The sequence below is a fragment of the Fibrobacterota bacterium genome (assembly GCA_019509785.1).
Taxonomy (GTDB): domain Bacteria; phylum Fibrobacterota; class Fibrobacteria; order UBA11236; family UBA11236; genus Chersky-265.
The window spans coordinates 1-57,671 of sequence record JAEKLQ010000034.1 but is presented as its reverse complement, the minus strand read 5'-3'; the positions used below and the strand labels follow the sequence as shown (position 1 = coordinate 57,671).

Annotated in this window: 42 protein-coding genes and 1 tRNA gene (1 of these 43 running past the window's edge); 16 read left to right on the top strand and 27 right to left on the bottom strand. The window is 61.5% G+C overall.

Going from position 1 to position 57,671, the window contains the following annotated elements:
- The 3 genes from JF616_09280 to JF616_09270 form a co-directional block, all read left to right on the top strand.
- Positions 1-44 carry the 3' end of a M3 family oligoendopeptidase gene (locus JF616_09280; protein ID MBW8887934.1) on the top strand. The gene continues 1,750 nt to the left of window position 1, outside the view, so 44 of the gene's 1,794 nt are visible here — the last part of the coding sequence; its start codon lies beyond the left edge, outside the window; its stop codon occupies positions 42-44.
- The gene (locus tag JF616_09275) at positions 37-1,467 is read left to right on the top strand and encodes a M20/M25/M40 family metallo-hydrolase (protein MBW8887933.1); all 1,431 of its coding nucleotides are present in this window, start codon (positions 37-39) and stop codon (positions 1,465-1,467) included. The genes JF616_09280 and JF616_09275 overlap by 8 nt, the downstream gene beginning before the upstream one ends.
- 82 nt (positions 1,468-1,549) lie before the next feature.
- Positions 1,550-2,680 (top strand): FAD-dependent oxidoreductase, encoded by a 1,131-nt coding sequence (locus JF616_09270; protein ID MBW8887932.1) that lies wholly within the window; start codon positions 1,550-1,552, stop codon positions 2,678-2,680.
- A 14-nt stretch (positions 2,681-2,694) separates the two neighbouring features.
- Here JF616_09270 and JF616_09265 read toward each other — a convergent pair whose 3' ends face one another.
- From JF616_09265 to JF616_09250, 4 genes are all read right to left on the bottom strand, one after another.
- The gene (locus tag JF616_09265) at positions 2,695-5,028 is read right to left on the bottom strand and encodes a hypothetical protein (GenBank protein MBW8887931.1); all 2,334 of its coding nucleotides are present in this window, start codon (positions 5,026-5,028) and stop codon (positions 2,695-2,697) included.
- A complete protein-coding gene (locus JF616_09260; protein MBW8887930.1) occupies positions 5,015-5,710 on the bottom strand; it encodes a hypothetical protein in 696 nt (231 codons plus the stop codon). The genes JF616_09265 and JF616_09260 overlap by 14 nt, the downstream gene beginning before the upstream one ends.
- A complete protein-coding gene (locus JF616_09255) occupies positions 5,707-6,963 on the bottom strand; it encodes a hypothetical protein (protein MBW8887929.1) in 1,257 nt (418 codons plus the stop codon). Before JF616_09255 ends, JF616_09260 begins: the two co-directional genes overlap by 4 nt.
- A 151-nt stretch (positions 6,964-7,114) precedes the next feature.
- A complete protein-coding gene (locus JF616_09250; protein ID MBW8887928.1) occupies positions 7,115-8,488 on the bottom strand; it encodes a hypothetical protein in 1,374 nt (457 codons plus the stop codon).
- A 76-nt stretch (positions 8,489-8,564) separates the two neighbouring features.
- On the opposite strand from JF616_09250, the gene JF616_09245 reads away from it, so the two are divergent.
- The 8 genes from JF616_09245 (at position 8,565) to JF616_09210 (ending at position 20,514) form a co-directional block, all read left to right on the top strand.
- Positions 8,565-9,134: a dCTP deaminase gene (locus JF616_09245; GenBank protein MBW8887927.1), complete on the top strand. Its 570-nt coding sequence runs from the start codon at positions 8,565-8,567 to the stop codon at positions 9,132-9,134.
- Between the two features lie 630 nt (positions 9,135-9,764).
- Positions 9,765-11,165 carry a type I glutamate--ammonia ligase gene (gene glnA / locus JF616_09240; GenBank protein MBW8887926.1) on the top strand — a complete coding sequence of 467 codons (1,401 nt, stop codon included), beginning with the start codon at positions 9,765-9,767 and terminating at the stop codon, positions 11,163-11,165.
- A gap of 100 nt (positions 11,166-11,265) precedes the next feature.
- Positions 11,266-15,168 (top strand): hypothetical protein, encoded by a 3,903-nt coding sequence (locus JF616_09235; protein ID MBW8887925.1) that lies wholly within the window; start codon positions 11,266-11,268, stop codon positions 15,166-15,168.
- Positions 15,168-16,097: a class I SAM-dependent methyltransferase gene (locus JF616_09230; protein MBW8887924.1), complete on the top strand. Its 930-nt coding sequence runs from the start codon at positions 15,168-15,170 to the stop codon at positions 16,095-16,097. The genes JF616_09235 and JF616_09230 overlap by 1 nt, the downstream gene beginning before the upstream one ends.
- Before the next feature lie 8 nt (positions 16,098-16,105).
- Positions 16,106-16,921, top strand: coding sequence for a pseudouridine synthase (locus JF616_09225; protein ID MBW8887923.1), 816 nt, complete (start codon positions 16,106-16,108; stop codon positions 16,919-16,921).
- Positions 16,918-18,012 (top strand): methyltransferase, encoded by a 1,095-nt coding sequence (locus JF616_09220; GenBank protein ID MBW8887922.1) that lies wholly within the window; start codon positions 16,918-16,920, stop codon positions 18,010-18,012. The genes JF616_09225 and JF616_09220 overlap by 4 nt, the downstream gene beginning before the upstream one ends.
- 56 nt (positions 18,013-18,068) lie before the next feature.
- The gene (locus JF616_09215) at positions 18,069-19,379 is read left to right on the top strand and encodes a hypothetical protein (protein ID MBW8887921.1); all 1,311 of its coding nucleotides are present in this window, start codon (positions 18,069-18,071) and stop codon (positions 19,377-19,379) included.
- Between the two features lies 1 nt (position 19,380).
- Entirely contained in the window at positions 19,381-20,514 is a 1,134-nt protein-coding gene (locus JF616_09210; GenBank protein MBW8887920.1) for a hypothetical protein, read from the top strand.
- A 585-nt stretch (positions 20,515-21,099) separates the two neighbouring features.
- On the opposite strand, the gene JF616_09205 is transcribed toward JF616_09210, so the two are convergent.
- From JF616_09205 to xseA, 8 genes are all read right to left on the bottom strand, one after another.
- Complete coding sequence (locus JF616_09205; GenBank protein ID MBW8887919.1) at positions 21,100-22,107, bottom strand: hypothetical protein; 1,008 nt, start codon at positions 22,105-22,107, stop codon at positions 21,100-21,102.
- Positions 22,104-29,105: a carboxypeptidase regulatory-like domain-containing protein gene (locus JF616_09200; GenBank protein ID MBW8887918.1), complete on the bottom strand. Its 7,002-nt coding sequence runs from the start codon at positions 29,103-29,105 to the stop codon at positions 22,104-22,106. The genes JF616_09205 and JF616_09200 overlap by 4 nt, the downstream gene beginning before the upstream one ends.
- A gap of 1,410 nt (positions 29,106-30,515) precedes the next feature.
- The gene (locus tag JF616_09195) at positions 30,516-32,072 is read right to left on the bottom strand and encodes a hypothetical protein (GenBank protein MBW8887917.1); all 1,557 of its coding nucleotides are present in this window, start codon (positions 32,070-32,072) and stop codon (positions 30,516-30,518) included.
- Complete coding sequence (locus JF616_09190) at positions 32,056-32,961, bottom strand: hypothetical protein (protein ID MBW8887916.1); 906 nt, start codon at positions 32,959-32,961, stop codon at positions 32,056-32,058. Before JF616_09190 ends, JF616_09195 begins: the two co-directional genes overlap by 17 nt.
- Positions 32,949-34,565: a hypothetical protein gene (locus JF616_09185; GenBank protein ID MBW8887915.1), complete on the bottom strand. Its 1,617-nt coding sequence runs from the start codon at positions 34,563-34,565 to the stop codon at positions 32,949-32,951. Before JF616_09185 ends, JF616_09190 begins: the two co-directional genes overlap by 13 nt.
- 129 nt (positions 34,566-34,694) lie before the next feature.
- Complete coding sequence (locus JF616_09180) at positions 34,695-35,276, bottom strand: hypothetical protein (protein ID MBW8887914.1); 582 nt, start codon at positions 35,274-35,276, stop codon at positions 34,695-34,697.
- Between the two features lie 6 nt (positions 35,277-35,282).
- Positions 35,283-35,522 (bottom strand): exodeoxyribonuclease VII small subunit, encoded by a 240-nt coding sequence (xseB, locus tag JF616_09175; GenBank protein MBW8887913.1) that lies wholly within the window; start codon positions 35,520-35,522, stop codon positions 35,283-35,285.
- Positions 35,519-37,087, bottom strand: coding sequence for an exodeoxyribonuclease VII large subunit (gene xseA, locus JF616_09170; GenBank protein ID MBW8887912.1), 1,569 nt, complete (start codon positions 37,085-37,087; stop codon positions 35,519-35,521). The genes xseB and xseA overlap by 4 nt, the downstream gene beginning before the upstream one ends.
- A gap of 134 nt (positions 37,088-37,221) precedes the next feature.
- Here xseA and fbaA point away from each other — a divergent pair, with 134 nt between their 5' ends.
- Positions 37,222-38,250 (top strand): class II fructose-bisphosphate aldolase, encoded by a 1,029-nt coding sequence (gene fbaA, locus JF616_09165; protein ID MBW8887911.1) that lies wholly within the window; start codon positions 37,222-37,224, stop codon positions 38,248-38,250.
- Positions 38,251-38,343: 93 nt separating this feature from the next.
- Here fbaA and JF616_09160 read toward each other — a convergent pair whose 3' ends face one another.
- Complete coding sequence (locus JF616_09160) at positions 38,344-39,123, bottom strand: hypothetical protein (protein MBW8887910.1); 780 nt, start codon at positions 39,121-39,123, stop codon at positions 38,344-38,346.
- On the bottom strand, positions 39,120-40,364 hold the full coding sequence (gene fabF / locus JF616_09155; GenBank protein MBW8887909.1) for a beta-ketoacyl-ACP synthase II: 1,245 nt from the start codon (positions 40,362-40,364) through the stop codon (positions 39,120-39,122). The genes JF616_09160 and fabF overlap by 4 nt, the downstream gene beginning before the upstream one ends.
- A gap of 115 nt (positions 40,365-40,479) precedes the next feature.
- Here fabF and orn point away from each other — a divergent pair, with 115 nt between their 5' ends.
- From orn to JF616_09140, 3 genes are all read left to right on the top strand, one after another.
- Positions 40,480-41,004, top strand: coding sequence for an oligoribonuclease (gene orn / locus JF616_09150; protein ID MBW8887908.1), 525 nt, complete (start codon positions 40,480-40,482; stop codon positions 41,002-41,004).
- 224 nt (positions 41,005-41,228) lie between these two features.
- A complete protein-coding gene (locus JF616_09145; protein ID MBW8887907.1) occupies positions 41,229-42,614 on the top strand; it encodes a hypothetical protein in 1,386 nt (461 codons plus the stop codon).
- A 41-nt stretch (positions 42,615-42,655) separates the two neighbouring features.
- A complete protein-coding gene (locus JF616_09140) occupies positions 42,656-43,741 on the top strand; it encodes a patatin-like phospholipase family protein (GenBank protein ID MBW8887906.1) in 1,086 nt (361 codons plus the stop codon).
- On the opposite strand, the gene JF616_09135 is transcribed toward JF616_09140, so the two are convergent.
- Both JF616_09135 and JF616_09130 read right to left on the bottom strand, forming a co-directional pair.
- A complete protein-coding gene (locus tag JF616_09135; GenBank protein MBW8887905.1) occupies positions 43,738-44,559 on the bottom strand; it encodes a hypothetical protein in 822 nt (273 codons plus the stop codon). The genes JF616_09140 and JF616_09135 overlap by 4 nt on opposite strands.
- Complete coding sequence (locus JF616_09130; GenBank protein MBW8887904.1) at positions 44,556-47,321, bottom strand: Ig-like domain-containing protein; 2,766 nt, start codon at positions 47,319-47,321, stop codon at positions 44,556-44,558. Before JF616_09130 ends, JF616_09135 begins: the two co-directional genes overlap by 4 nt.
- Before the next feature lie 248 nt (positions 47,322-47,569).
- Here JF616_09130 and JF616_09125 point away from each other — a divergent pair.
- Positions 47,570-47,651 (top strand) — tRNA-Ser (locus JF616_09125).
- 26 nt (positions 47,652-47,677) lie between these two features.
- Here the strand turns inward: JF616_09125 and JF616_09120 are convergent.
- The 11 genes from JF616_09120 to JF616_09070 form a co-directional block, all read right to left on the bottom strand.
- The gene (locus JF616_09120; GenBank protein ID MBW8887903.1) at positions 47,678-48,211 is read right to left on the bottom strand and encodes a hypothetical protein; all 534 of its coding nucleotides are present in this window, start codon (positions 48,209-48,211) and stop codon (positions 47,678-47,680) included.
- Entirely contained in the window at positions 48,205-48,762 is a 558-nt protein-coding gene (locus JF616_09115) for a DUF1080 domain-containing protein (protein MBW8887902.1), read from the bottom strand. Before JF616_09115 ends, JF616_09120 begins: the two co-directional genes overlap by 7 nt.
- A gap of 84 nt (positions 48,763-48,846) precedes the next feature.
- Positions 48,847-49,575, bottom strand: a complete 729-nt coding sequence (locus JF616_09110; protein MBW8887901.1) for a ComF family protein — start codon at positions 49,573-49,575, stop codon at positions 48,847-48,849.
- Complete coding sequence (rodA, locus tag JF616_09105; protein MBW8887900.1) at positions 49,559-50,734, bottom strand: rod shape-determining protein RodA; 1,176 nt, start codon at positions 50,732-50,734, stop codon at positions 49,559-49,561. The genes JF616_09110 and rodA overlap by 17 nt, the downstream gene beginning before the upstream one ends.
- 19 nt (positions 50,735-50,753) lie before the next feature.
- Entirely contained in the window at positions 50,754-52,619 is a 1,866-nt protein-coding gene (gene mrdA / locus JF616_09100) for a penicillin-binding protein 2 (protein ID MBW8887899.1), read from the bottom strand.
- Between the two features lie 2 nt (positions 52,620-52,621).
- Positions 52,622-53,098 carry a rod shape-determining protein MreD gene (gene mreD / locus JF616_09095; GenBank protein ID MBW8887898.1) on the bottom strand — a complete coding sequence of 159 codons (477 nt, stop codon included), beginning with the start codon at positions 53,096-53,098 and terminating at the stop codon, positions 52,622-52,624.
- Complete coding sequence (locus tag JF616_09090) at positions 53,098-53,922, bottom strand: rod shape-determining protein MreC (GenBank protein ID MBW8887897.1); 825 nt, start codon at positions 53,920-53,922, stop codon at positions 53,098-53,100. Before JF616_09090 ends, mreD begins: the two co-directional genes overlap by 1 nt.
- Positions 53,923-53,955: 33 nt before the next feature.
- The gene (locus JF616_09085) at positions 53,956-54,978 is read right to left on the bottom strand and encodes a rod shape-determining protein (GenBank protein MBW8887896.1); all 1,023 of its coding nucleotides are present in this window, start codon (positions 54,976-54,978) and stop codon (positions 53,956-53,958) included.
- A gap of 95 nt (positions 54,979-55,073) precedes the next feature.
- Positions 55,074-55,442, bottom strand: a complete 369-nt coding sequence (locus JF616_09080; protein MBW8887895.1) for a hypothetical protein — start codon at positions 55,440-55,442, stop codon at positions 55,074-55,076.
- Between the two features lie 128 nt (positions 55,443-55,570).
- A complete protein-coding gene (locus JF616_09075; GenBank protein ID MBW8887894.1) occupies positions 55,571-56,761 on the bottom strand; it encodes a hypothetical protein in 1,191 nt (396 codons plus the stop codon).
- Between the two features lie 230 nt (positions 56,762-56,991).
- Positions 56,992-57,671: TonB family protein (locus JF616_09070; GenBank protein ID MBW8887893.1), on the bottom strand; the 680-nt coding region annotated here is incomplete at its 5' end.

Here is a 57,671-nt window from a genome sequence, read left to right as displayed (position 1 = left end):
TGCGCGAGGAATGGGAATCGGTGGCGGGGGCGGCGCATGGTTGAACGCGAGGGAACGAAAGCCGCATTGGCCCGCTACGAGGACGACAAGGCCAAGCATCTCCAGGATCTCATCCGCTTGACGAAGATCCCCGGGGTCAGCTTCGACGGCTTCGATGCGAAGGAAGTGGAGCGCTCGGCGGAATGCACCGCGGAAATCCTCAAGGCGGCCGGCTTCGAGAACGTAGAGATCATGCGCATTCCCGGGACGCATCCGTACGTTTACGGCGATTGGCTGAAGCGGCCCGGCGCGCCCACGGTTCTGCTTTACGCCCATCATGACGTGCAGCCGCCCATGCGCGAAGAGATCTGGAAATCGCCCGTCTTCGAGCCGACGGAACGGGACGGGCGGCTCTACGCCCGCGGCATCGCCGACGATAAGGCGGGCGTGCTCATCCATGCGGCCAGCGTCGCCTCCTGGTTGCGCTCGGCGGGATCCCTGCCCCTCAACGTGAAAGTCATCATCGAGGGCGAAGAAGAGATCGGGTCCATCCATCTGAGCCAGTTCCTGGCGACCTACCGTGAACGGCTGCGCGCCGATACCGTGGTCCTTACCGACTGCAGCAATTTCGACGTCGGCGTGCCAAGCCTCACGACCACCTTGCGCGGTCTCATCTCCATGGACGTCACCGTGACCGGCTTGGATCATCCTTTGCACTCGGGCATGTGGGGCGGCCCTATTCCCGATCCCATCCAAGGCCTGGCCAAGATGCTGGCCAAGCTGACGGATGAGGACGGACGCGTGGCCGTTCCCGGGATCTGGGAGGACGTGAAGGCCCCGACCGCGGCCGAGATGGCGGATTACCGCAAGCTGGGCCTGACCGATGCCGAGTTCCGCAAGCAGGCAGGCATCGAACCGGGCGTGAGGCTTTTCGCCAAGGATGAAGGCTTGCTCGCCAAGATGTGGCGCGAGCCCAGCATCGCCGTCAATTCGATCCAGTCGGGCGGGAAGAAAATCGCCGGCAACGTCATCATGGAATCCGCTTGGGCCCGCGTAGGCTTACGTCTCGTGCCGAACATGGACCATGCCAAGGCGACCTGCCTGGTGAAGGAATTCCTGGAAAAGAATTGCCCCTGGGGCCTTAAAGTCGAGGTCGTACCCGAGCAGGGCGCCAACCCCTGGATGACCCGCCCCGATCACCCGGTCTTTTCGGTGGCCAAGCAGTCGTTGGGCCGCGGCTATGGCCGGGAAGCGGTCTTGATCGGGTGCGGCGGCACCATCCCCTTCGTGGACAGCTTCACGCGCGTACTGGGCGATATTCCGGCATTATTGGTCGGGATCGAAGATCCCTACACCAACGCCCATTCGGAAAACGAATCCTTGGGTCTCGCCGATTTCCATTCGGCGGTCCGCAGCCAAATCCATTTCTTCGCCGACCTGGCCGAAGCGAGCGCGGCGGATCCGAAGTTTTGGGGAGGGAAGAAGTAGGGTAAAGGGTACAGGGTTAAGGGTATGAAGATGAAACCGGCGTTTTTCCCTGTCCCTTAACCCTATACCCTCTCATAAACAAATGACCCACCCCGGCCCTTTCGATCTCGCCATCGCCGGCGCCGGCGTCATGGGCTTGGCATGCGCCTGGGAAGCCTCCCGGCGCGGCCTATCCGTTCTGGTTTTCGATCCGGAAGCCACCCGGGCGCAGGCTTCCTGGGCCGCCGCGGGTATCTTGGTCACCCGGGATGCGCATGTATTCCAATCCGACTTCCGGGGCTTCTACGTGCGATCGATCCGGATGTATCCTGCCTGGCTCGAAGAGCTCCGGGCCGCGTCCAGCCTGGACATCCCTTATGCCCAGGCAGGCGACTGGATGGTCTTCAACTTGGACGATCCCCGGGCGGTCAAAAGGCTGGGCGAAAAAGAACGGCAGTTCGCCCGGGAAAAGGCGACGGCCTACACGGTAACTGACACGTTACCTGCGCCGCTCTCCGGGCGCACCCCGGTTGCCCGCGTGCGTACCTATCGCTTTCCCGGCGAAGCCTACGTGCAGAACCGGGACCTGGTCGCGGCCTTGCGCGAAGCCTGCCGTCGCGCGGGCGTTGTCTTCCGTCGGGAGGCCGCCAACGGGCCCTGGACCAGCTCGGCCGGGCTCACCCGGCTTTCTTTCCCCGGCGGCATGGCCGAAGCGCGGCGCGTCTTGATCGCGGCCGGAGCCTGGACTGGTAAGGTGCTGGAGGAGCAGGGCATCCGCGCGCCGGTCATTCCCGTGAAGGGGCAATTGCTCCGCATCCCCGATTTCCACGGTACGACGGCCATGTTCCACTTGAACGATGAGCTGTACCTGGTCCCACGGGGGGACTCCCTGGTTTGCGGGGCCACTTCGGAACCGGGAACGTGGGAAGAGGGTTTCGATGCCCGAGGGGAGGCTTGGATCGGGGATCGACTGGCGCAGTGGCTTCCGGGAATCCCGCCCGCCGCCCTGGAACGATGGTCGGGCATCCGTCCGCGCACCCGCGATCGCTTGCCTTGGATGGGTTGGTTGGACGCGAGCCGGGGATGGGCCGTATGCGCGGGCCATTACAAGAGCGGAATCAGCATGGCGCCGCTGGCCTCGCAGTGCCTGGTCGGACTTATGCTCAAGGAGAAACCGCCGGCGGACTTGGCGCCATTCGATCCTTGGCGGCGGCGCGGCCTCGAAAAGGCTTAGAAGGCGTTCGGCGCCTAAAAGAACATTTCGTAACTGGCGCCGACCAACAGGTGGCGGCGGTCCCCGTATTGCAGCAGCTTTTCCCGCAGGCGGAAGGTTTGCTGCGGCCCCAGCACGTACTCGATGTCGGCGGCGCCGCCCATGGTGAGATCATTGACTTCGTTGGTCTTGGGATACTGCCCCACCGTCGCCGACAAATCCACCTTGATGCGATCCTCCAGCAAAGGCTGCAAGAATCCCATGGTGACCGAATGGGTCGGCTGCTGGATCCCGTTGCTCGAGAAGGTGTACGAGAGGCGGGGCAGGAATCCCACGTCGCGCATCTTGTATTGCACCATGCCGTTCACGATATGGGTGCGGGTGGCGGGGAAGTCGGGCAGGGTATCGTCCGCGAAAGCCGAACGCAAGGCGTATTCGCTTTGGGTAAACCCGTACAGAACGGTCGCATGCAATTTGGCGTTGGACAATTGGAACTGGTGGTACGCGCCCGTGTTGAAATTCAGGAAGCTGGAACTGAACTGATGGGCATATGTGCCTTCGGGCACGATATTGGATCGACCGCCCCCGACCCAGAAGCTGGGATTGTAGGGGCCGGGAGTGAAGCGCAAGTCCACCTTCAGGGTACGCTGCTCCTGGGAAGTGAGGCCAAGGTCCTGGCCGTATTGCCCCAACTCCATGGCCACGGAAACGCGGTTGTCGAGCACGGACAATTTTTCGATGACGGTGAATCCGTCCCCCGGGTTCCCGCCCAGGAACGGATTGCCTTCGCTATGGTAGTCCAACCCCAGATGCGAATAGCGGAATTCGAATTCCTCCACCATCCCCTGGAACGGGATAGAGGTGACGATGCCGGATTCCAAGGCGCTCTCCGAGCTGATGAAACCGCTGACGTCGGATTCGCCGCCGCTCTGGGGCGACAACAGGTACTGCCAGCCTCGCGTGGTGGAATTGACGATGAAATAATCCTCGTAATGCTTGGGATTGAAATCCACCTGGAAGCTGTCCGGTGCGAAGGCCCCCAGGGACTTGTCCCGCGTGTAGAGGCTCAAGGCGGAGTTGGCGTAGAACTGGATGCGCCCGTCCCAGGCGCCGACGCGCAAGTCGATTCCCGGCACTACGTTTTCCGTCGGGCGCACGCCATGCAGGATGGAATTCACCCGGAATCGATCGGCCGAGCCTTCATCGTCGGAAGCTTTCATGATGGTGAATCCCAAATCGAAAGCCGGTCCTCCTCCCACCCCCAGACGCACGGCCGTCAAGGTCTGCGCGAAGGTGCCGGGCACGGTATCAATGCGGGTCCCGTCCCCGGTATCGTATTTGACGAGGTAAGCGGGAACCTCTCGGCGGCTCTCGCCGCGCACAGCGCGCAAGGTCCCCCAAGTAGTCTCCCCCAGGGTCAGGTTCAAGGCGGCTTCGGCGCCCCTTACCCGCGTGCCGTTCAAGAGCAAGGGATTGTAGAGCGGATAGACGTCCCCCGCCTTCAGCGACGCCCAGGGCCCGTATTTCACGTTGGCGGTGATGCGATCGCTTGGCTGCCGGAACCGGTTTTCATCCGTGCGTCCCAGCACCTTGCCGTAAGCCTCGAACTGCTTGTACTTGACGTTGTAAGCGGCTTCGGCCACGCCATCCAGCTGTTCGGAAACGGGCGCCTCCTTCTTTCCCGCGATCAAAGCGGTATCCGTTCCGGGCTTCAGTTTCAATTCGCTTTGGGAGAGCACGCGGCCTTGCGCCTCGCCGTTTTTCAAATCCAGCTTGCTGAATACGTGGCCGAACTGCCGAAAGGCCCCGGCGCGCGCCTTCCGCTCGGGTTCCGGTACGCGCACGAAAAACCGCACCATCTGCTTGCCGATAATCTCGGTCCGCTCGTTGAAAAGCAACAGGGTCAATTCATGCACCCCCGACTTGAGCCCGATCAGGGTGGCGCTCACCACCCCGTCGTTCAATGCGAGCGGCTGGCTTTCGGGGTACCCGTCCAACAGCAGCACCGAACTGGCCGGGGCGCCTCCGAGGGTGGCCACCACCTTGATTTGCCGTTCGTAAAAGACATCGCCGTCGATGGGAACCAGGAAGGCGTCATGCGCTGAATCGGTGGGCGGGGCTTCGGCGACCGCCGAATCCATCGCACCTGCCGCTGAGCGCATCCCCGTCACTCCCGAGGATGCGGGCCCAACGGTTTGTCGCAGCGAATCCGGCTCGGCCGCCATACCCTTGGGCGCTGGAGTGGAAGTATCCAAGGTATCCCCGCCCGATTCGGTAGGCTGTCCTGTAGGCGCGCCCCAAGCCGTCGCGGCCAGGATCAACCAAGCCGAGACGAGCGCGCGCGCCGGAAGCGGATTAGTTGGTCTCATATTCCACTTCCAAGGTCGTGAAGTCCTCGGTTTCGGGATTCACGAAATCGACCTCGAGCGTATTCTGGCTAAGGCCGACCAGGTCCAACTCGGCATCGCTGGCATCGGAGACCTTGATACCCTCCAAATCGGAGACCGCTTTCTGTCCCGCGCGTACCGTGACCGTGATATCCTTGGGCCGGTTGTAGATGGACAACTCGCCATCCTGTACCAGGAAGGTGGCCGTGGCTTTTTCATCGCTGCGGCAGGAAAACCTTCCGGCCGCGGCGGTAGCCACCGTCTGCGCGTTCGCGCATTGCACCGGATCGCTCTTCTTCTTGAGGCCCACCACCACTTCCGCCTTCTCCAGGATCAGGCGCCGCGCCCGAACTTCCTTTTCGGCTGCCGCTCCCTTCTGGCCCAAAGCCACCCGGGTCTTGATGCGTTTCAGGGTAAAAGCCGATTGCGGCCGCACGTCCAGGAAGGCATTGTCCGGCAGAAGGCGAAGCATGGCCTTGCTTTCCACACCCGTTTCAAAGCGCGCGCCTTGGCGGAACAACATCGCGCCCGCCGCCGGCGCGAGGGCCGAATCCGTCGCCGCCAGTTTCACATCGCCCTTTACCGATTTGATGACGCCCAGCGGATTGGAAGCCGCGAACAAGGGCAAAGCCGCGAAGGCAATGAGAGCGAGCCCTAACTTCATTGGAACCTCATCCGGGTCACCGAAAGGCGCGCCTGGTGGAAGTCCCGCGCCAGCCGCTCCAGTTCCTCCAAAGAATAAGGATGCCCATTCAGGCGGATTTGACCCTTGGCGGGGATCTTCCCGTTACGCGACTGATCGAAGATTTCGAAATTATCCCCCAGGATGATCTTGAGGGCGGCCATGACGCGCTTGCCGTAATCGTCCCCGTACTTGATTTGCTCGGCCAAGGTGCGGATATCCCCCACCTGCGGTGCTGGGACCGAAGATCCGCCTTCCAAACGCTCGTCCACCTTGAAGTAGAGCGGATCCGAATAGAGGTAATCGGTGGTAGGCCCGCGCAATACGGCCCGGGCCCGCCAGACGTAGGTCATCCCAGGCAAGAGCAGCGGCAAGCCCGCGGGATAAGCGCTGGGCGATTCGTTGAAGAGCCCGAACTTGGCGTACTCCATCCCGTCCAATGCGTCCTTGGGATTGGTTCCCGCCGGAACCTCGTAGAGGAAGATTTCGATCTTGGGTTGATCCGGAGGGTAATCGAACTCGATTTTGTTGAACAGTTCGCTGGCCACCTTGAAGATGGGCGTTACGGTATAGATGGGAACCGGAACCGCGCTGCTGACGCTGGTGCCCGGATAAAGCGCCTGGATCATTTTCACGTAGCGGAGATGGCCGATGTCGCCCAATTTGATCGGCTCGGATTGGGCCTGGATAAATACATCGTCCTCGCAAGTGAGGTTGAACCTGAAGGTTAGATTCATCTCGGGTGCCGCGCGCTTTTGCAGGATTACGTCATACAAGGAACTCTTGGTGAAGCTCACCCCTCCGGCCTCCCAGGACAAATCGAAAACCTGTTGTGAGGGGATAACCCGGCCGATATCCATCGAGTCCAGGGGATTGGAGGTGCGATCGAACGCGATCAAGACGTCGTTCTGATCATGGCTCCTCCCAAGGGAAGTATCCGCCAACACCTGCACCCGCAGACGCAAGGCCTTGGCGTACTTCTTGAATTCGGGATTGATGAAGAGGGTGAAAAGGGTGGGCGCCTTTTCCGGATGATCGGTATCGAACCAACTGGGATCGAAATTGGTGACCGTATATTGGAGAATGGGGGTCTGGACCACCAAGTCCCCGGCCCGTCCGGTCACTTCGGGACAAGTATTGATAAGCCCGCGGGCTTGCGCCCCTAACACCAAGGCCCCCAGGACCAAGGCGGCGATCAATGACCCGCTAGGAAAGGTTCGCCATGCCGATGCCAAGTTCCTGCCTCCTCCGCCGCGCCGGGGCGGATGCCGAGGGTGTACGGAACACCCTGCGTGGAAAAATGCATTCGAGCGCACCGCGGCGCCGTGTCCGCGATCACATGTCGGTGATGGGCGGGAAAAGTACTAAACGGAAAGCAGGAATCGCCTAGTCGAAGAAAAAATCGGAATCGGCCGCGGCTTTCGCCAGAGGGTATGCGACATACCCCAAGTTGACGTCCAGGACGGGACCGCTCCCGAATCGGCAACCGGCCGTGCCAACGGACAAGCAAGGGGCCGATGGATCCCTTTCCGGTCCATGCAACCGGGCTTCCCGGGCGATGGAAGGGCCGGTGAAATGGAACCAGAAAGTCGCGCGTAAAGCCTTCGCGGCATCGACCCGTCCGTTGTGGCAATACACGTGATAAAGCAATTGCGCCAAGGAACGGCGATGGAAATCGGCGGGCAGGCCATGCTCCAGGTTGATCTCCGCCATGCGCCAGCAGCGATCGGCCCACTCCGGACCGTAGCCCCAACGCAGATCGCGCATGTCCAGCGCGCCGAAAGCATGGTCGATCCAAGATCTCCGCTCGGCCGCGTACTGGCTCGCGTGCATTAGCACCCGGCTCAGGACCTCGAACACTTTCGCGTCCGCGATCCCGGCGGCGAAGGCGTTGTCCAACGCTTCCCAGGCGAGGAAAGGCATCTCCAGCCGGTCATAGACTTCGGCCAGTTGCAACCAGGCGGGCCCATTGCGCGGAGATCCTTCCAGACCGCGGTTATAATAACGCTTGGATTCCTCATAACGGCCTTGGGACTTGAGCAAATCGGCGTAAGCGATTTGGATGTCGAAGAGCGAATCCCTGCCTTCGGATTTCTCCTTCAGGAAGGCTTCCCATTCGTCGTCGGAAGCGGCTAGCCGCACCAGATAGGCCTTGGCATCGTTGGCCCATTTGTCCTTCGGTTCGGCGGCCAGGAAACGATCCAAGGCGGACCGGGCCTTTTCCAATTCGCGATGATCGAGGTAGTATGAGAAAAGGTTTTTGCGCGCCGGATCCTTGCAGGCGCCCGCAGGAGCCGATTGCGCCAGCCACTCCTTCTCCGCATCGGGCCCGAAACCGGCGGCGTAGAGGAGCAGGGCTTTGTCGGTCTTGAGGATCGGTCGTAATGCGGCAGAAGCGTGGGGCAGAAGCGCGGCGATCTCCTCCCCTGCCCCGCGCGCGTCGCCATCGAGCCAAATGCGCAAGGCGCGCAGCAACCGACGCTCAGGCTTCCCCATGACCTCGAAGCCGTTTTCGGTCCGCGCCAGCATGGCTTTGGCAGACTCGGGCGGCGCGATCAGGAAAGGCCGTACCGCGAAGGGCCCGAGGGAATCCGGAATGGCGAGGTAAATGGGGATTTCCCGTGGCGCCCCGCCGCGGGGAGCGCCCGGCCCGACCAACTCCAAGGAAGTGCAGGCAGGCCCGCCTGCGAAGGCAGCCAGGGATAATAGCGCGGCCAGGAATGCCGCCCGGAAAACCATGCACACAAGGTAAACGCCCACGGCTGTTCGGCAAAGCGACGCGGGGCGGAATCGCGCGGCGAATCTTCTCGGGCAATTTTATAGCTTTACCCGCGCCATGGTCCTGACCGGCAAAGAAATCCTGAAGCAGATGGAACTGGGGACGATCCATGTCGCTCCGTTCATCCCGGCGAACCTGGGCCCCAACTCATACGACGTCTCGCTGAACCGTAAGCTGCTGGTCTATGACCTGCCTCCCGGCGCCGTGCTCGACATGAAGCTGGACAACCCCACCCGATCCCTGGTCATTCCCGACGATGGCCTGGTCCTCGAACCCGGCATGCTCTACCTCGGTTGCAGCAACGAGACCGCCACCAGCAACCGATTCGTCCCGATGTTCGAAGGCCGCAGCTCCATCGGCCGCTTAGGCATCAACACCCACATCACCGCCGGGTTCGGCGACGTAGGCTGGGGTTACCTCCCCGACGAAAACGGCAACCCCGTCTGCCAATTCCCCACCTGGACCCTCGAGATCGAAGTCGTCCACCCCATCCGCGTCTACCCCGACGTCCGCATCGGCCAAGTCTACTTCATGCGCCCCGAAGGCGAGATAACCTTCTATAAGGGCAAATACACCAAGCAGCGCGAGCCCCAAGCCTCCCGCCTCTACCAGGACTTCAAGCCTTAAACCCCATCTTCTCAGACTCCGCTTCCAGAATTCAAATCGACCGCAGGGTCTTAAACGAAGAGCCGGCTTCCCCGAACCCCTTGAGCGCTGCGGTACAGACCGATTTACCGAGCACCGCGAGAGGGAGAGGCGCTAGGAATCTGGTTGTAGACGCGAAACTGGCTTGCGCCGACCCTTTGACCGAAGCGAACCCCTCGAGCGCTGCGGTACAGACCGATTTACCGAGCGCCGCGAGAGGGAGAGGCGCGCCAGCACCGACCGAGAGGGGCCACTCGACCATGCCCTTAAGACGGAGAAGCGCGCAAGCGCCGACACGGAGGGGCTAAAGGAAATCCAGCGGACTGGCACAGTACTAGCTTGCCATATAGCCTAACCCCAGTTTGGGGCAGAGGGAATACGAAGGAAATAGGGAAATCGGATTAACAAATTCGGATCAGCCCAAAACGTCGGTGGAGGAGAGGAAGGCAAAAAATGACAAAAACAGACCATTGTCAAATCAAGGGTCACTTTTGTCAGCCATTGTCGATCAGGAATCCAAGCGATTTTTTCTAATTTCCCCTCGTTATTTTTCAATAGCTCGGGCTTTTTAGGAAGCTTGACCAACCATCTTCAGGAGGAAGAGAAGACGATATGACCCCCGCCGAAGTCATGAAACTAGCCAAGGACAACAACGTCCAGTTCGTGGACCTGCTTTACGGAGATATGTTCGGTCAGCTCCAGCATTTCACCTTTCCCGTGTCCCGTATGGACGATGAAATGTTCAAGGTCGGAATGGCCTTCGACGGTTCCTCCATCCGCGGCTGGAAGGGCATCGAAGCTTCCGACATGATCATGAAGCCCGACCCGGCTTCCGCCTACCTCGACCCTTTCGTAGCCGTGCCCACCATCGGCATGTACTGCGACATTATCGAGCCCCGGACCGGACAACCCTACAATCGCGACCCCCGTTCCATCGCCAAGAAGGCCTTGGAATACCTGAAGAGCCAGGGGATCGGCGACCTCGCCTTCATGGGCCCGGAGCCGGAATTCTTCGTGTTCGACGGAATGACCTACTCGTCCACCGTCCGCAGCGCCAGCTACTCCATCGAGACCAACGAAGGTCCTTGGACCAGCGGCAATCCCGGCAGCTTGGCCCATAAGGTGGCCTTCAAGGGCGGTTACGCCCCCGCCGCTCCCCAGGACACCATGATGGATCTCCGCAACGAGATGGTCATGAACCTGGCCAAGATGGGCCTCACCCCGGAAATCCACCACCACGAAGTCGCGACCGCCCAGTGCGAAATCGGCCTCAAGTTCGGCACCGTGGTCTCCGCCGGCGACCAGGTCCACAAGCTGAAGTACGTGGTCAAGAACACCGCCGCCAAATACGGCAAGACAGCCACCTTCATGCCCAAGCCCATGTGGGGCGATAATGGTTCCGGCATGCACGTGCATACCTCGATCTGGAAGGAAGGCAAGAACCTCTTCGCCGGCGACAAGTACGCCAACCTGTCCCAGACCGCCATGTACGCCATCGGCGGCATCATCAAGCATGGCAAGTCGATCCAGATCTTCTCTAACTCGAGCATCAACAGCTACCGCCGCCTGGTGCCGGGCTACGAAGCCCCGGTGAACCTGGCTTACTCGGCGACCAATCGCTCGGCCTCGGTGCGCATCCCGCACGTGCAGGGCGACAAGGCCCGCCGCTTCGAGTTCCGTTGCCCGGATTCCTCCGGATCGCCGTATCTGACGTTCGCCGCGATGCTGATGGCCATGGCCGACGGCATCAAGAAGCAGATCGACCCGGGCGCGCCGATGAACAAGAACATCTACGAACTGCCCCCGGAAGAGCTCAAGAACATCCCGTCGACCTCGAAGAACCTGGAGGAAGCGTATTCCGAGTTCGAGAAGGATCACGAGTGGTGCACGGCCGGCGACGTATTCGACGCCGACTTCCTCGAAGCATATGCCACCTACAAGCGGACCGCCGAGATCGAACCGATGAAGTTCCGCCCGACTCCTTTGGAGTTCGAGCTCTACTACCACGGATAATCGCAACTCGCTCTGGAGTTCGCTTCGCGAACTCCAGGCGCTTCGGTAATAAAGGGGCTCCCGGAAGGGGGCCCCTTTTTCTTTCTATTTTTGGCGGCTCATGGATATGACGCCGGCCCAAAAGAAGGCGATCGTCCTCGCGAATGCGGTCGCACCGGATGGCGGGCGCTTCCCCGAGACACTGGTGGCCGAACATTGCCGTCGCCTGGACGCCGATTATTTCAATGAATTCTCGGTGGAAGAGATCGAGGGCCATCTCGAACGCGTCGCCGGCCTTACCCGGGACGAGCCCTACTCCTTTCGGTTTTCCCTTCTCTCCGATAGGACCTTCGGTTTGACCGTGGTCGGCGAGGACGTGCCGGGATTCTTCGCGGCGCTCTCCGGAGTGCTCGCCAGCCATGACCTGGACATCAAGGTCGGCAGGGTGTTCAGCTATGCCCCCGAACTGATCGAGGGCGGGCAGGGATGGCCCGAAGAGCATGTTCCTGCCGCGGGCAAGCTCATAGACTACCTGGTGCTGGAGCGGCCCCCGGAGGCCCCCGCGAGCATCGATGCGGAGTTCCGTGATGGATTGGCCGCCGACCTATTGAGCGTGATCCGCCTGTTGCGCAGTCGCGAGACCGAGGCCTTGCGGCGGGATTTGTTCCGGCGCATCGGGGCGTATCTGGAACGTAAATCTTCGGCTTCCAAGGCCAAGGAAGCCTTGAGGGCGCCTCGCGGTGCGGACGGCGCCGGTGAGGGACCGGCCGGGCTGATCCCGGATCCGGTCCCGCAATTGCCTTTGGAGATCAAGGCCGAGCCCGATGAGCGCGGGGCCCTCCTCACGGTGCGGGGTACCGATCGCAAAGCGCTTCTCTTCTCCCTCAGCAACGCCTTGGCGATGCAAGGCGTTTCCATCCTCAAGTTATTGACCCGCGCCGAAGGCGAGCGCTTCGAAGACCGAATCCTGATAGCCGATTCCCAGGGCCGGCCCATCCACGATGACCATACGCTGGAACGCATCAAGGTGGCCATCATCCTGATGGAGCGTTTCATTTCGGCTTTGCCCCAGGCCACGGACTTTCCCGCCGCGGTCCAGTCTTTCAACGGATTCATCGATACCTTGATGGCGCGGCCCGGCGCGGCCGCGGAAATCGCGACACTAGAGGATCTCACCTTCCTCTCTTCCTTGGCGCGGCTCCTGGGCTCCGGCGATTACCTGTGGGAGGAGATGACGAAGTTGCCTTTGGAGGAGGTCACTTCCGTGTTACGGGGGCTGGAGGAAGATCGCAAGCCGGCCTCCCGCAAGGACCTGGAGACGCGGCTGCGCGAAGCCATGGACAGGGAGCCCTCCTACGCGGACCGGGTGGAAGCCCTCAACCGTTTCAAGGATTCGCGCCTCTTCCGGATCGAGGCCGCCCATCTCATCTATCCAAGGCAAACCCTGCAGGAATTTTCCGCCGAGGTCACCACCCTGGCGGAAGCCGTCCTGCAAGGGGCGCTGGGATTGGCCTACGGCAAGCTGGTGCGGGAATTCGGGGAGCCGCGCCGGGGCGATGAGGCGTGCCCTTACGCGCTTTTCGGGCAAGGGAAGCTGGGCGGACGCGAGTTGGGTTACGCCTCGGATCTGGAATTGCAACTGCTCTATGCCGCCGCCGGCGAAACCGCGGTCGAGCCCGCCAAAGGGACAAGGACCGTCAGCTCTGCCAGTGGGCCGAAGCCGGTTAGCCATTCCGAATTCTTCGGCAAGCTGATGGAGGAGATTCGCGGCATCATCCGGTCGCGCCCGGAAGGGATTTTCGCGCTCGATCTGCGGCTGCGCCCGCATGGGGACAGCGGACCTTTGGCTTCGCAATTCGCGACTTGGCTGGAATATTACCGGCTTGGCGGGGGCGCCTTGGACTATGAGCGGCAAGCCCTGCTCAAGCTGCGTCCCATAGCCGGAAATCGCGTCTTCGCCGAGGAAACGATGGGCGCGCGGGACGAAATCCTTTTCGCCGGGGAAAGCATCCCGATTGAACATACCCTTACCTTGCGAGCGCAACAGGCAGAGGTGCTCGGGAAAGGCGTGAACGCCAAATTCTCGCCGGGCGGCCTTGTCGAGGTGGAGTATACGGTTCAATTCCTGCAGTTGCGCTTCGGGCGCAAACACGCATCCCTCCGCGAGCCGAACACCGAAGCGGTGCTGGAGGCTTTGCTCGAGGAAGGCATCCTGGATCCTTCCGAATTCGAGAGCCTCTACCGGGCCTACGTTTTCCTGCGGCGGCTCATCAACGGGCTCCGCATGGTACGCGGTTATTCCCGGGATCTCCTGGTGCCCGCGCGCGGAAGCGACGCCTTCGGGCATCTGGCGAAACGTATGGGTTACCTGCCCGGATCCCGGTACGACTCCGAGTCGCAACTGGACTGGGACCTGAGCCATGCCATGCGGGACGTGCATGCGATTTTCGCCCGCCGCTTTCTCGGGGAGGGCTCCCGGCCGGCGGAAGAAGGACGGCAAAGCCTGACCGCCGCCGTCCTCGATCCGCAGTCCCCGCCGGAGCGCCTCGAGCGCGCCCTGGACGGGCTGGGGCTTGCGGGAATAAGGAACGCGGCCGAATTGCTGCGGAGCATGCTGGACCGGGTGCGGGAAAAAGGCATCTTGTGCGCGGCCATTCTCGTGGCGGCCCCGAAATTGCGGACCAGCCCCGATCCGGAATCGGTCTTGCGCCATCTGGGCCAATACTTGGAATCGGTGCCGGATCCCGATTATTTCGTTCGGCAATTGCTGAACCATCCTTATCTGAACGAGATCCTGATCAAGGCCTTCGGCCATAGCGATTACCTGGCCACCATTCTCGTGCGGCAACCCGAATATCTGATGGATTTGGGCGATGCGCATGCCTTGGAGAAGCCCAAGCTTTTGAACCAGTTCCGCAGGGAAATCGTGGGGCTGAGTCCCAACCGGCAGGGTTACGAGGATTCCCTGGAAGGCCTGCGGCGCTACCGCAACCGCGAATACCTGCGCATCGCCTTGCGCGATATCTGGCTGGGCGAAACCTTGCTCCGCATCACCTTGGAGATTAGCCAGCTTTCCAATGCGCTGATCGAGTCCGGCTTCGGGATCACCATGTCCATGGCCGAAACCGCTTCCCTGCGGGATGCGGTGGCGGTGATCGCGCTCGGCAAGCTGGGCGGCAACGAACTCAACTACAGTTCGGATATCGATATCGTATTCGCGTTCGACCCGGAGCGCGTGGGCGAGGCCGGGCGCGGCGATCTGGAGCGCTGGGCGCGCGCTTTCATCGCGGCACTATCCGGGGCGGGACGGCATGGGAAAATGTTCCGGGTGGACACCCAATTGCGTCCCTATGGCGCCCAAGGCCCTCTGCTCGTTTCCTCCTCCCGCTTCGTGGAATATTTCGAAACCGAAGCCTCCGGCTGGGAGCTCCAGGCCTGGCTCAAAGCGCGCCCGGTGGCGGGCAATATCGAACTAGGGCGCGCGGTGTGCCGCGCGGGCCAAGCCCAAGCGGTGGCCCGCGGGAACCGGGCCAAGATCGAAGCGAGCATGCGGGCCGTGCGCCAAAAGAGCCTGGAAAAACTGAGGCAGGAAAACCGGCTCTCGAGCGAAGTGAAACTGGGGCCGGGAGGCATCCGCACCATCGAGTTCTTCGTGCAATACCTGCAGATCCAGCACGGGCAAGCCATGCCGGAGCTGATCTCGGGAAATACCCTGGCGGTGATGGCGCGCTTGTACCGGTATCGGCTGCTCAGCCATAACTATTATGACTTGCTCTCCAAGGCCTACGTGTTCCTGCGCCGCATCGAACACGTGCTGCAATTGCAGGGCTTACAGCAGCGCCATGAATTGCCGACCTTGCCTGAAGAGATCGAGAAGCTCGCCAAGCGGATGGGGTTCGAGGAGCGCCTGGGCGAAACCGCGGGGGCCCAGTTCCGCGCGCGTTACCGTCAGCATATGCTGACCCTGATCGAACTTTCTTCCACCCTGTTCGGGTACGAGACCAATATGCCGGAGGCGGGATAATGCAGAAGCGCGGAGGACGGGGATTGCCGCGCCGGGACGGCCAGGGCAATGGGAAACCCGGCGGCCGTTTCGGCAATACCGGTGGCCAGACGGGAAAGGTGGATAGCTGGACGGGCAAACCCGAAGCCCGGTCAAGCAAATCCGAGGGTCGCTCGGGCAAGCCTGGAGGACAGCCAGGCAAGCCTGCCAACCGCTTCGGCAAAGCGCCTGCCATCAGGCCCTCCAAGGTGGTCTTGGGGCAATTGCTGGCCCGGTACGGGGTCCACTTGCGTCCGCCGACCTTGGACAAGCTTTGGGCCTATCATCAGCTGCTTCGCGAGCATAACCATGATCAAGACCTCACCCGCCTGATCGGCTTCGATACCATCGCGCAAAGGCACTACGCCGATTGCATGATCCTCCACGGCCTGATGCAGGGCCGTTGGCCCTCCCCCTTGGTCGACGTGGGAACCGGCGCCGGCTTCCCCGGCCTCATGATCAAACTCATGTCCCCGTCCACGCGCATGGTCCTGGCGGAACCGCGGCCCCGGCGCGTCCAGTTCCTGGAGCTCGCTATCCGTGAATTGGGCCTTACGGATATTTCGGTGTTCGGCCATAAGGTGACCTCCCGCAGCCTGACCCAACCTTTCGCGGCAACCATCACGCGCGCCTTCGAGACGGTGGAGAAGACCTTGCCGCGCTTCGGCAGTTGCCTGGGCCTGGGAGGCAAGGCCATTTTCATGAAGGGCCCGAAGGCGGCCGAGGAAGTCGCCGCCTTCCAGAGCGACGAATACAAGATCATCCGCAACCATGCTTACCGGATCCCCAATACCCAACAGGATCGGGTCCTGTTGATCCTGGAACGGATCAAGCTGACCGATGGAAAAGGATCCGCCTACGATGAGACCCAGGAACGGGACGTGGCCCCCGCCGATCCGGAAGATGGCTGAATCGTAGCATGGCCAAGAAAAATCCCGGCCTGGCGGGCCTGCTGACCGCGCAAGGGTTCGGCACACGTAAGGACTGCGCCCGCCTGATCCGATCCGGCCAGGTGGCCTTGGGGCGGCCGATGGGAGACCCTCCGCCCGGGCCTATGGGGTCCGAGCCGGCGGGTCCCATGCGTTGGGAAGGGATTTCCGACCCCGAAGCCGTGATCGATGCGGCCGGCCTCTGGTTCCGCGTCGGGAACCTGGAACTGCCTTTTCGGGAGTCCTTGTATCTCGCTTTCCACAAACCCGCCGATTGCGAATGCAGCCACGCGCCCGGACATCATCGCAGCGTCTTCTCCTTTTTCCCCGAACCTATCCTGCGGCGGGGCTTGGAAGCGGTGGGACGCCTGGACGCCGATACCACGGGTCTGCTTCTCCTGAGCGACTCGGGGGAATTCATCCATCATCTCACTTCGCCCAAGCGGCACGTGGCCAAGACTTACCAGGTGGATCTAAAGCACCCCGTTAAGCCGGATCAAATCCAAAAACTCACGGCGGGGGTGGAACTACGGGATGATGTAGAGCCGACGCGCCCCGCGCAAGTGGTGATGGATGGCGAAAAACGCTGCCGCATCACCCTCACGGAAGGGCGCTACCATCAAGTGAAGCGGATGTTCGGCGCCGTGGGCAATCGCGTGGAAGCCATTCACCGCATCGCCATCGGGCCGGTTCCCCTGGACGGAAACCTCGCGCCGGGTGCTTGGCGATTCCTTTCCGAAGAGGAAGTCGAGGGCTTGTTGCGGCCCCCCGGAAATACCAGCGCAGGCACGGAAGGACCGGCATGAGCGACGATCCGGCCCTGGGCCTGTTGGAGGCCGCCCCGACCGGCGAAGGCCGCCGGGTGCTGCTGCTCGGATGCGCCGGATCGCCGGCCTTGATCGAGAAGTATGCCGCGCGTTACGGCGAAGTCCTTTGCCATGCGGATCTGCAACCCGCCGCGGCCGCTGTCAGGGACGGCGGGCCGGTGCGGGTGATCCTTGGCGATCAGCCCTGCTGGGCCGAGCGTCCCGCCGGGACGATGGAGGATTTCCTCCCGGAGCACCGATTCCCTGAAGGCCATTTCGACCGCATCGTAATGCGGCTGGGTCGCGGAACCGCGAGCGTGAATTCGGCCTTGCTGGAGTCCTTCCGCATGCTCAAGGTTGGCGGGGATTTGTTGGCGGCGGCGGCCAACCAAGAAGGGATCAAGAGTTTCGCCAAACGGGCCGAACTCCATTTCGGAAGCGGGGCCATGCTCGCGCTCAAGCACTCCTGCCGCCTGCTGCGTTTCCTTAAGAACGCCCCACAACCTTCCGATTCGATCGAAGATCCCGGCTATTACCGTTCCTTACGCCATACCCTTGCGCATCCCGCCGGCGAAACGGCTTACCGGACCAAGCCGGGCGTGTTCGCATACCGCGGCACCGATGCGGGGACGGCGCTGCTGGCCCGGCACGTGCCGGATTGCACCGGGCTGCGGGTACTCGATCTTTGCTGCGGAAGCGGCGCCTTAGGGTTGGCAGCCTTCGCGCGCGGGGCCGCCGACGTACTCGCCCTCGACGCCAGCGCCACCGCCATCGCCTGCGGCGCCCGCAACTTCGCCGAAGCGGGCCTTCCCGGCCGGGTATTATGCGCCGATGCGGCTTCCGCTCCCGCCGGCCAGTTCGATCTCGTGCTCGCCAACCCGCCTTTCCATGAAGGCGCGGCCACCGACTATACCCTGCCCGCGCGCATGATCGAATGCATAGCTTCGGCATTGCGCGATGGCGGCGAAGCCTGGGTGGTGGCCAACCAATTCCTCGACTACGCCAAGCCGGCGCGGGCCCGTTTCCCCACCGTGGAGATCGCCGCGCGGGCGGACGGATACCTCATCCATCATATGGTTTTGCGCCCGTAAGCCGAAGACTTCCGGGAAGGTTGCCCTCGTCGCGGCCAGCGTGCTAAAATCTCCGCATGCTTCGATTCCTTGCGGCCCGCGCCGCGCTGGCCGTATTGGCCTTGGCCGCTTCCGGATGCAACATCTTCAAAGAAGCCGTGGGCACCTCCGCCGACACCGCCGACCAACACATCTTCGAAGGCCAGCTGTTCCTGCAAAAGGCGGAATACGCCCAGGCCCTGGACGAGTTCAACGCGGCGCTGGCGAAGGATTCGTCCAAATCGGAGGCCTATTATGGCGCCGCCAAAGCCCGCCTCCTGGAACAGCGCATCAATATGTTCCAACTGCTGGAGTCGTTCCAAAACAACGACGGCAAGACCATACCCTTCCTGGGCGAGCCGGATTCCATCAAGGACAAGATCTACGTGGCCAACCGCGGCATCAACGCCTACCTGGGCCTGCTCGCTAATCGAGACGCGCGCGGGCTCAGCGACGGCATCATCCCGGCCCGGCGCTTCTCCGCCGACTATGCCCTGGCCTCCGCCATCGAAGCCGTGCTTTCCATCGCCGATTTCAACGGGGACGGGCGCATCAACTCCAAGGACAATATCCTGAGCGGCATCATCGACTTCACGGATCCCACCAAGCTCAATCCCGACAGTATCATGGCCCACATCGCCGATCTCAAGAATGATACGGCCAAGATAGGCGCCCTGAACAACCTCTTGGACAAGTCCAGCGATCTGCTGGCCAAGAGCGATAAGGCCATAGACCTGTTCCTCAATGGCGTCCTCGACAAGAAGGACAGCCTCGTGGGCGGCGTCAAATGCGACACGGCCGACAGCAATTGCGCGAAGGTGAAGTCCGCGCTCCCCGGGGCAGCCGACCAGGTGGGCGATTCGGCCATCGGCCAGGTGAAGAAATTCATCCAGGATGCCGGGGCCACCGTGGTCATCTACAAGGTCTTCGACAAGGTCGATAACGACGGGGACGGCTGCGTCGACGAGGAGCTGTTGGACGGCATCGACAACGATGGCGACGGCCGCGTGGACGAGGATTCCCGCGGCGCGCCGGACACGGCCGGGAACGTCTTCTACCATGCCGAAAAGGATTTGGCGGATAACGACGGGGACGGCAAGATCGACGCGGCTGATCCCGACGAAAGCCTGTTCACTTCCCGCTACGAGGAATCCTTCGCTCCCGCCCGCCTGTTCACCCACCCCGAGCGTAAGGGCCAGATTTATTGGGCCCCCTCGGATACCGGCCTGGTGGATACGCGCCGCACCGTGGTGGTGATGGATTCCAGCGTATCGCCGCCCGTGAAAGACACCGTGACGACCTTCGATTTATGCAAGGGGGCGGTGAAAGGCTTCAAGAAGGGGAAATGAGATGAAGCGCCCGTTCGGCCAATCCCTCCTCATCGCCACTTTGGCTACCCTTTCCGCAACCGCCGCCTGGGCCGTGCGGGGGCCGGTTTACCTGAGCGGGAGGGCCCTGGGGATGGGCGGCGCCTTCGTGGGCTTGTCCGACGATTATAGCGGCATCTACTATAACCCCGCCGGTCTGGCGCGCTTGAACACGCCTTTGGACGCGGGCATCGCCCTGAAATTCGACGTGGGCGATTTGTTCGGGGTGGCCGGGGACGCGCTCAACGTGGCCGGGGCGCATTCCGGGAGCTTCGCGAGCGTCGACAGCATGGCCGCGGACAATACCCTGGTGGACGACATCATGATCTTCGACCGGCGGCCCATTACCTTGGGCACCGCCCCGGAAATGCACTTCGCGGCCCGCAGCACCGATCCCGATTTGCCCTTGGGCATCGGCGCGGCCTGGTTCCTGGGCTCGCAAGGCCGCTTCATGCTGGACAAGGGGATCTACATCCCCGCCGCCACCGCCCGCATCCGCACCGATTTCGTCGCCAAGGTCGCGGGAGCCATCCAACCCTTGCCCGGCCTCAGCATCGGCCTATCCCCGACCGTTGCCACCTACCATATCTTCGAGCAATCCATTTCGATCCAGAACTACGCCACTGCCGGCGACACCTTGCAGAACATGTTGGACGCCGAGAAGGAGAGGATTTACAAGCCCGGATTCGGCTTCGGCCTGACCGCCGGCGCGTTGTACGACATCGTCCCCACCGAGCTGCGCGTGGGAGCGGTCGTCTACAACGTGTTCCTGAACATCGACAACGATCCCGTCCCGATCACCTACAGCTTCGGCCTGGCTTACCTGCCGGCGGTATTGCGCAACCAGGGCCTGCTTCGCTACGTGAATTTCGACTTGGATATCGAAGATGCCTTCGCGAAAAAAGACTTCCTGCAAAAAGTGGATTTCGGGGCCGAGATGAACATGAGCCTGGCGCAGATCCGCGGCGGCTTCAAGGGCGGCTATCCTTGTTACGGTCTTACGGCCAACCTGTTCATCCTGCAATTGGAATTCACTTCATGGGCGGACGAGGCAGGCTTATATGTTGGGCAGCTCGAGGATCGCCATTATATGTTTGGGATCCGGATGGGGATTTGAGACTGGCGGGTTCGGAGCCTGGGTCGGTCGGGATAATCCAAACTAATCTGCGAAGCCTTTTGAGAGGGGGAAGCCTCCCCCTCGCTCCGGCCCGCTGCCGAATGGTTCAACGTGGGAACTTGGGCGGCAGCGGGCTTCCGCTACCCCCTTGCTCTGCGGGGGCGGGCCCCCGCAACGCCCCCTATCGGTCCACCACACCACTGTCATTTGCACAATTAAACGTGATCGTATTTTTTCCGGACAAAATGAACCGAGATTAGGGACCAAGCGTCTACGATTATTGCCATGAGCGCATAAACTTGCAGCCCTTTCAGGATATTCCAGGTGCTAAGCAAACCGAGGGCGCCTAAATAAGCAATTGCAAATTTCCGGACAATCCCACAATTGAGTACCCCTACCAATATTGCGCAAGCTAAGTTCACAAAAATTTCAGTTGATCTTGCGTGCCAGAAATCCGGGGCGTTTTCCAAATTTAACAACCATGCAATCCAGAACGGATATGCATGCATAAGCAAAGCGGTAGCCGTAAAAATGGGAAGGGCGAATTTCATTTCTTTGAAGCCAAACCAAGGCGGAGCAAGGCTTCTAACGGCTCACGTTAAACCCGAGCCTCAGGTTATTGTTCCCATCGAAATTGAACACCCACTCATAAGCCGCATCCACCGACAAGCGTATGCCCAGGTAGCGTACCGATACCCCCGCCCCGGCGGTCAAGCGATGGGAAGCCTCGGCGGTGAACATGTTGCGCGCATATCCGACGCGCGCCGCCAACGCATCATGCACGTAAGGCTTGGCCCAAGAATCCGGTAGCAGTTCCAGGGGCACGAATTCCGCGCCGGTGGCTAGGCGCGACAAACCGTCATGGTACAAGGCTGGCTCATAATCCACCGCGAAATCGAGGAACGGATCCGGATCGAAAAGGAACCCATAGCGTAGGCTCACCGGGACGTACTCGGCGTATTGCCCGCGCGCGGTACCCGCTTCGTTACGGGTATCCCAGGCGATACGGGAGGCGAGATCCTTGAGGACCACTCCCATGGCGTATTTGGACCCGAAGGGCCGCACCGTGGCGCCCACGTCGAAGCCCAACAGGCCCAGGGCGCTGGCCTGCACTTGATGGCCCAGGTTGGTTTCCGGATCGCGGAATTCGGTCCCCCCTACCCCCGTGCCCGCGAAGCGGAGCTTATAGGTGGCTCCCAGCTGCACCCAACCGCGCTCATAGGATCCGCCCAGAAGCACCTCGTTCTCGGAGTAGACCTCGTCCCCGTTTTGCAGCCAGGCGACGCCGGCTACGAAGGGGCGGCCCGGGATATGGTAGGTGCCGGAAGTGAAATGGTAGGGAACGAGCCCATACATATCGCTGTAGTAGTATCCGCCCGACCAGTCCTTCGTGGCCGCCATGGCCGCCGGGTTATAAAGGATCGCTTCCACGTTATCGGGAGCGGCCGTTTGCGCCCCGGCCAGCGCCGTACCGCGGCCTCCCATCGGGATGGGCGCGAAGGCACCGGGCGCGCCGGCCAGGGATTCGGCATCGGTGTGGGTACCGGCGGCCGCGAATAAGCAGGCCCATGCGATGGCGCGGGAGCGGTTCATTTGAGCATCACCACTTTCCGCAGGTATTCCTTGCTGCCCTTGCCATCCTTCACGATTAGCTTGAACAGATAGCGGCCGTTACGGCAGGGATCGCCCCGGGTATCGCGGCCGTCCCAGACGAAAGGCCCCAGGGCCGCGCGTCGCTCGGGCGATTTGGGCGCGGCCTTTTTGGTTCCGGGCGTCACCAAGTCCCCTTTGCCTAATTGGGTTTCCTCGCTTTCGTACACCTTGTCGCCCATCATGTTATAAACCTCTACCCGCACGCCCACTTGGCTGGAGACGTCGGAGGAAACCTTGTAGCCCAATTGCAGGCCCCAGGGATCGTCCGCCGAGAAAGGATTGGGGGCCAAGGTGATATCGTAGGCGCCAAGCGGCAGACTGCCCATTAGGACCGCGTATTTGGAAAAGCTATAGACCTTGCCGGAAACATCCGCGCCGGCCGATGCGCTGTCGACCTTTTCCCAAGCCAATAGCCCGGAGTTCCAATGGCCCAGATAGGTGGTGCGGCGGCGGGCGATGCCATTGGCGACGGGCAACTTCAGCACCGCCCCGCTATCGGCCTTGAACGGCTGGCGTTCGCTCAGATCGATGTCGAGGATCTGGCCCACGACTTCTTCCTTGGGGGAAGAGCGCAAGAGGCCGCTCACCTTGGGCTTGGTAACGCTGACCGTGAAAGCCTTGCTCAGCCCCGCCAGGTTGAATTCGAGGACGGCGCCTTCGCCGTTGGTGACCACGGTGCTCCCTTTGGATGCCGGCGCCACCTGGGCCAAGGTCATCAAGTCGGCGTCCGCCTGGAAAGCCGCGTACAAGGCCTCCCCGGTGCGGGTGGCCCCGACACGGAGCGTATCGAAGATGCTCATGACGGCGCTGCGCGCCACGGCGGAATCCGGGAAGAACACCCCTTGCTGGGTGATCCGCCCCGCGGCCGAATCCTCCCCGAGGGACCAGCGCGGAAGGATGTTGAAGATGCGGCCATCCGCGGTCTTGGCGAAGGCGGCGAAGGCATAGCCTGCAGCGTTCCGATTATCCAGCGGGAGAGTGGCGCCATTCTCTTCCAAGACCCGGTTTTCTTTCACGTAGCGGATGCCGACGGAGGCCGGGGTCAGGTCTTGGATTTTTACGTAGAAGGACTTCTTGAGCCGGACATCCCCCATCCTCACTGCGCTTTCGATCCGGTATACCGAGTCCGAAGGCTTGTGGCCGCCGGAGAAGCGGATCATCCTGGGATTGCCGGAAACCGGATCGAGCACGAGGCCGGCGGCCTTGGCGCGGTCGGGTTCCGAGAACGACCAGGAAACGGTGTAATCGGATTCGCCCGCAGCGGCCTTGCGATCGAAATAAGCGTCGAGGCTTACGCCTTTCTCGCCGCGCATTTGCGCCTGGAAAAGATCGCGCGCATCCAGCGAATACACGGAGGTGTCCGCTTCCAGACGTTGGGGCAAGAGGGCGAACGACTGCAATAAGTACGGATCGCGCAAGGAGAAGGTTTTAGGGGATTGGACGCCGGAATAGGACGTGGGAAGACCCGCCACCGAAGCGTTCCCGCCGGAAAGCACGCCCACGCGGGCGCCCGAGGGGGATCGCAGGGCGAAGTAGTATTCGTAAACGCCTGCCCGGCTTTGGGCCGGAACGGTATCCGCGAAGCCGCCGGCCGTCGAATCCATCGCCAGGGACTTCCAGAGAGGCTCGCCTTGGGAACGATAGTAGAGGCTGCAGGTCACGGCGGGAGCGGGTCGCAGGGAATCCACCCGGCGCACGCGGGCCAGGAACGGCGAGTCGATGGTGGAGTCGGGGATGGCGACGGCGAAAAAGGGCTGGGACAAGGTATCGGTGCGCACGCTATCTTCCCCCAGGCCGATGAAATAAGGCGCGAGGGGAATCAGATCGGTTTCCCGATCCCGGACGGCCACTTCGTAGCGATCAGGTTTAAGTTTGGCGCCGCTGAGGTAAAGTCCCGCGGTATCCGGATGCTCGGGAAGGCTTTGGCCGTTAAGGGACAGCTCCACGCTCTTGCCGTGCTTCCCGTCGCCGGTCATGAAGACGCGGATTCGGCTGGTGGGATACGCGAGGGTTACGTCCAAGGTCGGCGACTTCGCGGTGAGCTCGACGCCCTTAACCAAGTCCTTGTAGCCATCGCGTTTCACCTTGAGGGTATAGGGAACGGGGCGACGCAGATCACGGAAAGAACTGGCGACCGCCGCGGAGATCGAGAAGGCCAGGGAATCGTCGGGATGGAAGGATTGCAGGGAGATGAGGAGTCCCGGCACCGGATCCTTGCCCTCCTTCACGGTCACGTTGATACGACCGTCGAAACGGTAGTCCGCCGAGAGAACGATATCCTGTGTTGCGGAGCCGTTGGAGTCGACATAAACCGGCAATCCGCTCCGGGGCAGATACCCGTCCAGGGATGCCGCCAGGGAAACCAGTGGGACTCCGGAGGGCGACGCGACCTGGTAATGGCCGAGGGAATCGGAAATCGCGGATGCGCCTCCTGCGACACCGATTTGCGCTCCCGCCAAGGGAGTGTTGGTCAAGGCATCCCGAACCAGGCCATTGATAAGGTGATCTTGCCGCTGCAAGGCCAAGGCACGGCTCTCCAGGCCCTTGCCGCCATAAGCGATGGTAACCGGCGCCGGAGACGCGTAGCCGTCCTTGCGTGCCGTCAAGCTATAGCTGCCTGCGACGAGTCCCCCGAAGGCGAATTGCCCGCTGCCGTCGGTTTCTTGCTTCGATGTATCCTTGCCCGCGACCAGTATGACCGTCGCCGCCACTCCCCGCCCGGCCGCATCCGCCACCAGGCCGCCGATCCCATCCACCGTTTCTTCCAACCGGAAATCGGCGGACGCCTGGGCGCCTTTGGTAACGTTCGCGGTAGAGGCCTTAGGGCTACGGTAACCCGTCCGGTCCGCAGTGAGTTCATATGCGCCGGTTCCCAGGCCGGCCAGGACGTACTTGCCCGCCGCATCGGAGGTCGCCAGGGTAAGGGCCCCCGTTACGGTATTGCGGGCCGAGAGCAGGGCGCCCGCGACCGCGTTCCCGGAAAAGCCAGTGACCGCGCCTTGGACCGAGCCCCAAGCATCGAGGACCGGATCGAAACGCTTGGCCAAGGCCCCATCGGCCTGGAAAGCCACTGCGGGCGAACCGTTCGTTCCATCCAAGGCCTGGACCACGTAATCATTGCGGTTTTGCAGGCCCGTGAAGGCGTAGTACCCCCCGTAACGCGCGAGGAACGTCTCCGTCCCGCCTCCGGCCCGATGCGAAAGCACCATCTTAACCCCGGACTTTCCGCCCAACACGCGTCCCAGGACCGACCCCGGAAAGGGGCGAAGGATGAGGTCGCGAGCTTGGGGTTGGACGTTGCCGACGATGGAATCGAGTAGCGGACGGTATCCGGGCAAGGCCAGATTGATCTGGTATTGGCGGCCCTCCGTCAGGCCGTCCAACGAATATTGCCCCAGGTCGTTCACGGTATCGCGCAGGGTATCCGTTCCCGCGACCATGATTACGATGGCGCCTGGCAGGGAGCGCGCGGTGGCCACGGCAAGTCCTCCGGGTCCCGCCTGATCCAATCCGGTATCGCGGACGGTACCGTAGACGCCGCCGGTCACCTTGGTCAAAATCAGATCAACGGATGCCGAAGTGTCGCCCGGAAGGGACAGGGATTGGGCGGGCCCGCTCTTGTACCCGGATTTGCCCGCGATGAATACGTAGCTGCCTCGCGCCAACTTCGCGGCGACGAGGCGGCCTTGGGTAGTCTTCCCCAGCGCCTGCCCGTTCATTTGCACGTCGGCGCCGTCCACAGGATCGCCGGCCCGATCCTTCACGCTCACGGTTACGCTGGCGGCATGCACCTTGGCTTGCAAGGCTATGCTGGTATCCGCTTCTTTCAGGAACACGGATGCTTCCAAATTATCGTAGAGATCCTTGTCCAGGGCTGTGGCCAAGGTCAGCGCCTGGTTGGCGGGAATGTCTTTCACGGTGATCTTGCCGTCCGTTCCCGTGACCAAGGTATCCAGGCGTTTGGCGGAAGCCGCCACTACCTTCGCGCCTGCCAACGGCTTGCCTTCTGAACTCGACAAGATCGCAGCCAAGGACAACTTCAGGGTCTTCAGCTTAATGGCAAGTCCGGCAACGCTTCCCCCTACGTTCACGATCAAGGAGGTATCGAATCCGCCGGCCCCCGATTTGGAAACGGATACGGATAAAGGCTGCGCAGATCCGGCGATGCCGGATACCTTGAAGAATCCCCCCGGCTGGGAAAGCGACGTAAGAGCGTTGCCGCTGCCATTGACCCGGATGAGCGCGCCTTCCGCGGCGACGCCGTCCAAGCTGACCGAACCGGAGAGACTAGCTTGGCGCGACAAGGTGCTGAGGTTGGCTATGACGGTGGCCGGGGCATCGAGGCTTAAGGAGAAAGCGGTGTCCTTGGGATCGAATCCGGCCGTTGGGGGTTTGCAGGACAATTGGTATTCCTGGCCCGCGGGAACGTCGGCGAATGCGTAGGACCCGTCCGATTGGGTGGTGATCCGGACCGTGGAGGATCCGGCGCGCAATTCCATGGGCATCCCGCCGATGCCGGTATTGGCCTGATCGACCAGGACGCCCGCCAACCTGAAGACGGCAGGGGCCAAGGCGATGTCGAACCGCAATGCGCCTGCGACGGTGGCCACGGGGGACTGGGTTCCCGAGGCGATCTTGTATCCGGGCGCGGCCACGGTCAGGGTGTAGTCATCGGCGGGCAGGGATGGGATGGAATATTTCCCGGCCGCATCGCAAACCGCATAGCTGCGCGCGCCCTTCTTGACGCCTACCGCCGTTACCTGGATGCCGGAGGAATTCGCGGCCCCGGAAACCGTTCCAGCAAGGCTTCCGACGTTGCGGCTCAAGGCGAAGTCCAGACCCGAGAGCGTAGCGCCGGCCGTCAATCCTTTGCCATCGTAGGTTTTATCCGCCGCGTAGCCGGCTAGGGTGGCCGATAAGGAGTAGGTGCCCGCCGGCAACTTATCGATGCGGTACTTGCCATCGGGACCGCTGACCGCAGAGCGGGCCACCCCGTAGGCGGTGGCCGCCACGACGGCATTCGCCGCCGCAACTCCATCGGCCTGAACCGTGCCTTCCAAGGCGGAACGGTTGGCCGTAAGGACAAGATCGGCGTTCGTCAGTTGCCCATCGGAAATCGTGAGCGAGGCGAGCTTGGCGTCCGCATAGCCGTCGGCGGAAACGGAAAGGGAATAGGATCCCGCGGCCAGGTTGTCCCCGGAATAATGGCCGTCCGCGTCGGTGGCGAACAGGCCTCCGCCCGCATCGGCCGAGAAACCCGCCAGGCTCAGTAACGCCCCCGCTACGGGAGCCCCGTCCGAGGTCACCCTGCCCGCCAGGCGGCCCACCGAGGGCCGCAACGTATCGGCCGCTCCCGAATTGTCGCCTAATGACAGGCTTAAGGAGCGGTTCACGGTACGATAACCCGCCTTGGAAACCGTGAGCCCATACGCGCCCGCTCCCAGCCCGAATGCGTAGGCGCCGTTGAAATCGGAAGCCGTCGAGACGGATGCGCCATCTTTCGCGGCCGTTGCCTTGGCGGCGGATAAGGCCTTCCCCGCCCCGTCCACGACCTTGCCCTTAAAGGTGGCTCCGGCCGCCGGCACATTGAAGTCCTGCGTCGCCGCCGAGCCGCGGGTCAAGGCGGCGACCGTCGCGGTCCCTTGCTGATATCCCGTACAAGTCGTAGTGAGGAGGTAAGCCGCCCCGGCCGGCAAGGAAAGCGAATACCGGCCTTGCGGATCGGTCAGGGTTTTCCCCGCCGAAGACGCATCCGTCGCGCCGCGATAGGCGACTTCGCAATTGGACAACACCGCACTACCGCTAGCGACGGTCCCAGATACGATGCCCTGATTCGCCACGAGCTTAAGATTCTGATCCAGGATGGTACCGCCCGCCGGTAAGCTGAAAACGAGCAGGGCGTCCAAGGCGAAGCCATCTTTGGCGGCGGATAATTCGTAATCGGCCCCCGGCAGGGAAAGCGCATAGGCTCCGGTCCCGTCGCTAACCTGGGAGAAGGTTTCCCGGGTGGCCTTGTTCGCCGCCTTTACCGTCGCCCCCGCCACTCCGGCCCCGCCCGATAGCACGTGGCCTTTCACGGTGCCGGCATTGCCCGATGCCGCGAAGTCGATGTTGGCCACCGAATCCCCGGGATTGATGGGCAGGGTCCAGATTTTCGGAATCAGGTAGCCTTCCTTCGCGGCCGAAACGGATTGGGTTCCCGTGTTTACGGAAAGGCGGTAGTAGCCGGAGTTATCCGTAGCGGCGGAAGCTTGCCCGGAAACCACCAATGCCCCCGCCAGTCCACCACCATTTATGGTTACTCTCCCGTTGATGAGAGAGCCGTTCGGCGCGAAGCTGAAATCCACGCCTTGCACGGTCTTGGAGACGTCGAGAAGGAAATTGCGCGTGGTTTGCGAGGCGTAACCCTTCGCGGAGCCCGCCAGGATCCAGTCCCCCGCCGGGAGGCTAAGCTCGAAGTATCCCTGATTGTCGCTGAGCGCGGTCCGCACCGTGCCCGCTTTGGGCGTGGCTATGACCATGGCGCCGGGGATGCCGGTGCCGGAAAGATCCCGGGTCCGGCCCGATAGGATGGAGGCATTCGGATCCAAGGCGAAGGCCAAGGTCTTGTCCCCGTCCACGCTGAGGGAGACGGGTTCCGGCGCCGCGAAACCGGCGCAATAGGCGCGGACGGAGGCCGCGCCCCCGGGTACGGAGAAGGAGAAGGCCCCGTTGCCGTCGGTATTGGCCGTGCGCGTCTGCCCGCCTTGGACCAGTTGCACCGTAGCGCCGAAGATACCTTGGCGGGTGAAGGAATTCCTTACGGCGCCGGACAAGGTGTACGGATTGGCGGCCAGGGCGAAGTCGGTCGTGCGCGACGGGCTCGAAGATGAGAGGGCCGCGGAGATCGGGGCAACCCGAGGGAATAGTTTCCCTGGGAATTGGTGACCTCGGTCCATTGCGATCCATCGCTTCCCGTTGCCGTGATCTGCGCATTGAGGATTCCGGTGCCGGTGGCCGCGGAGGAAACCTTTCCCAGGATGCGGCCCAGCGCGGGGATGAGGACGATGTTGTCGGTAGAACCCGTCTTGGACGCATGCACCAGGGTATCGATCTTAGGCTGGTATCCATCGGCGTTCTCGATGCGGATTTCATAGGTCCCGAGGGGTGCGTTCTTGATCCCCAAGGAACCATCGGCATCGGTCGATCCGCTCTGGTAGACGGCGGAAGAAGAGCCGCCCAGGCGGTTGACCTTTACGGGCGCATAGGCGACCTTGCGGCCCGCGGGGTCCTTCACGAAAACGTTGATATCCCCCACGTCCACGGCGTAAAAGAAACTGCGTTTCTCCGAGAGAGAAGCCGAACCGTCGTTCCCCGTGGCGTACACGCGCCACTTGTAATTGTACCGGCGCAGCAAGGCGCTGGCATTGTCCAGCGCGATTTGCCCGCCCGTAGAGGTCGCTTTCCATAGCGAAATATCCGCCTGGCTCCCGTCCACCAGGTCTTCCTCCAGGAGCTCGAGCTTGTAGTTGACCGCGCCATCCACCAGGCCCCAGCGGAATACGATTTGGTCGGGACCCGGAAGGGTATCCTTGTCCCGGGGTTCGATGAGCGTCGCCGACGGCAAGGGAGCCGCCGGCAGATAGGTGAATGAGACCGGCGCGGGCGCGACCTTCGATGTGGAAGCGCTGTTATTCCCGTAATTGTTCAGCACCAGCCAGTTGTAGGTTTTGCCCGAGATCAGCGGCGGGGCCGGGACGGTGTTGTATCCCGAGGGATCGGCATCGCCATAACGGGCCGAGGTATAGGGGGTGATGATTTGCCAGATGGCGCTTACTCCGGAAACCGTCCCATCGTCGCCGATCTTGAACGGTTCGTCCGAAACCAACAGGGCGTAGAAGGGCGCATCCCCGGTCCATGCGAACGTCGGGGCCGGATCCTTGATGGAAGCCGCGTTGGCCGGAGCGGTCAGCACCGGCGCGTTCGACGATTCCAGGATGATGATGAATTCGGGCGAAGCCGTTTTCCCGTCGGTGAGGATGCAGTAGTTGATGCCGAAACGCAGATCGGTATTGCGGTAGGCCACCGGGATATCGGGATTGACCTTGAAGGTATAGGTTCCCGCATCGGTCAGGCTGGGCAGATGCAGGGAATCGTAATGCGAAATGGACGCTCCGGTCCCGCCGGGCACCAGGGACGCCCGTAGATGCACGCGGCCCGCGCCTCCCGTCCATCCCAAGGTGATCTCTGCGGTCTGCTTACGCATGCCCACGGGAACCTGGGTGAGCGTGATGCCGGCATGGGCCTGGATCAAGGCGAACAAGCCGATGAACGCCGGGAGAAAACGGAAAGCCGGGCGGAATCTCATTTCAGTACCGGTACTCCACGCTGGTTTTGAACAGCGCAACGGGGAAGGCGACCAAGGATACCGTGGTCGTGAATTTCGGCCCCAACGGGAAGTAATACCCTAGGTTCAAGGTGGGGAGGAACGGGAACGAGGCCGGGCGGTAGGCCGCCGATTCGGACAAGATGTCCCCTTGCGTTACGCTGTACACGATCCCTCCCACTTGCAGGAAGACTTGGTAAACCTGGATGCCCAATGCGAATTGCTGCTCCAGGCCCAGGCGGAAGATCTTGGAAGCCCGGGTCACCTCCACGGAATCGTTACCTTCGTGATCCTTGTATCGATCCTTGGTTTCCTTGTCGAAGGCATCCACGCTGTCCAGCAGTTCATAGCGTACCGACATTCCCCGCAGGAAATACGAGTAGTCGAGGTTCACGCGCACGGCGGACCAATTGGCATGCAAGGAGAGGGCGGCCTCCCAGGGCATGTTCACTTGCATATCCTGCAGCACCTCTTTGGTGCGGGTGGTCAGGGTCAATTTTGTGGGATTCATCTTCGCCGGATCGAGGATCTTATCGCTGCTGAAATCCAGGGCGGGCAGCATGTGGTATTGCCATGCGAGGGATCCATCCAAATGCATGGTTTCGGCCAGGCTGAGCATGGCATCGGCGCCGAAATGCCGGAACGGCTGCCACGCCGCCCCCAGACGCACGCCGTGCGCTGAGCCGGTGATGGCGCCCTCGCCCTTGGCGTCCAAATCGTTCTGGTAATTCACGTCCTGCGAGTGGAAATAGGATTCCTGCCCCGCCCGCTGGAGGATGCCGTCCACCCGGGCGCCCGCATCCAGCCCCAGGTCGAGGGTGTAGCGCTGATATGCCAACCCCAAGCGAAGGTTCTTCCAAGGTTCCCCCGCAATCCCGAGGGAGAAATCGTTCAACTCCGCCTTGAAGCGGGCGAAGGCGTCCACCGAGAGCAGCACCTTGATGCTATCCGATTGCGGATCGGATGCGTCCTCGGGAATCCCGAGTCCTAGGCGGAAACCGCCCAACCCGAAATCGATCAGGCCGCTGAATGGCTGCTGGTATCCGGCAGCCAAGGTCGCGGAAGGGCCCCCGAAGGCGACCGCGAACCCGCCCAGGTTGGTGGACTGGTACAACCCCAGGTTCACGTCCGGAAAGCTGGGATGGGCCACGTGGTTGTCGCCGCCCGACAGGAAATCCTGGATGGGCGCGCGCAGATCGTTGCGCAGGATTTTGGTGCGTTCGCTGCTGACTCCCAACCCCAGGCCGGGCAAGAAGAAATCGGATTGCACGTCCATGGTTTGCAGGCTCGCCAGGGCGGCGGGATTGCCGAACAAGGATGCCGCCGATGGGTACAAGGAGGTGACGTTGCTCATGGCGCCGCGCGCGCCGGTGTTGCTGGCCAAGGCGAAAGGCGACATGTTCCCTTCCACCTTCAGGCTCAGATTGCCGCCTTGGAAGTCCGTAAATTGGGCCAGGGCGGGAAGGGCTGTGGCAAGCATTGCCATCAACGCGTACATCACGGCCCGGGCGGCCAAGGAGGTCCTAGATATGATTGACATAGTCCAGGATCCCGATGGCCGTGCCGTAGAAGAACACCATAAAGCCTAAGCCCGTCAGGGCCTTGGGCAAGTAACCGATGCCCGGATATTGCACTTGTGCGAAACGGTAATGGCCCATGTTGGCGGCCAGTTCCCGGAAAAACCGATCTTCCTCCGCATCGGGCGCGCGCCGATCGAAGAGGCTTTCCTTGCGCACGAGCCTTACCGATTTGCCTTCCTCCACCACCAATTCGCCCGGGCTTTGCGCCGACTCCTGCGCGCCGGTCAGCCCGCGCAGGCAAAGGATCTGCATGGAGGAATCGGCGGGAGAGCCGACCACGCCGGCCTGGAATTGCCCGCGGCCTACCCCGATGCCCCACGGGGTGATGACGCGGACCAAGGCTTCGGGCCGCGGGGACGTGGCCAGGATGCGGCCCGCTTTGAGTTCGAAGAGGAGCGGATCGGACGGGCCTTTGGGGGCTTTGGCCACCTTGAAACGTGTGTTGGGCAGGACGCGCACGTGGACTTCGTTCCGGAAGAAAAGGTCCAGCTCGGCGGTGGAATCGGTCTTGTACTCCACATCCAAATCCAATTCCTCGGAATGCCGGATGCGGAAATGGCCGGTGCGATCCCGGGTCTGGCCCTTGCGGAAGGCCACCTTGACCAAACCCTGGACATCGCGGGAGTCGTACTCGAGGGTATCGATATCGGCGGCCGGGAGCTTGCGGGGCCGATCGTAGCGATCGAAATACCGGACGACGGAATCGCTCTCGTCGATCACCCTTCCGAAAATCGTTTGGCCGTCCTTGAGAACGAGGCGATCGGCACGGGCCTGAGAAGCCAGGCATAAAGCCGCGCTAAGCGCAAGGGCGAACCCGCGCAGGGCTTTCACGGCGTTCAGGTCTTCCACTTTTTCCGCACTTCCACTTTGCGGCTCCCGATGGCGGTCATGCCATCGGCGCTGGTTACGCGCAGCACGAGCTTGAAGGTGCCTTCCTTGCTGAAGGTGTACTGGAACTTCCCGTTTTCGGTGGAGACCAGATCGTACTCGCCGTCCCCGTCCAAATCCCATTCCCATTTCACGATCTTCCCGTGGGGATCTACGCCCGTTCCATCGATGGCGATGGGCTGGCCTAGGGTAGCATGCAGATCACCGCCGGGGCGGCATTCGGGAGGGGCGTTGAAGATTTCGACCTGGAGTTCTTGGCAGGCTTCACGGCCATCGCCCGAAGTCACGCATGCCTTGGGGGCATACTTCCCTACCTTCCCATACGCGTGCTTAAGGCGCAGATACCATTCATGCCCGCCAGTCTGGCTGTCGGGCGCGGCCCGCGTCTCCCAATCCTTATCTCCGCCTGAGTAACTGAAGCGCACCGAACGTAGGGAATCGTCCGGGTCCTTGGCGCGGATCTTGAAGTCGATGGTAGCCGACATGTTGTCCCTGGGATTGCGCACCCGGAATTCGATTTTGGGCCGGGCGTTGACGCACAAGACGGTTTCGGCCTTGTCCGTTTCCCCCATAGCATCGCGGACCGTGAGTTGGGCATGGTACATGCCGGATGCCGGAGCCTTAAGCGTGGCCTTTCCGGACGCGGAATCGATCCATTCCGGTTTCCCGTCCCCATCGAGATCGAGGGAATACGCTAAGCGACTTTCGGACCGGGAAGAAGATGCGTCTACCAGGAATTCGGCTCCAGGCTCTACCGTATCCGGGGAAATCTTCACGGATGCCGTCACCTTGCCCACGATGGAGATTGCACCGCCGGCCTGCTGGACCTCGTAGCTTCCGTAGCGGGCCTCCACCTTGGGCGCGAACCGACCCGGCGCGGCATAAGCGTGCCGCCTTAGCGTTTGCGCCGCCAAAGGCAGGGCTTCGGTATCCCATACGCCATCGCCTTCCCAATCGAACCGGACGCTGATGGAAGCGGCCGCCCAGGCGGGCCAACGGCTTTGCCTCAAATCGAATTCGACCGAGTCGCCCTTGTGGGCCTTGGGGGGTAACGGCCGTAATACCAGGCTCACGACCGGCGCCACATCCAAGATGAATCCCTGTTGGGTTTTCTTACCCTCGGCCTGGCCGGAGCGATCGGAAAGGAAGGCTTCGATCAAAACGGGAAAACGACCGCTATGCGTGGGCGTCCATAGGATACGGCCTCGATCCAGCTTCATGGTCGAATCGGCCGGCTTGGCGAGCCTTAAGGAAAAGGCGCCGGGGAAATCCAGGGAAGGTTTATAGACGAAGGCCTTGCCCAGGTAGGCTTTGGGAGGATGCGAGAGGAAGGTCAGTCCGGCATCGGGTTTCGCGGCTGTCGGTTCGGGAGCCGACGCATTCAGCGCGGAGGAATCCGCCAGCGTATCCGGGGCGCCGGCCGCGGGAAGGGAAACCGCTGGATGGCTTACGGTCGATGGGCCGCGGGCGGCTTCATCGCGCTTGCCGCAGGAGACCGTTCCCAGCGCCGCGCAAGCGATCCAAAGCAATGCATTCCGGCGCGGCGCCGAAAAGGATGCGGGCATGATGACGCCATTTTATCACCGCGGTTTTCGCGAAGTCAATCACGGAGCGGGCTTTGGCGGAACTGCCGGAGTTTCGATCAGCGCATGCGATCGAGAAGCACGATCGGAAAGACAATCAACATAGCGTGATCAGTCTTTCCATTGCGGACCCCAAGGGGAAGGTTCTTCGGGAGATGCGCCCTTCGAGGGCTTGCCGGGAGGCGCTTCCGCGCCGGAAGCCGATGCGCCCGCTTCCCGAGGGGAAGCGCCCGCCTTCGGAACGGAAGCGCCATCTTCGGTAAGCGCGCGCGATAACTCCATCACGTCCTCGCCCGCTTGCGCGGCCACGAACAATTGGTTTCCCACCAGGAGAGCGAGATCCTGGGCCAGGCGTTTGCGCGAAGCGTCGTCCAGATCGGCCACTTCGCCGATCCATTCGAATACGGCCCGGCGGAAACGATCCGCGGATGCGGAAGAGGCGTTGATCTTCTTCGACATGATGTACCTCTTGCGGCAAGCGGCCGCTTCCGCGGAATCGCAGTGCAGGAAATCGGCCAGTTTCTCGTCGGACCATTTCTCTTCGATGGCCTGGCCGACGAAGGCGGCGCCCTGGGGCGCGAGACGGCTCCAACGATAGGAGGAGGGTTTGAGTTCCAGGTAGGTACGATAGGAAGCCGCGAAGGTATCCGCGGCTAAACGCTCCTCCAAAGGGATGACCTGAACCCCGCCCATGCTCCCCTACTCCTCTTCGTCCTCGCCGTCATCGGCGCCGCCGAATTCCTGATCCAGTTCTTGCAACACGTCCTTCACCTTGGCCTCGGTCTCGGTGAGAACGTTCTTGCATCGTTTCAACAGTCCGGCCGCTTCAACGACGCGCTCAGCCAGCACGTCGATGGGAACCTTACTTTGATCGATATCCTCCAGGATCGCGTCCAGGCGCGCGATGGCCTCGCTATAGCTCTTGCGATCGTCCTTCATCCCGTCTCCTTCTTGCCGGTCACCCGGCTCTCCAAGGTCCCGTCCGCCAATTGGTTGCTCACCAAGTCCCCGGGCTTCGCCTCCGCCACGCTGCGGAGGATGCGGCCATCGGCGGCTCGCAACAGGCTGAAACCCAATCCCAACAGGCGCGCGGGATCGGCCGAATGGACCAGCCTATCCTTGAGCGCCAGCGCCTCGCGGCCGGCGCGGGCGCCTTGCCTCCACAGGCTGCGGACCAGGCGGCGCGTCTGGCCCGCCTGGGCGGCCTCGGCGGCCAACAGGGAGGCGATGCCTGCGCGCAGGGACTGCGCGCGCGCGCGCAGCAAAAGCTGGGTACCTGAGCGTAATCCATCCCAGGCCCGCCGCAACCCCTGCGTCCGATTTGAAAAACGTAGGCGCTCCATCTTGATCAGCTTAACCGGGCCGCGGGCCAATCCTTTGCGATCCAAAGCCAGTTTCCGGCGGGACTCGCGCAAGGCCCGGCGGGCCCGCGATCCCAGGGCTTTGGCCTGGGATCGGGCGCGCATCTCTTCGGCGGCCCGTCGGCCTTCCCAGGTCCGCGTCACGGCCGAGGCCGTTTGCGCCAGGGAGTGCCAGGCATCCTGGCATTCCAACCGCCAGGCTTCCCTGAGCTCCCCGGCCTTTTCGGCCAGGTCCGCATACGCCTGGCCCAGTCGGGCCTCCAGGAACTTGGCGCAATCCGTGGGCGTAATCAGGTTCATATGCGCCACCAGGTCGGCCAGGGAGTTATCGATCTCGTGCCCGATACCGGTCAAGACCGGCACGGGGCAATTCGCGATGGCGCGGCAGATGGCCTCGGAATCGAAGTAGACCAGATCGGTCTTGGAGCCGCCGCCCCGGACGATGCAAACCACTTCGGCCCCCGCGCGCACGACGGCCTTGATGGCATGCAATACGGTGGCCTCAGCCGCTTCGCCCTGCATGCGGGCGCCCGCGAAGAGGATCCGGAAGGAAAAACCCGATCCCAAGAGTACGGTGGTGAAATCCTGGTAGGCAGCGGATCCGGGAGCGGTCACCAGGCCAACTTTCAGAGGCAATTCGGGAAGCTCCACCTGCTTGTTCTTGCGGAGCAGCCCTTCCTGGGCCAGCCGTTCCAGTATCTTCTGGCGCGTTAAACTCAACTCCCCCAAGGTGAATTTCTCGTCGATGTCGATTGCGCGCGGCTGGAAACGGCCCGAAGGCACGTAGAAATTGGCTTCCAGCAGGAAAGCGACCTTGAGTTCGACGCGCAAGGCCAGCGGCGTCGGCAGGCTGGCGAAGCGCATATTGAAGACTTCCAGTTCGGAAGTCCATAAGGTGGCTTCCAGCACGGCGCGCGGGCGGGATTCCCCTTCCGCGAACTCCCCCAAGGTGACATAGGCGATGCGGCCGCGTACGTTGAGCTGCATGATAACGCCCTTGACCCAGACGCGTGGGAAAGTGCGTATCTTGCGTTCCACGCTTTGGTTGTATTGGGTAATGGAAAAGACTTTAGGCGGTTCCGCCCCCGGCTTGGCGGCCCTGGCCGCCGATTCCGCGCCCGGATCGGGCAGATCGCTTTCCATCCGGACAAAGTTAAAAATTGTCTTTCTGTCCCTCCGTCTTTCGGGCCCTTGGGGAGCCCGCCGATACGGGGCCGCGCGCTTGCAGGCCGGTGCCGACGGAGCTACTTTTCCGCCCTGACCCCCAAGGAGTGGATATGCCTATCGTCGACTATAAGACCTACATCAAGATGCTGGAAACCGCGAACAAGAACAAGTACGCCTACCCGGCCATCAACGTCTCCAGCATGGAGACCGCCAACGCGGCCCTGGCCGGCTTCGCCGAAGCCAAATCGGACGGCATCATCCAGGTCTCCACCGGCGGCGGCGAACACGCTTCCGGATCCACGGTCAAGGACATGGTGCTGGGCGCCATCTCCCTCGCCAACCACGTTCATATGGTCGCGGCCAAGTACAACGTGAACATCGCCCTGCATACCGACCATTGCCAGCCCAAGAAGGTGGATACCTTCCTCAAGCCCCTCATCGCCGAGACCGAACGCCGCCGCGTCAAGGGCGAAAAGAACCTCTTCAACAGCCATATGTTCGACGGTTCCGAATTGCCCCTCGACCAGAACATGAAAATCGCCAAGGAACTGATGGTCCTGTGCGCGAAGAACGAGATCATCCTCGAAGTCGAAGCCGGCGTGGTCGGCGGCGAAGAAGACGGCCACGATACCTCGGGCGTCTCCAAGGACAAGCTTTACACCACCCCCGAAGACATGCTCGAGGTGTACAAGGCCCTTTCCACCATCCCCAACGCCCGCTACATGTTCGCCGCCACCTTCGGCAACGTCCATGGCGTCTACAAGCCCGGCAACGTGAAGCTCAAGCCCTCCATCCTCAAAGACGGCCAGGACGCCCTGAAGGCCAAGTTCAACGCCCGCTTCGACCTCGTCTTCCACGGCGGCTCGGGATCGACCAAGGAAGAGATCGCCGAGACCCTGGAATACGGCGTGGTTAAGATGAACGTGGATACCGATACCCAGTACGCCTTCACCCGCCCCGTGGCCGATCACTTCTTCAAGAACTACGACGGCGTGCTCAAGATCGACGGCGAAGTGGGCAACAAGAAGACCTACGATCCCCGCTCCTACCTCAAGGCCGGCGAGAAGGGGATGGCCAAGCGCATCAAGGAAGCCTGCGACGACTTGCGCTCCTCGGGCAAGACCCTGTTCCAGGCCTGATCTCCCCGGACCGGATGCTTCCGGTTCCGTCCCTGAATAACGAAGCCCCGGTCGCAGGACCGGGGCTTTTCTTTTAGAGGGGGATCAGAAGCATCAATGCTGGGGAATGAAGATCCGAGGGGGAGGGAAATAAATCAGTGCCGGCGGCGCCCGATACTTCATGCGTTCATCCCGGCCTTGTAGCTTCGGGCCGTACAAAGGCGAACTTCTCACGATATGCCCGGTAGCCTGTCGCACGGACTCTTTCCACACCGACTGCGTCATCGAATCGAATGGGACAACGGATTCAAAGCGCCCGTAAGCAACGGGTTTAGCCGCCGTATAGTCCCAAATGAGGAAATCGCCAGAGAGGGCGAAATCCCCCGTAAGATCGCTCGGAAGCCTAACGGGAATTCCCGCCGTGTTGCGGTCCTTCCGCCGGATATCAATGTCGGCCAATTGCAGGCCCAAATCCGGTTTTACCGTGTCCCCCAAGGGCCGCAGGGCTTTCGGGAACCGGAAAGAGAATGGATGGGTCGAGTCCGCTCCCGGGCGGGGCGCTTCGAAACGACGCGAGGCGGCGGAGTCCCCGGCGCGGACGGGTTCCATATCGGGAAAGACATGGTCCGCCAATTCAATCATTGACTGCATGAAAAGGCCTTGGAGCGCGGCGTCTTGCGACGACTCCAGGCTTTCGTTTCCAAAGGCGGTGCGGAAATCCTGGGGATCGCCGGAATCCCGCATTGCGATCGGCAAGATGATCAAGGTCCGATCATCCAGGGAATGCGGGCCGTAATCGGGATCTTGGTGGACGGAGCGGGATTGCGGCGGGAGCGGCGCGCATGCCGCCAGCATGAGACCCGCCAAGCAAGCTACCGAGGAGGCGCGGCTCACGCGCCTTTTTCGATCACCACGCAGGAATTGTGCCCCCCGAACCCGAAACTGTTGCTGATCCCGTAGCGCGCAGTGGTCCGCGACTTCGCGTTGGGAGAGCAATCGATATCGATTTCCGGATCCTGAGTCTTCACGTTCATGGTGGGATGCACTTCGCCCGAATTCAGGGTCATCACCAAGGCGATGGCTTCCACCGCCGAAGCGCCGCCCAGCAAATGGCCGATCATGGACTTGGTCGAATGCACCTTCATGTTCTTCAGATGCGGTCCGAAAACCTTGGTCAAGGCCTTTACTTCGGCCACGTCACCCAGGGGAGTCGAAGTCGCATGGGCGTTCACCACGCCTATTTCGGACTTGGCCACGCCCGCCTCGGCCAGAGCGGCCTCGATGGCTTGCATCACGCCCTCGCCGCTTTCCAACGGGGCGGACATGTGGTAGGCGTCGCAACTGGCGCCCACGCCTTTCAATGTTCCGAGTATCTTGGCCCCGCGGGCCTCCGCATGGCCCCGGGCCTCGAGCACGAGCACGCCCGCGCCTTCGCCCAGCACGAAACCGTCCCGATCCGAATCGAAGGGGCGCGAGGCGGTGGCGGGATCATCGTTGCGCCGGGACAAGGCGCGCATGTTGGAGAAGCCGGCCAGGGAAGCCGGGCAGACCGCTTCTTCGGCGCCTCCGGCCAGCATGACGTCGGCGCGGCCCAGGCGGATTTGATCCGCCGCCGCGGACAGGGCATGGTTGGCCGTGGCGCAGGCGGAGGATACGGACCAATTGGGCCCCCGCCAACCCAGGTTCATCGCGACCATGCCGCTGGCCATATTGGTGATGGACATGGGGATGAAGAAAGGCGATACGCGCTTGGGCCCTTTGGTTTCCAGGGCGCCGGCGTTGTCGGTGAAAACCTCGATGCCGCCCATGCCCGAACCCAGGATCATGCCGGCCCTGCGGGTGTCGAGCTTGGAATCCTTCAAACCCGCGCGCTGCACGGCGGTTACCGCGGCATGCATCATGTATTGGATAAAGCGGCTGGTGCGGCCGATCTCCTTGGCGTCGAAGTAAGGGGACGCGTCGAAGGACTTGATCTCGCCGGCGAAATGGACGGGATAAGCCGTGGTGTCGAACCGCGTTATGTTCGAGATGCCGGATCGTCCGGCAAGCAGGTTGCCGAAATATTCTTCCGGCGAATGGCCCAGGCAACTGGCGATGCCCATGCCGGTAATGACGACTTCCCTTTGCTTATCCATTTTTCCTGCCCGAGATTGGCCCGGGCGCATCATTGCGTAGTCCGGAGCGGCTCAAAGATAAGAAAAGGGGCGGGAAGTGGAAAACGGGCAAGCGAAGAACCTGGTCTGGATCGATATGGAAATGACGGGCCTCGATCCGCAAAAGGACCAGATCCTGGAGATCGCCAGCCTGGTCACCGACGGGGAACTCAACATCCTCGCCGAAGGGCCCAACCTGGCCATCCGCCAGCCCGAAGAGGCGCTGGCCGCTATGGACGATTGGAACAAGACCCATCACGGGCAATCGGGCCTGCTCGATCGCGTGCGCGCCTCGCAAGAGACGGTGGCGACGGCCGAGCGGCTTACCCTTGATTTTCTCGCGCCTTGGTGCCCGCCGCGCTCCTCCCCCCTATGCGGCAATTCGGTCTGCCAAGATCGCCGCTTCATCAGCCGCCTCATGCCGGAACTGGATCGCTTCCTCCATTACCGTCTCATAGACGTAAGCACGGTTAAGGAATTGACCCTTCGCTGGTATCCTTCCCTGCCCCCCATCAAGAAAAAGGAAACCCATCTGGCCCTGGCCGATATCCGCGAGTCGGTGGAAGAATTGCGGTATTATCGTAGCCAGGTTTTCTTGCCGCCGCCCGTTTCGGCCGCCTGAAGCGCCAAGGCGCGCATGCAGGGAAGCGCCGGGGCGCTCTCGCGGGCCGGGGTGGCTTTTTTCCTATTTTTCCCGCGGGAAAAATCATACACTGATACCACCCTTTCTCGCATTCGTAAACGGGTTCCGGAGGTCGCCTGAAACTGCAACGCTACGATTTTGGCGGACGTAATTCGCGCATCATTTCGCGGTTCGGTTATGGCAATCGCCAGGCCCGCGCCTGGATGCGCGGCGCCGCTTTCGCGGCCTTGGCCCTGGCGGCCATCCTCGGGGCCAAGCGCTATGCCGGCGCCCTGTTTTCCGATCCGGCGGCCCGCGCGGCGCGGGCGGGCCAAAACGTCCACGCCAAAAATCCCCCCCCGATATCGCTGGGCGCTTTCGCCGGCGGCAAAACCCCCGAAGTCCGCGGCGGTACCGCGCCTGCCCTGGCCCCGACCATGGCGCCCGCGAATGCGCCTCCCGAATGGCTCGCGCCCATGCGCAACTATCCCCGGCCGGATACTTTCAGCTACAAGGGCGACGTGGTGGTCGCCGAGTACGATGCCGATTCGCTGCTCAACGCGCGCGTGAACCTGTATCTGGAGCGCTATAAACCCGAGACGGGCGTTATCCTCATTTCCGATCTCCGCAGCGGGCACGTATTGGCCCTGGGCGAGCGGGACGATACCATCCAATCGGGCGGACCGCGACTGGCCTTCGGCGGCGGCTTCCCCGCCGCCTCCCTGATCAAGATCCTCACGGCCACCGCCGCCCTGGAGTGCAAAGCCAAGGAAGTCACGGACAGCATCCCCCTGATCGGTCGCGCCCATACCTTGTATAAGCGACAGCTCAAATACGAAGGGTTTAAGCACGTCCCGCGCATATCCCTGGAAGAAGCCTTCTCCCGATCGGTGAACCCCGCTTTCGGGGTATTGGGCATGTCGGTGGGATCGACCCTTCTGCGCGCCACGGCCGCCCGGATGGGATTCAATCAACCCATGCAGCCCGCAGCGGTCGCCACCAGCCACATCGAAATTCCCGACACGGGATTTTCCCTCGCCGAAGCCGCCTGCGGCTTCACCGCCAAAACCACCATCTCGCCTTGGCATGCCCTCCAGATCGCCCGGGGCGCCGGGGACGACGGCCGGCTTCGCCCATGCTTATTCGTTCATCGCCTGCGCGACCTCACCAAGGCTTCCGAGATCGCCCTCGATCCCGGTCGCGGGGAATCGTTCATCTCCCCCGCCAATCTTCCCGAATTGCAAGAGCTCATGCGCGCGACGGTGCGGATCGGGACCGCGCGCAAAGGCTTCCGGCAGAACCTGAGGGCCAGCCAGATGGAAAAAGTCGAAGCGGGGGGAAAGACCGGTTCCCTGGACGGCGAGGAAATGCCGGGCCGTTTCGACTGGTTCATCGGTTACGCGAAGCTGAAGGATCAACCGGACGTTGGCCTGGCCTTTTCCATCATGCTGGTCCACCTCGATAACGCGCCCATCCACGCCAGCGCCCTCGCCGCGCTCTTGATCCGGGATTGGGTTTCGGCGCATGAAAAAGCCATGCGGGCCGCCGCCAAGGCGCATCCGCCCGTGGCGGCGGGAATCCCGGCGCCCATCCGGGCGACCGCGGGTTAGGCGGGGATAAGGCTCCGGCCCAACCTATGGCCAGGAAAAAGGTGGCATTGATCCTGAGCGGCGGAGGGGCCCGCGGCGCCTATCAGGCGGGCATCCTGAGCGCATGGCAGGACATATTCCGCCGCAACGGCCAAATCGAAATCATCGTAGGGGTCTCCGCGGGCGCGATCAACGCCGTGCGGCTGATGCAATCGGCGCCCAATTACGCTTCCGGCATCGAGGCCATCACACACCTTTGGACCACGCTCTCCCCCGACCAGATCTTCGAATCGGATCTTAAGGCGGTGGTGCGTAACCTGGTGCGCCTGGTGCGTTCTTCGCGCCACCAACGCAACCACGGGCAGGAGACCAGCCTCATCAACGCGGTCCTCAGCACCGCCCCGCTCGCCACTTTCCTGAAGAAGAATACGGACATGGGCCAAGTGCAGCAGAGATTGCGCACGCTTCCGGACCATGGGCTCGCGCTCAACTGCTTCGATTACACCGACATGAAGAACGTGACCTTCTTCCAGACGCGGGAAGCCTGCCCCTCATGGGAAAGGCCCACGGTGCGGGGCGTGCGGACCTCGCTTACCACCGAGCATATCCTAGCCTCCTGCGCGGTGCCGCTCATCTTCCCTCCCGTCGTCATCGACGGCCATTTTTACGGCGACGGATCCCTCCGCAACATGACCCCGCTCAATGCCGCCATCCGCATGGGGGCGGAACGCATCATCAACATCAGCTTGCGCGGGGATTCCTACCAGCAGCAGACCAATGCGGCCCCCACCTTGGGCCGCATCGCGGCGACCATGCTGGATTCCATGTTCTTGGACGCGGTGGACATCGATTCCCAATTCATGAACCGCATCAACCTGCTGGCCACCCAGATTCCCGAAACCAGCCGCGACGTGCGCGTCATCGATCTATGCCGGGTAGGCCCCATGCTCGACTTCAGCCTCATCGCCTCCAAGTACCGCAAGCGGTTTCCCAAGACCTTGCGTTACCTGTTCGGCGGATGGATCTCCTCCGAACTGCTCAGTTACCTTCTCTTCGACGGGGAATACTCGAAGGAGTTGATCGAGTGCGGGAAGCGCGACGGGGAATTGTTCTTGGACGTCGTGGAGGAATGGCTGTTGGGGACTTAAGGTTCGTCCGCCATGCCGGGTTCTTCTTCACCGGCGTCCGGTAGCTTCTTACCCAAGGTGGCCATGGCCCCCAAGGCCACCGAAATCGATCCGCCCCGCAGGCCCAATTGATCATGCCAGCCCAAGCTGCCCGTGGGCCGGAACGCCACGCTGATGAAAGGCCGGTTCTTGCCCTTGAAGAACCATTCCACCCCTACGATGCCGCGGCCGAAATCGACGATCCCATCGGGTTGGGAAGTGGTGAAATCCACCGTCGACCCGCCGCGGGCGGAAGTCTGCTCCCCCGTGACGGCATAGAATTCCCCGCCCAATACCAGGTTCAACTGGTTCGCGATCATGCATTGCACGGTAGCGCCGGCGTCGTAGACCAGGCCGCGCTTTTCGTTCCCGGGATTGTCCTTGTTATCGTAGTAGGTCGCGGCGCCGAACCCCACCAACCGCGTCGTCCCGGATGCGACCCTGGGCGTCGCCAACTTGAGGGACGCGCCGCCGGAAATGGAATAGTCGGTATTGAAGGAATGGGCCGAGGTATCGCTGAGCCGGCTATCGGGTAGGGCCACGTCGAATTCGGTGGCGCCGCCGAAAATGCCTGCCTGTACGAACGGCCACGGAGCGTAGTCCAGGCTCACTCCCGTGGTGTTCATCACCGAAGGGTACATCTCGTCGAACAAGTCCTGTCCGCTATGATCGAAAAAAAGGGACAGGGAAACCTGCGAGGGCCCGAACTCGGACATCGGCGCTCCCGGAGGGAAGGCCGCGGCCAGGGCGGGCAAGCATAGGACAGCGGCGGCGCGGCGGTACCACATGACTTTCATCACTTACCTTCATCCTTAACGATGGGCAGATCCACGTCCACTGTGGAGGTTACGCCGTTGGCTTCCGCCGTGATCCTTACGCGGACCAGCCGCGCCATCGATTGGACGTAGGTGATTTTCGTGGCGGCCTTGCCTGACGCGGTCGCGACCTGCCGCGGGATGCCCACGGAGGCTTCCCCGGGGAACGGGTGATTGGCCGCGCTGCCGAAGAAGTTCGACTCGTAAAGATCGCCGTTGGCGTTCCGCTTACCGGAGCATTCGCAAATGCCGTCATGGTTGGCATCGAAGAAAGGCTCGGCGGTATCCTGGATCCCGTTCCCGTTGAAGTCCACGAAATAATGCCCGCCCGTGGTATCGTTCTTCGGGACCTGAACGGTCGGTTCCGCGTTCACCGAATCCCAGACCCCGTTGTGGTTGATGTCAACGAAGGACTCGCTCGCGAGGATGATCCCGTTGCCGTCCCTATCTTCCCCTCGGGCCGGTCGGGCGGAGTTATAGGCGCTTGGCGTTTCATCCGCGTCCAGCTTGCCGTTGTTGTTGTAATCGGTCCACGGCAGGAAATAGTAGAGGGTATCCGTAAGGCTGTAATAGGGCGGATCGTTGGCCGGGATCCAGCTGATGCCCGTATAATACGCCCCGATCGGGGTGGTGCTGAAATTGACGGGGGTCCCGTCGGCCACGAGATTGCCGTTCACGTCGGTTACGACTGCGGCCGTTGGCAAGGCGAAGGTCCCATCGTTGGGATTCTCGCCCTTCAGGATGTTCACGCCCACGCTAACCCGATTGGGCGGCCCCGAAACCGTCAGGCCCACCGTATCCGAGGACGCGATGACCATAGTATCGGTCCCGCTGATGTCCAGGGCCACGGCCGCGAGTTTCACCCCCCGGTATAAGCTGATCACCCCTCCGGCCTTGAAGACGGATTGGGCTTGGCCCGATTTGGTGTAGTCCACGGGAGGCAATATGGTTTCATCGCCTCCGCCCGCGCCCTTCACCATCCGGAATCCGACCAGTACGCCGGTCATATAATTGCCCGCGCTATCGTAAGCGGTGGCGGTAAGTTGGGTCTCCCCCACCTTCACCGGGATATTATCAGGCGAAACCTGGATAGTGAGGCGGGCCACTTTCAATGCCTTCACGGCTACGGTAATGTTCCCGCTGGCCGAAAGCTTTCCGGTGGGATCCTGGGCTTCCACGTTGATAACCGCGAGACCGGAACCCCGCGGGCTCCGCAGCACGATGCTGGTTTTCCCGGTTCCATCGGTCTGGGTGAAGGGGGTCGATTTGAAATCTCCGAAGGTCGTGGTCCATTTGACCTGCGCGTTTTGGATGGCCGAATTATCTCCGCGTTTCAGGGTCGCCGTGATGGTGGCCTGATCAAGGCCATCGCCATTTATGGCGTCCTTGGAAGAGGACAACGACATGACATCGCTGGTGTAATACACCGTGTCTTCGGATTTGGATCCCAAGGCCCGGGCCACGATCACGATGGTTTGGGCCTTATCGCTGATGATGTTCGCCTTGTATTGCCCTTTGGTATCGGTGACGACCAGAAGGGAGTCCTTGCCGTCGCCATTGAACCCGTTCGTCGCGCCCTTGGCGACTATCTCCATGGAGTCGCCGGAAATGGGCACGTTACTACCATCGCGCAACTCGAAGAGGATGGTGTTCAGGTTGTTGGTCATCAATACGCGCTTGGCGGGGTTGATGACGATGTTTATGCCGTCGAAGGCCACTTCTTGCTGCGCGGTAGCGCCGGTTTTTTCCAATGTGGCGGTTACTACCACCGTCTTGTTGACGCGCTCAGAGCGTAGCACGGTAGCTGCCGTCCCCCATTCGTCCGTGGTCGCTTCGGCCCGGACCACGCCGCCGGTGGCGGTGAACCGGATCTTCTCGCCCGGAAGGGGATTGTTATTGTCGTCCTTCACCAGAACGGTCAGTTGCGTGGAATCGGTCCCGTCCGCGCGCAGGCTGGAGCGCAAGGCGGTGAAGACCATTTTACGGGGTCGATCCTGGACCGAGTCTTCCGAGGTGGCCAAGGTGTAGGTCAAGGTGCGGGATACGCCCGCCGCGGTCTTCACCTTCACGGTCAAAGTCCCCGCCCCGCCCCCATTGGTCGCCGTATAAACGCGGAAAGCCGCCTTGCCGTCGCTACCGGTCGTGTCGGTCGAAAGCGTGTCATTGGCTTTCGGATCCAAGATCGTGTAAAGCACGCTGCTGACGGTTACCACGGCATTGGCCAAAGGCTTTTCCTGGATCGAATCAAGCACGGTAAAGGAGACGGAGGTGGATTCCTTTACAGCCACCTTGTTCGGCAAGGTCTCCACGATCTTCGGGGCTACCGGCTTCTCGGTCACCAGCACGGTAATCGATTTGGTGCGGACCTTGGTACCCGATGTCACCCGCACGTTCACGGTCCCGGTGCCGGTAGCGGTCGAAACGATGCGGAAAGAAAATTTGCCGTCATCGGGCAGGGAATCGGAGCTGAACGTCCTCGCCGACGAGGACGCGAGGATGATGAACTGGGTGCTGGTTATATTGAGCCGGGCCCCTTTGAGCGGGTTCCCCGTGGCGGAGTCGGTGAAGGCCATTTCCACCGTAGCCGTATCGGACGGCAGCACGCTGGTCGGGGCCGTAGTCACTTCGATCTTGGCGACGAAGCCCGATTCCGGCGGCGTGGTATTCGTGGTTACTGCATCCAGGGACTTGCCTGGCTCGCAATCCATAAGGGTCAAGGCCGTGAGCAAAGCGGCGGGGACGGCCATGAAATTCCGTATGCGGGGAAAACGAAGCATCGCGCAACTCCTTCCGGAATCCGGAGGGCCGGTTTCCGACCCGACCATTATATCCCAAACGAATCGGGCGTTTCCGCAAAAAGATGGAAACGGATAAGCGCAGGACTCGAGGCTTACTGAATGCCGCGCGGTCCCGGCCAATCATGGAGTATTGCGATGCGGAAATATGCGGGGCGGCGTTGCGCCGCCTTTGGGCTTATGCTAGTTTTAGCGACTCCGGAGGGTTAGGCTAACTGGTAAGTCAGCGGTCTTGAAAACCGCCGCCCGCAAGGCTTGGGGGTTCGAATCCCTCACCCTCCGCCCCCTTTATCCGGCCGGTACGGTCCTCACAACTTGGCGTATACGGCTTGGGCCGTTCCGCCCCGCGTTTGCACGCGCATGTTGTAAAGGCCCGGACGCAGGGCCCCGATGTCCATGGAGGTACGGCCCGCGCCGCGCCATGAGGAAACCTGGACGCCCTTCACGTCGAAGGCATCCACTTGGAGGATTTCGGCGGTGGCCTGGATAAGATTCCCATGCAAGGTGAAGATGTCGCCGGCCTTGGATTGCAATGAGGCGAGGTTGGTTACCCCGGAGCATGCCTGCGCATCGTTCTTCACGAAATAGGCGCGGTAAGCGGTGTCCCCCTTGGTCATGCAGCCGACCAGATTCAGGACCTCGATCTTGGCGAACTCGGTGCTGGTCCCTTCCATCTGGATGGAGATGTATCCTGAACCGAGCGCCGTGGTAGTGCCCGTGCTGCTGGTAGAACTCACCTGGCCTTTCCGCGGGCTGGTATAGTACATCACCGAATCCCATGGGTCCGATTCCTTATTGCGGTTCCAAATGGTTACGGATGTCGAATCGAGGACTTTCACCATGGTGAATTCCCAGATGTCCTTGCCCGGCCAATCGGCGTTGGTCGAGTTGGCGCCCTTGGCCGTCGTGGTAACGGAATCGTAGCCCAGCCTTGGCTCCAGTACCCCAGCAACTGGGTTTCTAGGGATTGGGGGTAGTCTTGACCTTGCGTCATGGAGGCGGCGGATTGGCAATGCAGCATCAAGCCGTTGTTCTGGATGGTCCACGTGCCGCTCGCGCTCGCGAAAGATTGCTTGGTCGGAAAATGGTACTGCACCCGCGCGATGTAATCCGAATACAGCGTCTTGTAGAAAAGGTGGCCGTAGCCGTAGCTACCGCTGTTATAGGTCACCGTATCGGTGACGAGGAGCCTGGGCTGTCCATCGGAAGTCTCGGCATAGCTGAAGGAGTTATATGGATTCTCCCCCACGGCGCGCCCCTGGATCTTCGCGGTCCAATCGCTGAGCTTGGTATCCCCCTTCCTCAGCATCTGCACCCAGTTCGAATCGTTCGGACCGGCGAAAACCGCCGTCATCGCGGTCGTCATGAATAACGCGGAAACCAATCCCCTCATAATAACCCCTCGGAATGTATTCGGAACCCGTATGCAAATATAGCGTCAGGAAGGGATTTGCGCCGGATCCTGCGCAGGATCGGGCTAGGCTGCGTACGCCGCCGCCGCCTCTAACTCTCGGACGAAGTCTTCTTCCGGGGATCCTGGTTCCACTTTCGCCAAGGCGAATACCGCCACCTCGGCCGCCCCGGCCCGCAAAAGCGCGGCGGCGCAGGCCTCCGAAGTGGCCCCCGTCGTGAACACGTCATCGATAAGGAGGATACGCTTGCCTTTGAGGCTCCCATCCGGGCAGGCAAAGGCGCCTTCGAGGTTACGGCCACGCTCCCCTTTGGACAGGCGCGTCTGCGATCGCGTGGAACGTTTGCGGACCAAGGCGCGGGGCCAGACCGGACGCCCCCAAAGTTCCCCCAAATGCCCCGCGATGACTTCGGCTTGGTTGTAGCCGCGTTCACGGCGGCGGCCCCGGTGAACGGGCACGGGAACCAGGGCATCGAAACCCGCGGCCCAGGCGGCCAGTCCGGGTCGGCGGCGGGCGCACGCGCATAAGTACGCGGCATATCGCCGCCGATGATGATACTTGAATCCATGGATCAAAACGGACAACGCCGGCGATAGGACGAACAAGAAGCGGCTGTCGCGGATCCGGTAGGCTTCCGGCTTTTCCGCCAGCCAAGGTTTCAGGGAACGATGGCAATCGCGGCAGAGGGGCAGGCCCAGCCACCGGTCATTCCGGCAATGGACGCACTCCGGGGGCATCCAAAGGGCCGAAAGGAAGGCCCCGATACGCCGCGCGCGATTAGAGATTGTGCCCATGGGCCCGGAGATTGATGAGCAGCCCGATCATCATCAGGCAGGAAATCAGGAAGGATCCGCCATAGGACATGAAGGGCAAAGGCAAACCGGTTACCGGCATCATGCCGATGGTCATGGACACGTTCACGATGATATGGAAGCCGAGGATGCCGGCCACGCCGGCTCCCACCAGGCTTACGAACCGGTTGCGGATATCCATCCCCGTCCTCAGGATCCGGTGCAAGAGATAAAGGTAAAGGGCCAGCAAGGCGATGCAGCCGAGGAAGCCGAATTGCTCCGCCCACACCGAGAAGATGAAATCGGTATGCTCCTCGGGCAGGAAGCTCAGGTTCGTCTGCGTCCCGTTGAGATAACCCTTCCCCACCAATTGCCCCGATCCGATGGCCACCTTGGATTGCAGCACCTGATAACCCGCCCCCAAGGGATCGCGCTGGGGATTGATGAAGGTCATGATGCGATCGCGCTGATGCTCGTAGAGCACCTTGTTCCACACGAAGATGGCCCCGAACCCCGCGATGATATTGATAAGCAGGATAAGGGCCCCGATCTTGAGATTGATGCGCGAAAGCGCCACGATCAGGATCAAGACGATGAACAGGCCGGCCCACGCCAGATTGTGGAATGACAACGCCACGGACAGCACCGGCGAAGCCAATAGGAAGATCTCCCGCATAGCGAGCCCGGACCAATATGCCATCACCCCCGTCATGGCCACGAAGGAAAGGGCCGTGCTGAGATTGGGCTCATTCAGGACCAGGATGAACGGGAAGAAGAACAGGGCCGCCGGCGCGATGAGGGTCTTAGGTCGGGCGATTTGGATGGGTTGGAAGGACAACAATCGCGCCATCGCCAGCAATAGAGCGACCTTGGTCAACTCCGAGGGCTGCAGGTTGAAGCCTCCCGGCAGGGCGATCCAACGCTCCACGGAATTGGCCTTGAAGATGATGATGTACAGCAACGGGAAGAGGGAAACGATCCAGGCGGGATAGGCCATGGCGTAGAACACCTTCGGCGGCACGAGGAAAATGGCGCCGATGGCGATGACGCCCAGGACCACGTAAAGGCATTGCTTGAGCCATTTCTGGCCGGGTTGATCCCACGAGGCTGAATAGACCGCCGAGAGGCCGATCAACATGATCAGACCCAAGGTCACCAGCATCGGGATGTCGAAGGACTTGCTACGTTCCGGCCATTTTCCGCTTGAAATATTCGCGGAAAATCGCCCCAGCGATGGGTGCGGCAATTGAACCTCCATGGCCAACGTTTTCCAGAACCACCGCGATGGCGATTTCGGGCTGATACAAGGGCGCGGCGCCGATGAACAAGGCATGGGTTTTTTCGCCGTGGGGATTCTCCGCCGATCCGGTTTTGCCTCCCACGATAACGTCCGGCAGCCTTGCCCGCCCGCCCGTGCCCCTGGGGTTGTTCACAACCGCCTCCATCGCCTTCAGGACGATCTCATGTTGCTCCGGGGTCAAATCCAATTGCTGGATAACCTGGGGCTGGAACGTCTGCACAGTCTTGCCGGCGCGATCCCGTACTTCCTTGACGAGATGCGGCCGGTATACCACCTTGCCGTTGGCGAGCCCGGCGCAATAATTCGCGAGCTGCAAAGGCGTGGCGATCTGTCCCTGGCCGATGGAGAGGTTCAGCACCAGGCCGCGCGACCAGGTCCATCCGCGTTTGCCGAACCGGTGCATATAGCTCGCCGAATCCACCAGCATTCCGGAACGCTCGTCGTCCAGATCGATCCCGGTGGTCGCCCCCAAGCCGAATTCCCGGGCCACCCGGTTGATGATGTCCATCCCGATCTCGAGGCCCACCTGGTAGTAGTACACGTCGCACGATTGCATGAAGGCATCGACCATCCCCAAAGAGCCATGGCCTTTCGGATCCCAGCAACGCCACGTGCGGTTGCCGAACCGGTAGCCGCCGGTGCATCCCTTGGGCATATGTTCCGTGGGGGTGATTTTCCCCGATTGCAAGGCGGCCACGTTCATGAGCGCCTTCCAGGTCGAACCAGGTTCGTACCCGCCTACGGTGGCGCGATTGTTCAACGGCATGGCGGGATCCAGGGCCAGCTTGGCCCACTCCTTGGACCGCTTCTCCCGCGAAAGGGAGAAGATGTTGCCGTCCATGCGCGGGCTGGAGGCCATCGCCAGCACCTCCCCGTTGCGCGGATCGATGGCGACCACCGCCCCCCGCAGGGTATCCGCCATCAGGGATTCGGCCAAGCATTGCAAGCGCATGTCGAGGGTGGTAACCAGGTTGTAGCCGGCCACGGGCTGCACCTGGGGCATTTCCTTGATGACCTCCATCTCCTTGCCGAAGGCGTTGACCTTGATGTACCGCACGCCGTCCCGGCCCCGGAAATAAGGCTCGTAGGTTTTCTCCAGTCCTTTGCGCCCGATGCGGTCGCCTTTCTGGTACGGAATGCTGTCCCCGGTGCGCTCCCGGCGATCGGAGAAGGCTTCCAGCTCGTCCTCCTTGATCTCGTCCATATAGCCGAGCACGTGGGCGGCGTTATAACCGAAGGGATAGGATCGCCGCGAATCCATGACGGTCACCACTCCCGGCAGATCAAGCTGATGTTCTTCCACCATGGCCACCACTTCCGGGGAGGCGTCTTCCAGGATTACCAGGGGTTGGAACTTCTTCCAACGGCCGCGTTCCAGGCTCCAGGTCACCAGGGCCGAATCGAAAAGCCGGTTGCCGGAACTGTCCTGGAAACGCATCAGGTTGGCGAAGACCTGCTTCGGCTCCTTCAACTGCGTAGGCAGTATGGCCACCTGGTACGACGGCCGGTTGCGGGCGATCAAGGCGCCGTTCCGATCGTACATGAGACCGCGGGTGGCGTGCACGATTTGCAAGCGCATGCTGTTCTGCTCGGAAAGCTTCTGGTGGTAGCTTCCTTTGATGATCTGCAAGTAGAAAAGGCGCCCGGACAAGCCCAGCAGCATGCACCCGAAGATGATCAGGATGTTGCGGCTGATTTGCTTGCGGTAGAAAGGATCGTCCAGCCGGGCCGCGTTATCGTTGCGCATGGTCAGGCTTCGGCCCGGGAAGGCGCGATGATGAAATAGAACACGAGGGAACCGAGGAGCAAGGTGTAAATCCCGGAGGGTACGGTGCGCGTCAACAAGGCGTTCCAAAAGGCGGCTCCATGGAAGCCGGCAGCCAAGGAATATACCAGGTCGTGCACGAGGAAAGCGACGCCGAGGAAAAGCACTTTGGTAGCCGGCATTACCTTGATCACCTTTTCATCCAGGAGCCCGGTGCCGTATCCGACCAGGCATTTGGCCAGGGCATTGGCGCCCAAGGCATCAATGGCATACACGTCCTGGACCAAACCGATGGCCAATCCGCTGAAAAGGCCCACCAGGGAACCGTAACGCATGGAAACCGCCACCAGCACCACCATCACCAGGTCCGGCTTGATGGAGCCGATGGAGATGAGCTGGATCAAGGTCTGCTGCAAGATCAAACCGAGTACCAGAAAGCTGAGGCTTTTCAGGAAGTTCATTATTCCTTCCCCAAGGTCCAGGAATCCGGCCGGATAAGGACGAAAACCTCTTCCACTCGATGGGGATTCTGGAACGGCTTGACTTCCATCCCCTTAAGGATATCCGCACCTTCGCTGGCGTCCTGATGTTCCCCCGCCACTACGCCCACCAGCAGGCCTTTCGGGAAGACCCCGCCCATTCCCGAGGTCACCACGGTATCGCCAGCGCCAATGTCGCCATCGACGGGGAACCGGGCGACCAGCTTCCCGCCGGGCCAGGCTTCCAACATGCCCTTGACCCGGGTGCGATTGCAAAGCACGGAGACTTTACAGCTCGGATCGGTGAGGCCCTGCACCAGACAATGGCTGTGGTAACACTTGGCGGTCTTTCCCACTATTCCAGAAGCGGTTATCACCGGCATGTTCGCGTCTACCGAATCCTCTTTGCCGAGGTTGATGACCCAGTTGTTGGAAAAGCGTCCCGGATCTTCGGCGGAGATCTGGGCCATCTTCAGTTTCAACCTGCTGCGCGCCCCGAAAGCCTCCATCTCCTGGACGCGCGGCAACTCCCTGATGGCCTGCACCAGGTAATCGTTCTCCAGGCGTAAGGCGGCATTCTGGTGCTTCAACTCTTCGTTTTCCCTGTAAATCATGACCGTTCGGGTCGTCTTGGAAAGTATGTATTGAGCGGGATATAAGAACGTGCTGATCATCACGTCATGGAACGTTTCGCGCTCGGGGTGCTTCAGCGAGATAAGGACCGCGCAGAAGATGACGCAAAGGATGAGGGATACGATGCCCTTCCCGAAGGTGAAGAGCCTCAAGAACCAGTCGAAAATGCTCACAGGGAAGGGGTCCGGTGGTAAGGCGGGGTCGGGTTAGCGGCTCGCCTCCATCAAAACCTTATAATACTTGTCCATGTCCTCGAGGATGCGCGCCGTGCCCTTGCACACGCACACCAGAGGGTCGTCGATCACGTTCACCGGCAGATTGGTTTCCTGGCGCAGCAGTTCGTCCAGGCCGCGGAGCTGGGATCCGCCTCCGGTCATGACGATTCCCTTCTCCAGGATATCCGCGGAAAGCTCGGGCGGAGTCTGCTCCAAGGCCCGTTTGACGGCCTCCACGATGGCGTTCACGGGCTCGGCCAGGGCCTCGCGGATTTCCGCCGAGGTGATCTTGAGGGTATGCGGGATGCCGGCCATGAGGTCGCGGCCGCGTACTTCCATCTCCAGTTCGTGGTCGAGCGGGTAAGCCGATCCGATCTGCATCTTGATCTTCTCGGCGGTGCCTTCTCCCACCAGGAGGTTATAGTTCTTCTTCAGGTAGTTGATGATGGCCTCGTCCATCTCGTCGCCGCCCACGCGCACCGAGGCGTCGCAGACGATGCCGTACAGCGCGATCACGGCGATTTCCGAGGTGCCGCCGCCGATATCGATGATCATGTTGCCGGAGGGATCTTCAACGGGAATGCCCATGCCGATGGCCGCCGCCATGGGCTCGGCTACCAGGTAGACTTCGCGGGCGCCCGCCTTTTGCGCCGATTCGAGGACCGCGCGCTTTTCCACTTCGGTGATCCCTGAAGGCACGCCCACCACGATGCGGGGGCGCAAGAAGAAGAGCGGGTACTTCTGCGCGATCTGGATGAGGCGGGTGAGCAGGCTTTCCACCATCTGGAAATCGGCGATCACGCCGTCCTTCATGGGGCGGACCGCGATGATCTCGCCGGGAGTGCGGCCCAGCATTCGCTTGGCTTCCGAACCGATGGCCAAAACCTTGTTGGTGCGCCGCTCTACGGCGACTACGGAGGGTTCATTGATGACGATTCCGCGCCCGCTGACGTGGACGAGGGTATTCGCGGTTCCCAAATCGATACCGATGTCACTGGAAAGGAAGCCGAACAAAGGGGATATCCCTCCTGGAAGTGGCCTCTCTCAAGGCCCGGGGACGATGACCAAAGCAGAACCAAAAGATTCCTGGTTCCACACAATTCTAAAAACTATTCCCCCTGGATGCCAGAAAATTGTGAAGGGAAATGGACGAGCTTCACCTCGTACCGATCCCACATCCCGGCCGTCCTCTGGTAACGGTACTTCCGCATCTGGCATAAGTCGAGGGAAGGATCGAGGTAGAAGAAATACATCGTCGCCATGGCTTGGAAGACGATTGCCGTGTCCCCATGGAATTCCTGATAGGAATCGATCTTGAAAAAGGGGCGCGCTAATTTGGCCGCCCGCGCTTGAGACGGAATCTCGGAAACGATGTCCTGCAAGTCGGCCGCGCCGATCTTCTCCAACTTCTTCTGCATGGTTTCCGTGGAAGATCCGCAGCCGCAGCAGAGCATCAGGGTACTGCATGCCAAAGCCAATATGGCTAGTCTCCGGCAAGCGATCCGTCGGGCAGGAAGCATCGCCGGCAATGTACTAAAGGGAGCAGCTAAAAGCATCGTCGCGGCCATCCCGTCACGGCCCTTGCCAGACGGGGACCCCGCTCCGCCTAGAAGGAGTAGGTGGCGGAGATACGATTGATCAGGTGATGCATCGGGCCCGAGAACAGGTTGCCGAAGGTGTACGGCAAGTCTTCGGCCAAAGTCGCATCAACCTTGAGCTTTTCCTCGATATTGATGCCGACGCCGAAACCGACCGCATCGTTGATGCTTCCGTCGTTGGTGGGATTCGTGTAGATGTAGTTGAAGGTTTCGAGCGGATTGCCGCCGTTGCTGGTCTGGTTACGGTAAGTGATTTCCTTCTGGCCACCGACCCGAAGAACCAACCAATCCCACCAGACGTTCCTTTCGATGCCGAAAGACACCAACCCCCCGCGCATGGTCTGGTCCGTGTTTCGGTTGCTGCTGTAATCATACCGCACCGTGCCATCCGCGTTCTGGACCATGCCTGTCTTGGAGTCCTCGTCGAAAATCCCCTGCGCCCCAAGCCAGAAGAATCCGCGATCCAAGGAGACGTTCACACCTAAGCCGAAGTGCACCTTCATTAGCTCGCGGCCAGGGGCTTCGAGCATGCTATAGTTGAAAATCGGCACGAGCTCGCCGTTAATGATCTCCAGCGTAGAGAATGCGCGGCCGCGAACGAAATAGGAATATTCCGGATCAATCTGCTTCGGCCCGTAGCTGATCACCGATCCGCCTATGGATAATTCCCCATCGACATTGCGGGCTACCGGCCAATTCAGGCCCAGATCCCCGCGCAGCACGTAGACATTGATGTCGTTGTTCGGCGAACCCTGGACCCGTCCATTCCGGAGATCCGCGCCTTCCTGCATGGCAACGTAAACATGGGAACCCAGCATACCGCCATTGGACATGGTCATGCCCAGGAAACCATCGAAGTTAGTCGCCGGCTCGGGCACGGGTACGGACTTGGTGCCATCCCAAACGCTGTCCGGCAAGAGTTGCAGCAGGTCCTCGTCCCGGCGGTTGAAAGCGCCGCCCAGGCTGATCTGCGGATAAAGGTTCCCCGATTCCTTGCTCTTGGAAAGGGAGTACGAAAAGATGCCGCCGAACCATGAATTGGAGGGATCGATGTTGCGACGCACGTTTGCGGAGGTATCCCCCGGACCTTGGCGGTACACACCCAATTCCCCGATCAGGAAATTCGGGAAAATGTTCATATTGGCAGGGTTGTCGAAAATGCTGATATCATCCATGAAGAAATCGGCCCTTTTACCCATTGATTCCACTCGGGAATAGGTCGCCCAAGAAGATTGGATGCTCCCGAATACGAGAAGTCCAACCGCTGTGAGCGGGAGCCGGGTCTGGGTCATGGGATTTCCTCCTGCGCGCATGCGCCGTTTCCGCAAAATTCTACATAAATGCCGGATCGCTTTCAATCAGAAGCAGAAAAAATAAAGCCGGCGCCCTGGAATGGGCGCCGGCTTATGGGAAACGAATCGTTTGACTGTTATTCGCTGAAGGTGAAGGGGACCGTCACTACGTCGTTGCTCTTGCCCTTCACGGGCTCGAACTTCCACGTACGGACCTTATCCCGGACTTCCTGATCGAACTCCGATACGCCCGTCGTAGTGCCGACAATGGTCAGCTCCACGATGGAACCGCTCGGGGCGATCGCGAACTTCAGGGTGATTTTCCCCTTGAAGCCGGGATTCGTCTTCAGGTATTTGTTGTACGTATGACGTAAACCGGGAGTATGCTGCCGGATCACGCGGAGAATGGACTCCGTGGACCGCTGGCCGCTTTCCTGGCCCATGTCGATATCGGAAGCCGAAGGAGCCTTCAGCCCGAGACCGCCCTTGGCCTTGACGCCGAGGGGACCCGCATCGCCGCCCCAAAGGCCGCCGAGCAAGTCGTCCACGCCGCCGGAACCGCCAACCGCATAACCTTCATTCCATGCGCCATCGACCTTACCGCGGCGGCCGCCCAGGCGGGTTTGCCCCGTCTTAGTCAAACCGGCCACGTTATTGATCACCTTATCCAGGTCCTTGGCGAACTTCTGGTTCATGAGGTCATAGCTCGACAGCGAAGAAGAGGTCGACCGGGAAGAGATAAGCTTCAGGGCCGCCTGGGCTACCGGGGCATTAGGATTGCCCTTTCCATGCGGCTTGCCTCCTCCACCCGCCTTCT

What these genes read in the sequence shown, in the direction of transcription:
- JF616_09205 (MBW8887919.1), bottom strand. Translation starts at nt 22,107, where the DNA reads ATGAACCGCTCCCGCGCCATCGCATGGGCCTGCTTATTCGCGGCCGCC.
- mrdA (MBW8887899.1), bottom strand. Translation starts at nt 52,619, where the DNA reads ATGCGCAACGATAACGCGGCCCGGCTGGACGATCCTTTCTACCGCAAG.
- mreD (MBW8887898.1), bottom strand. Translation starts at nt 53,098, where the DNA reads ATGAACTTCCTGAAAAGCCTCAGCTTTCTGGTACTCGGTTTGATCTTG.
- JF616_09110 (MBW8887901.1), bottom strand. Translation starts at nt 49,575, where the DNA reads ATGGGCACAATCTCTAATCGCGCGCGGCGTATCGGGGCCTTCCTTTCG.
- JF616_09265 (MBW8887931.1), bottom strand. Translation starts at nt 5,028, where the DNA reads ATGAGACCAACTAATCCGCTTCCGGCGCGCGCGCTCGTCTCGGCTTGG.
- JF616_09115 (MBW8887902.1), bottom strand. Translation starts at nt 48,762, where the DNA reads ATGAGGGGATTGGTTTCCGCGTTATTCATGACGACCGCGATGACGGCG.
- JF616_09200 (MBW8887918.1), bottom strand. Translation starts at nt 29,105, where the DNA reads ATGGACCGAGGTCACCAATTCCCAGGGAAACTATTCCCTCGGGTTGCC.
- fbaA (MBW8887911.1), top strand. Translation starts at nt 37,222, where the DNA reads ATGCCTATCGTCGACTATAAGACCTACATCAAGATGCTGGAAACCGCG.
- JF616_09180 (MBW8887914.1), bottom strand. Translation starts at nt 35,276, where the DNA reads ATGGGCGGGGTTCAGGTCATCCCTTTGGAGGAGCGTTTAGCCGCGGAT.
- JF616_09075 (MBW8887894.1), bottom strand. Translation starts at nt 56,761, where the DNA reads ATGGGTAAAAGGGCCGATTTCTTCATGGATGATATCAGCATTTTCGAC.
- JF616_09235 (MBW8887925.1), top strand. Translation starts at nt 11,266, where the DNA reads ATGGATATGACGCCGGCCCAAAAGAAGGCGATCGTCCTCGCGAATGCG.
- JF616_09195 (MBW8887917.1), bottom strand. Translation starts at nt 32,072, where the DNA reads ATGTCAATCATATCTAGGACCTCCTTGGCCGCCCGGGCCGTGATGTAC.
- JF616_09270 (MBW8887932.1), top strand. Translation starts at nt 1,550, where the DNA reads ATGACCCACCCCGGCCCTTTCGATCTCGCCATCGCCGGCGCCGGCGTC.
- xseA (MBW8887912.1), bottom strand. Translation starts at nt 37,087, where the DNA reads ATGGAAAGCGATCTGCCCGATCCGGGCGCGGAATCGGCGGCCAGGGCC.
- rodA (MBW8887900.1), bottom strand. Translation starts at nt 50,734, where the DNA reads ATGCTGGTGACCTTGGGTCTGATCATGTTGATCGGCCTCTCGGCGGTC.
- JF616_09230 (MBW8887924.1), top strand. Translation starts at nt 15,168, where the DNA reads ATGCAGAAGCGCGGAGGACGGGGATTGCCGCGCCGGGACGGCCAGGGC.
- JF616_09120 (MBW8887903.1), bottom strand. Translation starts at nt 48,211, where the DNA reads ATGGTGAAAGTCCTCGATTCGACATCCGTAACCATTTGGAACCGCAAT.
- JF616_09130 (MBW8887904.1), bottom strand. Translation starts at nt 47,321, where the DNA reads ATGGCCGTCCCCGCCGCTTTGCTCACGGCCTTGACCCTTATGGATTGC.
- fabF (MBW8887909.1), bottom strand. Translation starts at nt 40,364, where the DNA reads ATGGATAAGCAAAGGGAAGTCGTCATTACCGGCATGGGCATCGCCAGT.
- xseB (MBW8887913.1), bottom strand. Translation starts at nt 35,522, where the DNA reads ATGAAGGACGATCGCAAGAGCTATAGCGAGGCCATCGCGCGCCTGGAC.
- JF616_09275 (MBW8887933.1), top strand. Translation starts at nt 37, where the DNA reads ATGGTTGAACGCGAGGGAACGAAAGCCGCATTGGCCCGCTACGAGGAC.
- JF616_09225 (MBW8887923.1), top strand. Translation starts at nt 16,106, where the DNA reads ATGGCCAAGAAAAATCCCGGCCTGGCGGGCCTGCTGACCGCGCAAGGG.
- JF616_09185 (MBW8887915.1), bottom strand. Translation starts at nt 34,565, where the DNA reads ATGCCCGCATCCTTTTCGGCGCCGCGCCGGAATGCATTGCTTTGGATC.
- JF616_09260 (MBW8887930.1), bottom strand. Translation starts at nt 5,710, where the DNA reads ATGAAGTTAGGGCTCGCTCTCATTGCCTTCGCGGCTTTGCCCTTGTTC.
- orn (MBW8887908.1), top strand. Translation starts at nt 40,480, where the DNA reads ATGGAAATGACGGGCCTCGATCCGCAAAAGGACCAGATCCTGGAGATC.
- JF616_09145 (MBW8887907.1), top strand. Translation starts at nt 41,229, where the DNA reads ATGCGCGGCGCCGCTTTCGCGGCCTTGGCCCTGGCGGCCATCCTCGGG.
- JF616_09245 (MBW8887927.1), top strand. Translation starts at nt 8,565, where the DNA reads ATGGTCCTGACCGGCAAAGAAATCCTGAAGCAGATGGAACTGGGGACG.
- JF616_09210 (MBW8887920.1), top strand. Translation starts at nt 19,381, where the DNA reads ATGAAGCGCCCGTTCGGCCAATCCCTCCTCATCGCCACTTTGGCTACC.
- JF616_09215 (MBW8887921.1), top strand. Translation starts at nt 18,069, where the DNA reads ATGCTTCGATTCCTTGCGGCCCGCGCCGCGCTGGCCGTATTGGCCTTG.
- JF616_09220 (MBW8887922.1), top strand. Translation starts at nt 16,918, where the DNA reads ATGAGCGACGATCCGGCCCTGGGCCTGTTGGAGGCCGCCCCGACCGGC.
- glnA (MBW8887926.1), top strand. Translation starts at nt 9,765, where the DNA reads ATGACCCCCGCCGAAGTCATGAAACTAGCCAAGGACAACAACGTCCAG.